General features: G+C 70.7%; 54 protein-coding genes, 1 tRNA gene and 1 riboswitch (2 of these 56 cut by a window edge). Of the genes, 30 read left to right on the top strand and 25 right to left on the bottom strand.

All coding sequences use genetic code 11. The annotated features are described in order from the left end of the window. Positions 1–22 carry the end of an NADH-quinone oxidoreductase subunit NuoN gene (gene nuoN, locus ACZ5K7_RS32035; RefSeq protein WP_351693978.1) on the top strand. It extends 1,628 nt beyond the left edge of the window, so the window shows 22 of its 1,650 coding nt (coding positions 1,629–1,650); the start codon falls outside the window, past its left edge; its stop codon occupies positions 20–22. A 197-nt stretch (positions 23–219) separates the two neighbouring features. Here nuoN and ACZ5K7_RS32030 read toward each other — a convergent pair whose 3' ends face one another. Then, entirely contained in the window at positions 220–744 is a 525-nt protein-coding gene (locus ACZ5K7_RS32030; protein ID WP_351693975.1) for a hypothetical protein, read from the bottom strand. Between the two features lie 326 nt (positions 745–1,070). Here ACZ5K7_RS32030 and recQ point away from each other — a divergent pair, with 326 nt between their 5' ends. Continuing rightward, positions 1,071–3,083 (top strand): DNA helicase RecQ, encoded by a 2,013-nt coding sequence (recQ, locus tag ACZ5K7_RS32025; protein ID WP_468918862.1) that lies wholly within the window; start codon positions 1,071–1,073, stop codon positions 3,081–3,083. 30 nt (positions 3,084–3,113) lie between these two features. Here recQ and ACZ5K7_RS32020 read toward each other — a convergent pair whose 3' ends face one another. The 9 genes from ACZ5K7_RS32020 to fahA form a co-directional block, all read right to left on the bottom strand. Continuing rightward, positions 3,114–5,885, bottom strand: coding sequence for a fumarate reductase/succinate dehydrogenase flavoprotein subunit (locus tag ACZ5K7_RS32020; protein WP_468918687.1), 2,772 nt, complete (start codon positions 5,883–5,885; stop codon positions 3,114–3,116). Positions 5,886–5,896: 11 nt separating this feature from the next. Next, positions 5,897–6,667 carry an ABC transporter ATP-binding protein gene (locus tag ACZ5K7_RS32015; protein ID WP_468918684.1) on the bottom strand — a complete coding sequence of 257 codons (771 nt, stop codon included), beginning with the start codon at positions 6,665–6,667 and terminating at the stop codon, positions 5,897–5,899. After that, positions 6,651–7,562 carry an ABC transporter permease gene (locus ACZ5K7_RS32010; protein ID WP_468918681.1) on the bottom strand — a complete coding sequence of 304 codons (912 nt, stop codon included), beginning with the start codon at positions 7,560–7,562 and terminating at the stop codon, positions 6,651–6,653. The genes ACZ5K7_RS32015 and ACZ5K7_RS32010 overlap by 17 nt, the downstream gene beginning before the upstream one ends. After that, positions 7,559–8,905 carry an ABC transporter substrate-binding protein gene (locus ACZ5K7_RS32005; RefSeq protein WP_468918678.1) on the bottom strand — a complete coding sequence of 449 codons (1,347 nt, stop codon included), beginning with the start codon at positions 8,903–8,905 and terminating at the stop codon, positions 7,559–7,561. The genes ACZ5K7_RS32010 and ACZ5K7_RS32005 overlap by 4 nt, the downstream gene beginning before the upstream one ends. Positions 8,906–8,921: 16 nt before the next feature. After that, positions 8,922–9,149 carry a 4Fe-4S dicluster domain-containing protein gene (locus tag ACZ5K7_RS32000; RefSeq protein ID WP_351693958.1) on the bottom strand — a complete coding sequence of 76 codons (228 nt, stop codon included), beginning with the start codon at positions 9,147–9,149 and terminating at the stop codon, positions 8,922–8,924. A 34-nt stretch (positions 9,150–9,183) separates the two neighbouring features. Continuing rightward, positions 9,184–9,975 (bottom strand): GntR family transcriptional regulator, encoded by a 792-nt coding sequence (locus ACZ5K7_RS31995; protein ID WP_351693955.1) that lies wholly within the window; start codon positions 9,973–9,975, stop codon positions 9,184–9,186. Between the two features lie 212 nt (positions 9,976–10,187). Next, positions 10,188–10,784 carry a tetratricopeptide repeat protein gene (locus ACZ5K7_RS31990; protein WP_468918673.1) on the bottom strand — a complete coding sequence of 199 codons (597 nt, stop codon included), beginning with the start codon at positions 10,782–10,784 and terminating at the stop codon, positions 10,188–10,190. A gap of 224 nt (positions 10,785–11,008) precedes the next feature. Further along, positions 11,009–11,947, bottom strand: coding sequence for a M56 family metallopeptidase (locus ACZ5K7_RS31985; protein ID WP_468918670.1), 939 nt, complete (start codon positions 11,945–11,947; stop codon positions 11,009–11,011). Positions 11,948–12,227: 280 nt separating this feature from the next. Then, positions 12,228–13,445, bottom strand: coding sequence for a fumarylacetoacetase (fahA, locus tag ACZ5K7_RS31980; protein WP_468918860.1), 1,218 nt, complete (start codon positions 13,443–13,445; stop codon positions 12,228–12,230). A gap of 275 nt (positions 13,446–13,720) precedes the next feature. Here fahA and ACZ5K7_RS31975 point away from each other — a divergent pair, with 275 nt between their 5' ends. Together ACZ5K7_RS31975 and ACZ5K7_RS31970 are read left to right on the top strand one after the other, a co-directional pair. Beyond that, positions 13,721–14,965 carry a carboxylate--amine ligase gene (locus ACZ5K7_RS31975; RefSeq protein ID WP_468918667.1) on the top strand — a complete coding sequence of 415 codons (1,245 nt, stop codon included), beginning with the start codon at positions 13,721–13,723 and terminating at the stop codon, positions 14,963–14,965. Positions 14,966–14,991: 26 nt separating this feature from the next. Beyond that, entirely contained in the window at positions 14,992–16,188 is a 1,197-nt protein-coding gene (locus ACZ5K7_RS31970; protein ID WP_468918665.1) for an FAD-dependent oxidoreductase, read from the top strand. Positions 16,189–16,324: 136 nt separating this feature from the next. On the opposite strand, the gene ACZ5K7_RS31965 is transcribed toward ACZ5K7_RS31970, so the two are convergent. After that, entirely contained in the window at positions 16,325–16,915 is a 591-nt protein-coding gene (locus tag ACZ5K7_RS31965) for a hypothetical protein (protein WP_468918662.1), read from the bottom strand. Positions 16,916–17,061: 146 nt separating this feature from the next. Here ACZ5K7_RS31965 and ACZ5K7_RS31960 point away from each other — a divergent pair, with 146 nt between their 5' ends. After that, a complete protein-coding gene (locus ACZ5K7_RS31960) occupies positions 17,062–17,868 on the top strand; it encodes an HAD family hydrolase (RefSeq protein WP_468918659.1) in 807 nt (268 codons plus the stop codon). A gap of 9 nt (positions 17,869–17,877) precedes the next feature. Here the strand turns inward: ACZ5K7_RS31960 and ACZ5K7_RS31955 are convergent, their stop codons facing one another. Then, positions 17,878–18,366: a transglycosylase SLT domain-containing protein gene (locus tag ACZ5K7_RS31955; RefSeq protein ID WP_351693935.1), complete on the bottom strand. Its 489-nt coding sequence runs from the start codon at positions 18,364–18,366 to the stop codon at positions 17,878–17,880. 3 nt (positions 18,367–18,369) lie between these two features. Continuing rightward, positions 18,370–18,567: riboswitch (cyclic di-AMP (ydaO/yuaA leader) on the bottom strand. A 671-nt stretch (positions 18,568–19,238) separates the two neighbouring features. Beyond that, positions 19,239–19,697 (bottom strand): CocE/NonD family hydrolase, encoded by a 459-nt coding sequence (locus ACZ5K7_RS31950; RefSeq protein WP_468918656.1) that lies wholly within the window; start codon positions 19,695–19,697, stop codon positions 19,239–19,241. A 444-nt stretch (positions 19,698–20,141) separates the two neighbouring features. On the opposite strand from ACZ5K7_RS31950, the gene ACZ5K7_RS31945 reads away from it, so the two are divergent. The 5 genes from ACZ5K7_RS31945 to ACZ5K7_RS31925 all read left to right on the top strand — a co-directional run bounded on the left by ACZ5K7_RS31945 (position 20,142) and on the right by ACZ5K7_RS31925 (position 25,740). Next, positions 20,142–21,149: a polyprenyl synthetase family protein gene (locus ACZ5K7_RS31945; RefSeq protein WP_468918653.1), complete on the top strand. Its 1,008-nt coding sequence runs from the start codon at positions 20,142–20,144 to the stop codon at positions 21,147–21,149. Positions 21,150–21,321: 172 nt separating this feature from the next. After that, on the top strand, positions 21,322–22,278 hold the full coding sequence (locus ACZ5K7_RS31940; RefSeq protein WP_468918651.1) for a CHRD domain-containing protein: 957 nt from the start codon (positions 21,322–21,324) through the stop codon (positions 22,276–22,278). Between the two features lie 264 nt (positions 22,279–22,542). Then, positions 22,543–23,778, top strand: coding sequence for a LolA family protein (locus ACZ5K7_RS31935; RefSeq protein WP_468918648.1), 1,236 nt, complete (start codon positions 22,543–22,545; stop codon positions 23,776–23,778). A 56-nt stretch (positions 23,779–23,834) separates the two neighbouring features. Beyond that, a complete protein-coding gene (locus tag ACZ5K7_RS31930; RefSeq protein ID WP_468918645.1) occupies positions 23,835–24,857 on the top strand; it encodes an ABC transporter ATP-binding protein in 1,023 nt (340 codons plus the stop codon). After that, complete coding sequence (locus ACZ5K7_RS31925; RefSeq protein WP_351693918.1) at positions 24,844–25,740, top strand: ABC transporter permease; 897 nt, start codon at positions 24,844–24,846, stop codon at positions 25,738–25,740. Before ACZ5K7_RS31930 ends, ACZ5K7_RS31925 begins: the two co-directional genes overlap by 14 nt. Here ACZ5K7_RS31925 and ACZ5K7_RS31920 read toward each other — a convergent pair. Beyond that, on the bottom strand, positions 25,730–26,335 hold the full coding sequence (locus ACZ5K7_RS31920; protein WP_351693915.1) for a flavodoxin family protein: 606 nt from the start codon (positions 26,333–26,335) through the stop codon (positions 25,730–25,732). The genes ACZ5K7_RS31925 and ACZ5K7_RS31920 overlap by 11 nt on opposite strands. 231 nt (positions 26,336–26,566) lie before the next feature. On the opposite strand from ACZ5K7_RS31920, the gene ACZ5K7_RS31915 reads away from it, so the two are divergent. Then, on the top strand, positions 26,567–27,913 hold the full coding sequence (locus ACZ5K7_RS31915; RefSeq protein ID WP_468918641.1) for a tetratricopeptide repeat protein: 1,347 nt from the start codon (positions 26,567–26,569) through the stop codon (positions 27,911–27,913). Positions 27,914–27,964: 51 nt separating this feature from the next. On the opposite strand, the gene ACZ5K7_RS31910 is transcribed toward ACZ5K7_RS31915, so the two are convergent. The 3 genes from ACZ5K7_RS31910 to ACZ5K7_RS31900 form a co-directional block, all read right to left on the bottom strand. Further along, on the bottom strand, positions 27,965–28,429 hold the full coding sequence (locus ACZ5K7_RS31910; RefSeq protein WP_351693909.1) for a VOC family protein: 465 nt from the start codon (positions 28,427–28,429) through the stop codon (positions 27,965–27,967). 31 nt (positions 28,430–28,460) lie between these two features. Then, positions 28,461–29,426: an EamA family transporter RarD gene (rarD, locus tag ACZ5K7_RS31905; protein WP_468918638.1), complete on the bottom strand. Its 966-nt coding sequence runs from the start codon at positions 29,424–29,426 to the stop codon at positions 28,461–28,463. Positions 29,427–29,578: 152 nt separating this feature from the next. Then, entirely contained in the window at positions 29,579–30,430 is an 852-nt protein-coding gene (locus ACZ5K7_RS31900; RefSeq protein WP_468918635.1) for an SDR family oxidoreductase, read from the bottom strand. 173 nt (positions 30,431–30,603) lie between these two features. Between ACZ5K7_RS31900 and ACZ5K7_RS31895 the strand changes: the two genes are divergently transcribed. Next, the gene (locus tag ACZ5K7_RS31895; protein ID WP_468918858.1) at positions 30,604–30,942 is read left to right on the top strand and encodes a winged helix-turn-helix transcriptional regulator; all 339 of its coding nucleotides are present in this window, start codon (positions 30,604–30,606) and stop codon (positions 30,940–30,942) included. 60 nt (positions 30,943–31,002) lie between these two features. Here ACZ5K7_RS31895 and ACZ5K7_RS31890 read toward each other — a convergent pair whose 3' ends face one another. The 5 genes from ACZ5K7_RS31890 to ACZ5K7_RS31870 all read right to left on the bottom strand — a co-directional run bounded on the left by ACZ5K7_RS31890 (position 31,003) and on the right by ACZ5K7_RS31870 (position 37,922). Then, complete coding sequence (locus ACZ5K7_RS31890) at positions 31,003–32,064, bottom strand: 2-oxoacid:ferredoxin oxidoreductase subunit beta (protein WP_351693900.1); 1,062 nt, start codon at positions 32,062–32,064, stop codon at positions 31,003–31,005. Beyond that, entirely contained in the window at positions 32,057–33,985 is a 1,929-nt protein-coding gene (locus tag ACZ5K7_RS31885) for a 2-oxoacid:acceptor oxidoreductase subunit alpha (protein WP_351693897.1), read from the bottom strand. The genes ACZ5K7_RS31890 and ACZ5K7_RS31885 overlap by 8 nt, the downstream gene beginning before the upstream one ends. Positions 33,986–34,185: 200 nt before the next feature. Then, positions 34,186–34,893, bottom strand: coding sequence for a response regulator transcription factor (locus ACZ5K7_RS31880; RefSeq protein WP_351748098.1), 708 nt, complete (start codon positions 34,891–34,893; stop codon positions 34,186–34,188). Between the two features lie 300 nt (positions 34,894–35,193). After that, a complete protein-coding gene (locus tag ACZ5K7_RS31875) occupies positions 35,194–36,585 on the bottom strand; it encodes a sensor histidine kinase (RefSeq protein ID WP_468918630.1) in 1,392 nt (463 codons plus the stop codon). Between the two features lie 146 nt (positions 36,586–36,731). After that, positions 36,732–37,922: a sensor histidine kinase gene (locus ACZ5K7_RS31870; protein WP_468918628.1), complete on the bottom strand. Its 1,191-nt coding sequence runs from the start codon at positions 37,920–37,922 to the stop codon at positions 36,732–36,734. Positions 37,923–38,161: 239 nt separating this feature from the next. On the opposite strand from ACZ5K7_RS31870, the gene ACZ5K7_RS31865 reads away from it, so the two are divergent. From ACZ5K7_RS31865 to ACZ5K7_RS31805, 13 genes are all read left to right on the top strand, one after another. Then, positions 38,162–38,572, top strand: a complete 411-nt coding sequence (locus ACZ5K7_RS31865) for an NADH-quinone oxidoreductase subunit A (protein WP_351693885.1) — start codon at positions 38,162–38,164, stop codon at positions 38,570–38,572. Continuing rightward, on the top strand, positions 38,563–39,162 hold the full coding sequence (locus ACZ5K7_RS31860) for an NADH-quinone oxidoreductase subunit B (RefSeq protein ID WP_468918624.1): 600 nt from the start codon (positions 38,563–38,565) through the stop codon (positions 39,160–39,162). The genes ACZ5K7_RS31865 and ACZ5K7_RS31860 overlap by 10 nt, the downstream gene beginning before the upstream one ends. Next, positions 39,159–40,778, top strand: coding sequence for an NADH-quinone oxidoreductase subunit C (locus ACZ5K7_RS31855; RefSeq protein WP_468918622.1), 1,620 nt, complete (start codon positions 39,159–39,161; stop codon positions 40,776–40,778). Before ACZ5K7_RS31860 ends, ACZ5K7_RS31855 begins: the two co-directional genes overlap by 4 nt. Continuing rightward, entirely contained in the window at positions 40,775–41,743 is a 969-nt protein-coding gene (locus ACZ5K7_RS31850) for a complex I subunit 1/NuoH family protein (RefSeq protein ID WP_468918619.1), read from the top strand. Before ACZ5K7_RS31855 ends, ACZ5K7_RS31850 begins: the two co-directional genes overlap by 4 nt. Before the next feature lie 2 nt (positions 41,744–41,745). Next, positions 41,746–42,297, top strand: a complete 552-nt coding sequence (locus tag ACZ5K7_RS31845) for a NuoI/complex I 23 kDa subunit family protein (protein ID WP_351693873.1) — start codon at positions 41,746–41,748, stop codon at positions 42,295–42,297. Continuing rightward, positions 42,294–42,947, top strand: a complete 654-nt coding sequence (locus ACZ5K7_RS31840; RefSeq protein WP_468918615.1) for an NADH-quinone oxidoreductase subunit J family protein — start codon at positions 42,294–42,296, stop codon at positions 42,945–42,947. The genes ACZ5K7_RS31845 and ACZ5K7_RS31840 overlap by 4 nt, the downstream gene beginning before the upstream one ends. Beyond that, entirely contained in the window at positions 42,947–43,324 is a 378-nt protein-coding gene (gene nuoK / locus ACZ5K7_RS31835) for an NADH-quinone oxidoreductase subunit NuoK (protein WP_351693867.1), read from the top strand. Before ACZ5K7_RS31840 ends, nuoK begins: the two co-directional genes overlap by 1 nt. Further along, positions 43,321–45,315, top strand: coding sequence for an NADH-quinone oxidoreductase subunit 5 family protein (locus tag ACZ5K7_RS31830; RefSeq protein ID WP_468918612.1), 1,995 nt, complete (start codon positions 43,321–43,323; stop codon positions 45,313–45,315). Before nuoK ends, ACZ5K7_RS31830 begins: the two co-directional genes overlap by 4 nt. A 6-nt stretch (positions 45,316–45,321) precedes the next feature. Further along, entirely contained in the window at positions 45,322–46,896 is a 1,575-nt protein-coding gene (locus tag ACZ5K7_RS31825; RefSeq protein ID WP_468918609.1) for an NADH-quinone oxidoreductase subunit M, read from the top strand. Beyond that, positions 46,893–48,416 (top strand): NADH-quinone oxidoreductase subunit N, encoded by a 1,524-nt coding sequence (locus ACZ5K7_RS31820; RefSeq protein WP_468918606.1) that lies wholly within the window; start codon positions 46,893–46,895, stop codon positions 48,414–48,416. The genes ACZ5K7_RS31825 and ACZ5K7_RS31820 overlap by 4 nt, the downstream gene beginning before the upstream one ends. Positions 48,417–48,644: 228 nt before the next feature. Next, positions 48,645–49,508 (top strand): zinc metalloprotease HtpX, encoded by an 864-nt coding sequence (gene htpX, locus ACZ5K7_RS31815; protein WP_468918604.1) that lies wholly within the window; start codon positions 48,645–48,647, stop codon positions 49,506–49,508. Then, the gene (locus tag ACZ5K7_RS31810; RefSeq protein ID WP_351693852.1) at positions 49,505–49,897 is read left to right on the top strand and encodes a YccF domain-containing protein; all 393 of its coding nucleotides are present in this window, start codon (positions 49,505–49,507) and stop codon (positions 49,895–49,897) included. The genes htpX and ACZ5K7_RS31810 overlap by 4 nt, the downstream gene beginning before the upstream one ends. A gap of 111 nt (positions 49,898–50,008) precedes the next feature. Then, complete coding sequence (locus ACZ5K7_RS31805) at positions 50,009–50,575, top strand: SMI1/KNR4 family protein (RefSeq protein WP_468918601.1); 567 nt, start codon at positions 50,009–50,011, stop codon at positions 50,573–50,575. 79 nt (positions 50,576–50,654) lie between these two features. Here ACZ5K7_RS31805 and ACZ5K7_RS31800 read toward each other — a convergent pair whose 3' ends face one another. Continuing rightward, positions 50,655–51,899 (bottom strand): APC family permease, encoded by a 1,245-nt coding sequence (locus tag ACZ5K7_RS31800; RefSeq protein WP_468918599.1) that lies wholly within the window; start codon positions 51,897–51,899, stop codon positions 50,655–50,657. A gap of 188 nt (positions 51,900–52,087) precedes the next feature. Here ACZ5K7_RS31800 and ACZ5K7_RS31795 point away from each other — a divergent pair, with 188 nt between their 5' ends. Then, positions 52,088–52,354 (top strand): GlsB/YeaQ/YmgE family stress response membrane protein, encoded by a 267-nt coding sequence (locus ACZ5K7_RS31795; protein WP_351693843.1) that lies wholly within the window; start codon positions 52,088–52,090, stop codon positions 52,352–52,354. 80 nt (positions 52,355–52,434) lie between these two features. Here the strand turns inward: ACZ5K7_RS31795 and ACZ5K7_RS31790 are convergent, their stop codons facing one another. Then, on the bottom strand, positions 52,435–52,923 hold the full coding sequence (locus ACZ5K7_RS31790; protein ID WP_351693840.1) for a YajQ family cyclic di-GMP-binding protein: 489 nt from the start codon (positions 52,921–52,923) through the stop codon (positions 52,435–52,437). Positions 52,924–53,147: 224 nt separating this feature from the next. Here ACZ5K7_RS31790 and ACZ5K7_RS31785 point away from each other — a divergent pair. The 4 genes from ACZ5K7_RS31785 (at position 53,148) to ACZ5K7_RS31770 (ending at position 55,289) form a co-directional block, all read left to right on the top strand. Continuing rightward, positions 53,148–53,229 (top strand) — tRNA-Tyr (locus ACZ5K7_RS31785). Between the two features lie 326 nt (positions 53,230–53,555). Then, positions 53,556–53,804 (top strand): hypothetical protein, encoded by a 249-nt coding sequence (locus ACZ5K7_RS31780; RefSeq protein ID WP_468918596.1) that lies wholly within the window; start codon positions 53,556–53,558, stop codon positions 53,802–53,804. 520 nt (positions 53,805–54,324) lie between these two features. Continuing rightward, the gene (locus tag ACZ5K7_RS31775) at positions 54,325–54,627 is read left to right on the top strand and encodes a hypothetical protein (RefSeq protein ID WP_468918593.1); all 303 of its coding nucleotides are present in this window, start codon (positions 54,325–54,327) and stop codon (positions 54,625–54,627) included. Between the two features lie 449 nt (positions 54,628–55,076). Then, entirely contained in the window at positions 55,077–55,289 is a 213-nt protein-coding gene (locus tag ACZ5K7_RS31770; RefSeq protein ID WP_351693834.1) for a hypothetical protein, read from the top strand. 55 nt (positions 55,290–55,344) lie between these two features. Here ACZ5K7_RS31770 and ACZ5K7_RS31765 read toward each other — a convergent pair whose 3' ends face one another. Continuing rightward, positions 55,345–55,935 carry the 3' portion of an SDR family oxidoreductase gene (locus ACZ5K7_RS31765; RefSeq protein ID WP_351693831.1) on the bottom strand. 66 nt of this gene lie beyond the right edge of the window, so the window shows 591 of its 657 coding nt (coding positions 67–657); its start codon lies off the right edge, out of view — the gene reads right to left on this strand; its stop codon occupies positions 55,345–55,347.

The following is a 55,935-nucleotide window of genomic DNA, read 5'->3' as shown; positions in this document are numbered from 1 at the left end:
GGCGGGAGTCTTCGTACGCTGACCCGTCCGGTACGGCCGTGGGCCCCGGTTCCTTCCGAGGAACCGGGGCCCACGCGCGCGTGCGCGCCCCAGGGGTCAGCTGGCCGCTGTGGGTGGTGTCGGCGCTGGCCCACGCGCGCGTGCGCGGCGGCCACAGGGCCACAGGGCCACAGGGCCACAGTGATACGGGCTACCGGCGCGTCACCGCGCCGGCCGCGGCTACGGGCAGGTCACCGTCGGGTTCCACGGCGCGAACACACCGCTCGGGTCGTCCTTCCAGATCCAGGCGCGCAGCGTGTACACGGAGCCGACGCCGGGCAGCGTCACCGGTCCCTGGAACGTCTGCCCGAACAGCGTCGGCGCGGTCGTAGCGGTGTTGTCGGCGCGCACGATCCATTCCACCCCCACCAGGGAACGGTCGCCGTCGCTGTCGGTCTCGTAGAGGAGACCCGCTGGCTCGGCCGGGTCGAGGCTGCCGACATGGGCGAGGTTCACGTAGTGGTGGCCCGCGCCTCCCTGGCCGGTCGCGGTGTCCTTGGTACATCCGCCGATGGGCTTGTACCCGTCCGTGACCGCGAACGGCTCGTACTGGTAGTCCGCCGTCGCCGTGTACGTCGGGGTCAGATCCGTCCACAGGAACGGGTCGGCCTCGGGGACGGGAGCCGCGCCGGCGGGAACCGCGGCCAGAGCGAACGGCACGGCCAGCGCCAGAACGGCGCCGGCGGTGCGGGACCTGAGAGACATCCTGATGCTCCTTGGGGCGGAAGAGGCACGCGAGTGCGGCGCCTCCGTACAACGCGGGCCTCCCCGGTCCCGCCCGTGCAGCATGGCCCGCGCCGCTTCCGGGCCGCCACGCGAGGACGGCCAAAGGGCTGAGGACGGACACCGCCGACGGGTGCTCGCCCACGATCCCTCTCCGTGTCCTTCCTCGCGTCCTTCCTCGCGTACGTCCCCGTCTCCGTGTCCGCGTCCTTTCCCGGGTGGCGGGCCTGTGGATAACTCCGGCGCTGTCGGTCCGTGCCCCTATCGTGGAGGCAGTGGTCGAGGGACGACGTACGGGGGACACGACGATGGGTGGGACGGGCGGAACCGACGAGATGCCAGGGACGACCGAGCCGCCGGGGACGCGGCAGACGCCCGGACCGGCGGACAGCGAGGCACTGGCCACGCTGCACAGGGTTTTCGGGTACGACGCCTTCCGAGGCGAGCAGGAATCGATCATCGAACATGTGGTGGCCGGCGGAGACGCCGTCGTCCTCATGCCCACCGGCGGCGGAAAGTCGCTGTGCTACCAGATCCCCGCCCTGGTCAGACCCGGTACGGGCATCGTGGTCTCACCGCTCATCGCGCTCATGCAGGACCAGGTGGACGCCCTGCGCGCCCTCGGCGTGAACGCCGGGTTCGTCAACTCCACCCAGGACTTCGACGAGCGACGCGTGGTCGAGGCCCAGTTCCTCGCCGGAGAGCTCGACCTGCTCTACCTGGCGCCGGAGCGGCTGCGCCTGGACTCCACACTGGACCTGCTCGCCCGCGGCAAGATCGCCGTCTTCGCGATCGACGAGGCACACTGCGTCTCCCAGTGGGGCCACGACTTCCGCCCCGACTATCTGACGCTCTCCCTCCTCGGCGAGCGCTGGCCCGACGTCCCGCGCATCGCACTCACGGCCACCGCCACCCACGCGACCCACGAGGAGATCACCCAGCGGCTGCACATGCCGGCCGCCCGGCACTTCGTGGCCAGCTTCGACCGGCCCAACATCCAGTACCGGATCATCCCCAAGGCCGACCCCAAGAAGCAGCTGCTCACCTTCCTCCGCCAGGAACACGAAGGCGACGCGGGCATCGTCTACTGCCTCTCCCGCAAGTCCGTCGAATCCACGGCCGAATTCCTGACCCGCAACGGCGTCGAGGCCGTGCCCTACCATGCCGGCCTGGACGCGCGCACCCGCGCGGCCCACCAGTCCCGCTTCCTGCGCGAGGACGGCCTGGTCGTGGTCGCCACCATCGCCTTCGGCATGGGCATCGACAAACCCGACGTCCGTTTCGTCGCCCACCTCGACCTGCCCAAGTCCGTCGAGGGCTACTACCAGGAGACCGGCCGCGCCGGCCGCGACGGCCTGCCCTCCACCGCCTGGATGGCCTACGGCCTCAACGACGTCATACAGCAGCGCAAACTCATCCAGTCCGGCGAGGGCGACGAGGCCTTCCGCCGCCGCGCCCAGGCACACCTCGACTCGATGCTCGCCCTGTGCGAGACCGCCCAGTGCCGCCGCGGGCAACTGCTCAAGTACTTCGGCCAGGACCCCGCCCCGGAAGGCTGCGGCAACTGCGACAGCTGCCTCACCCCGCCGGAGACCTGGGACGGCACCGTCGCCGCCCAGAAGGTCCTCTCCACGGTGGTACGACTGCAACGCGAACGCGGACAGAAGTTCGGCGCCGTCCAGATCGTCGACATCCTGCTCGGCAAGCGCACAGCCAAGGTCATACAGTTCGACCACGACCAGCTGTCCGTCTTCGGCATCGGCACCGACCTCGACGAAGGCGAATGGCGGGGCGTCGTCCGGCAGCTGCTCGCCCAGGGGCTGCTGGCCGTCGAGGGCGAGTACGGCACGCTGGCGCTCACCGAGGCCAGTGGGACGGTACTGCGGCGGGAACGGGAGGTTCCGCTCCGCAAGGAGCCGAAGAAGCCCGTGGTCTCCCGGTCCTCCGGGACGTCCGGGTCCTCGGGCAAGGGCAAGGCGAAGGCGGCTGTGGCGGAGCTGCCCGAGGACCTGCTCCCCGCATTCGAGGCACTCCGCGCCTGGCGCGCCGAACAGGCCCGTGAACAGGGCGTGCCAGCCTATGTGATCTTCCACGATGCCACGCTGAGGGAGATCGTCGGCCGATGGCCCGAGTCGATCGCCGAGCTGGCCACCGTCGGCGGCGTCGGCGAGAAGAAGCTCATCACCTACGGGGAGGGCGTGCTCGGAGTGCTGGCCTCCCTGAAGACACCGACCTCCCCGGCCCCCGCAACGGCGGGGACCGCGGACGAGGACCACTGGCCGGAGATGGACGCGGAGCCGGAGCCGGAGGACTGGATATAGCCCGGTCCGATCCCGGCGCGGGGACCCCGCTCAGAACCCCCGCGCCGCATACGCCCTGACATCCGCGTCCGAGTCCGCCGTCGCCGTGGCCAGCGCCGCGCGGGCTTCCTCGGCACCCGAGTGCCGGGTCAGGGCGAGGACAGCCGCCTTGCGGACATCGGCGTTCGGATCGGCGAGCGACTTGGCGAGGGCCGGCACCGCCACGCCGGCACCGGCCGCGCCCAGCGCCCGCGCCGCACCGACGCGCACCTGCCAGGCCGGGTCGGCCAGCGCGGCCACGGCACTCCCGGCCAACGGCGGCGGGCAGCCGACACCGGCAAGCGCCTCGTAGGCGGCGCCGCGGACCAGCACGTCGGGGTCACCGGCGAGAGCGGTGAGGGCGTCCAGGACACCGTCCACCCGAGCGGCGGCCCCGGCGGCTCCCACTGTCCCGAGAGCCTTCGCCACCGTCACCCGTACCTCCCGGGACGGGTCGGCGACGGCATCGGCCAGGACCTCGGCGGCGTCCACCGAGACCAGCGCCCGCACCGCCTCGATCCGTACCGCCGGATCTACGTCGGGCAGAGCGGAAGCGAACAGAGCGGCGTCGCCCAGCCGCAGCGCCCGCAGCACGTCCAGCGCCGCGGCCCGGACAACCGGGTCGGCCACCGCCAGCGCACCGGCCAGGGCATCCCGCAACGCCGGCTCGGGCACCAGCGTCTCGACCAACTCGCGCAACGAGGCCGCCGCGACCGAACGCACCCCGGCATCGGGATCGGCCAGCGCACCGGCCAGCGCCCGACCGGTGCCCATCGGAGCCGTCTCCGTCAGCACCGACACGGCGGTACGGCGGACCGAGGCATCGAGATCGGTCAAATAGGGCTCAAGAACGGCAAGTTCGGGCTCCTCCTCGGCGAGGGCGAGGAGCTCCAGAAGACGGGGCGAGGCCGGCTCGGCCCGGTCGGGTTCCACGGACCGGACGGCGCCGGCTGCCACCGGCCCCGTGGCCACCGGCGGCACATCACGGGCACCGGCCGTGGCCACGTCCAGCGGCCGCACCTCGCCGATGTGCCGGGACGGACCGCCGACCGGGGTGAACTCCTCGACCGGCACTAGATACGGAGCCACGGGACGAGCCGTGAACTCCATCGCACCAGAGGGGGACTTGTGCAGATCGAGATGGTGGAACCAGGAGGCGTCGTCACGCTCGGGGTGATCGACCCGGTCGTGGTAGAGACCCCAGCGGGACTCGGTACGGGCCAGGGAGGCACGGGCGGCCATCTCCGCGCAGTCGCGGATGAAAGTCACCTCGGCGCAGCGCATCAGCTCGTGCGGGGTGCGGGCACCCATGGCGGCGATGTCGTCCCGCATCCGCTCGAAGGACTCCAGGGCGAGGGAGAGCCGGGCCCCGGACTTCGGCGGCGCCACGTAGTCGTTGACGAAGCGGCGCAACTTGTACTCGACCTGGGGCTGCGGCGGCCCGTCCGGATTGCGCAGCGGACGGTAGATCAACTCGTGCGCCTCACGCAGCTGATCGGACGGCAGCTCCCCCTCGTACGCCGTGTACTGGGAGGCGTCCGCGCCGGCGAGATCCCCGAAGACGAACGCGCCGATCATGTAGTTGTGCGGGACGCAGGCCAGGTCACCGGCGGCGTACAACCGTGGGACGGTCGTCCGGGCGCGGTCGTCGACCCGGACCCCGGAGGCGGAGTGCCCGCCGCACAGGCCGATCTCGGAGATGTGCATCTCGACGTCATGGGTCCGGTAGTCGTGCCCCCGCCCGGAGTGGAAAGTGCCACGGGTGGGCCGCTCCGTGGAATGCAGGATGGACTCCAGAGCGGAGACCGACTCCTCAGGCAGATGACTCAGCTTCAGGTAGACCGGGCCGCGGTCGGAGGCGACCTCGGCGGCGAACTCGGCCATCATCTGCCCCGACCAGTAGTCGGAGTCGACGAACCGCTCACCGTGCCGGTTGACCTGGTAACCGCCGAACGGGTTGGCGACGTACGCGCAGGCAGGCCCGTTGTAGTCCTTGATCAGGGGATTGATCTGGAAACACTCGATCCCGGTCAGCTCGGCACCGGCGTGGTAGGCCATGGCGTAACCGTCACCGGCGTTGGTCGGATTCTCGTACGTCCCGTACAGGTAGCCGGAGGCTGGCAGCCCCAGCCGCCCGGCCGCACCGGTCGCAAGAATCACCGCACCCGCGCGGACGGTCACGAACGCGCCGGTGCGCGTGTTGAATCCCACCGCGCCCACCGCGCGCCCCTGCGCCGTCAGCACCCGCACCGGCATCATCCGGTTCTCGATACGGATCCGCTCCCGCATCTCACGACGCCGCAACTGCCGGTACAGGACCTTCTTGACATCCTTGCCTTCCGGCATCGGCAGTACGTACGAACCGGAGCGATGCACCTGGCGGACCGCGTACGCGCCATGCTCGTCCTTCTCGAACTTGACCCCGTACGACTCCAGGCGCTGGACCATGGCAAAACCACGCGTCGCCGTCTGCCGGACCGTGGACTGGTCGACGATCCCGTCGTTGGCACGGGTGATCTCGGCGACGTAGTCGTCGGGCTCGGCACGCCCCGGGACGACCGCGTTGTTGACTCCGTCCATCCCCATGGCGAGCGCCCCGGAGTGCCGGACGTGGGCCTTCTCCAGGAGCAGCACGTTCGCACCACGCTCCGCGGCGGTCAGGGCGGCCATGGTGCCGGCGGTACCACCGCCGACCACGAGAACGTCACAGGTCAGTTCCTCGGCGTCGGTGACGGCGGGAATCTCCAGGGGGGCGGGCGCGGGAGCGTTCACGGCAGTGGTCACCGGGATGCCTTTCAGATGCCGAGCGAGGAGAGGACGGCGCGGCGCAGGGCCACGCGGGCCGGGTCGTCCAGGGCGCCCCGGTCACGGGGACGCGGAACGTCACATACGGAGGCCACACGGCCGGCGGCGAGCAGGACGACCCGGTCGCCGAGGAAGAGCGCCTCGTCCACGTCATGGGTGACGAAGACGACGGTCGCACCCGTCCCGCCCCACACCTCCACCAGCAGGTCCTGCATGCCGGAACGGGTCTGGGCGTCGAGCGCCCCGAACGGCTCGTCCATGAGCACGGCCCGGGGCGAACCCGCCAGGGCCCGCGCCAGCTGCGCCCGCTGGCGCTGCCCACCGGACACCCGGTGCGGCAACTGCCCCGCCTGCGCGGCCAGCCCGACCCGGCCCAGCCAGGCATCGGCCTGCGAACGACGCCCGGCACGCCCGACTCCCTTGATGGCGAGCGGCAGTTCGACATTGCCCCGCAACGTGCGCCAGGGCAGCAGCGCGTCCTCCTGGAAGACCAGCGCCCGATCGGCCGACGGCCCCGTCAACGGTTCGCCGTCCTGCTCGACCGTCCCGGCCAGCGGGGACAGCAGCCCGGCGAACGTCCGCAGCAGCGTCGACTTGCCGCATCCCGACGGGCCCACGACGGTGAGGATCTCGCCGGGACGCACATCCAGTTCGACACCGTGCAACACCGCCACGTCCGGACGGCCGAGCACGGCCCCACCCAGGGTGAGCCGGGCCCCTCGCGCGAGCGCCGGAGCGGCCACCTCAGACGAAGTGCTCATCACGCGCCTCCTGGTCGGTGTCACTGCGGCCCTGCTGCTGGGCATCGGTCTGCTTCTTGGACTCGTCGTCGGCCGCCACTGCGACCGGGGTGGCGACGGCGGCCACCGGAGTGCGGGGCCGGCCGCCGGGGACGTACGACGTGCGGGGCAGCCAGCGGGTCAGGCGCCGGCCGAGGAGCTCGACAGCCGTGGAGGTGACCCAGCCGAGCACACCGATGGTGACCATCCCGACGAACACACCCGGGTAGTTGACGATCGTGTAGTCCTGCCAGGTGCGGTAGCCGACACCGTACTGACCGGAGATCATCTCGGCGGAGATCACACAGATCCACGAGACACCGATACCGACCGACAGCCCACCGAAAATGCCGGGCAGCGCACCCGGCAGCACGACCGAACCCAGGATCCGCCACCGGCCACCGCCCATGGTGCGCACCGCCTCCTCCCACACGGGGGTGAGGGCGCGCACCGCGTGCCGGGTGGAGACCAGGACCGGGAAGAAGGCGGCGGTGCAGGTGATGAAGACGATGCCCTGCTCATTGGAGGGAAAGAGCAGAATCGCGACAGGCACGAGAGCGATCGCCGGGATCGGGCGGATCACCTCCAGGACCGGGCCGAGCAGGTCCTCGGCGAGGCGCGAGCGGGCCACGAGCACGCCCGTCGCCACACCCAGGACAGCGGCCAGCAGGAAACCGGCGAGGATCCGGGTGAGGCTGTCGGTCAGGTCCGTCCAGTAGTCGCCGCCGGAGATCCGGTCGGCGAAGGCATGAGCGATGTCGGTGACCGTCGGGAACTGCGAGAAACGCAGCCATAGGTCGACCTTGAGGCTGGTCAGCAACTGCCACAACCCGAGGGCGGCGGCCAGCGACGCCACCCGCAGGACATACCTGCTCACGAGGCCCGCCGCAGCGCGTCGGCGTAGCTGACGACCTCGGCACCGCCGTGTGCGTCGACGTACGCTTGCGCGGTCGCCCGGGTCACGAACGGCAGCACCTGGTCACCGTCGGCCACCCACACCGCCTTGTCAGCGAACCAGAGCGTTCCGGTGGTTGCGTCGGGGACGTACGCGGCGCGAATGCCGTCACTGTGCTCGGCGACGTACCCGAGCAACTCCTTGGGGGAGTTGAAGCTGGTCGTCTTCTCGCTTCCCTTTGGCCACACCTCGCTCGCGGACGCCGCCGGCGTGGCGGCGAGCCGCTTGGCGTAGTCGTAGCTGCCCAGGGCCTTCTTCACGTACTGGTCGTCGACGAACGAGTCCACATCCACGTCACCGGTCAGCTCGGCGGCCTTGAGCACCGACACGTCCTGCTTCAGCGCGGAGACGAGCGCGGGCTTGACGGCGGGGTCGAACGTGGCGATGCCGTGCGCGCCGTTGTAGAGGTAGACGACCTCGGCGGGCAGATCGGTCGCATCGGCGATTTTCTCGGCTGCGGCCACCGGATGGGCGTTGAGGTAGTCGGTGGCCTCCGCCTGAGCCTTGAGGAAGGCCTCCAGGACGGCGGGTCGCTGCTTCGCGAAGTCCTCGCGGGCGGTGACGCCGTGGAAGGTGGGGAGGTTCAGCTGGGCGCCGTCGTACAGTGCCTTCGCCTTGTCCTGGTAGGCGAGCAATCCCGGCCAGGCCACGAACTGCGACAGCGCGTCCACGCTGCCCGCCGTCAGGGCCGAAGCGCCCACCGCGGGCTGCTGGTTGAGTTTGGAGATCCCCTTGTCCGGGTCGATGCCGGCGCGTTGGAGGGCGCGGACCAGGGTGCCGTCGGCGGCGGAGCCGATGCTCGTCGAGACCTTCTTGCCCTTCAGGTCCGTCAGCGAGGTGAGCTTGGAGTCGGGTCCGGTGACCACGGTGTTGAGGCCGCCGCGCAGGTTGTAGCCGGTGACGGAGACCAGACGCGTGGGCTGGCCGAGCTGTTTGCCGCGGGCCGCGTTGAGCAGCAGTGGGAAGTCGCCCATCGAGCCGATGTCGATCTTCCCAGCGGTCATCTGCGCCGTGATCGGTGCGCCTGTGGCGTAGTCCTGCCAGTCGACCTTGTAGGTGTGGCCGTCGTGGAGGGTGTTGAGCTGCTGCTCGAAGTAGCTGAGAGAACGCAGCAGGGTGCCCGCTGTGACGGTGTTGATGGTCTTGGACTGGTAGCCGACGGTGACGGTGACCGTCTTGCTGTCACCCGCCACGGCGCTGCCGCCGCAGGCGGACAAGGGCAGCAGAAGGAGGGCTGCGGATGCGGCGATCGCTGTGCGTTTCATGGGAGTTGTGGGCCTCTCACCGGAGCAGATAGGGCATGTTGACCGTCACGGCTCCGGTGGGGCAGCGGGCCGCGCACGGGCCGCAGTACCAGCACTCGTCGACGTGCATGTAGGCCTTGCCGTTGCTCTCGTCGATGGCGAGGGAGTCCAGCGGGCACATGTCCACGCAGAGCGTGCAGCCGTCGATGCACTTCGACTGGTCGATGGTCACGGGCACGTCGGCCCGCTGGGGCGCCAAAGGCATGGCTGTCTCCAGGAAACGGGTCAAGCGGAAGGGGTCAGAGGGAGCGGCGCAGGAGGCCGCTCATGGTGATGCGGTCGCCGCGGAAGCGGATGAACTCCAGGTCGACGGGCCGGCCGTCGGCGAGGTGCGTGAGCCGTTCCAGCATCAGGACGGCCGCTCCGCGGGGGGCCTGGAGTACGGCGGCGGAGTGTGCGTCCGCGTTCACCGCCTCCAGGGTGATCTCGGCGTGGCCCAGGGGCCGGCCGGTGATCGACTCCAGGAGCCTGAAGACGTCGTTGTTCTCCAGGTCGGCGCCGAGGAGCGCGGTACCGATGTCGAGGGGGATGTAGGTGAGGTCGAGGGAGAGCGGGAGGCCGTTGAGTCGACGCAGGCGTTCGATGTAGAGGACGTCCGCGCCGGGCGGGACGCGGAGGCGTTCGGCGACGGGGGCGGGTGCCGGGGCGGGGCCCATGGTGCGGACCTCGTTGGTGACCCGGCCGTGTTCGCGGAGGGTTTCCGCGAGGCCCATCAGACGGTCGAGCCCGTGCGGGTATTTCCGGGCGACGACCACGGTGCCCACGCCGGGGAGGCGGTCCACCAGGCCTTCCGCCCGCAGCAGGTCCAGGGCTTGGCGGACGGTGTTGCGGGTGGCGCTGTAGTCGGTGGCGAGAGTGGTCTCGTGCGGGAGGCTGCCGTCCGGGAAGGCGCCGGCGAGGATCTGGTGGCGCAGAAGGTCGGCGAGCTGCCGGGCCTGGTCCGCACGCAGCCGGCGACGCGTCCGGTGGGCGGCCACCGTGGTGGCGGCGCCCTGACCGGCGTGGTCTCGGATGCGGTCGGTGGCTGGCATGGCTCGAACCATACCTACGAGGTAGGGAATGGGGTGTTGCCGGATTGTTGCGCCACCTGAGAGCTCATCGAGCCCGCCGCTGACCTGGCAATTTGGGGTGGCGCGAGGAAGATCTGCCACCAGGGTGCGGGTCCGTTCACTCGCGCACCCTGGGGCCGTCGCGAAGGCAGATCTTGAACACGGGCGACGAGGACCGCCCCTCCGTCAGACGGTCAAGCCTGGACCATCGTGCGGGCCTGCTCGATCCACCCCGTCACGGCTTTGGCGCCGCAGCTCTCGGCGACCGCTTGCGCCTCGTCGAGGTGGTGGAGCGCGACCGCTCCGTTCCCCGTCTCGGCCGCGAGGTAGGCCAGTGCCACCAGGCCGGCCGCTTCCCCGGGCCTGAATCCGATCGCCCGGCGCAGCGACACCGATTCGGTCAACCGTTCACGGGCCTGGTCGAGGTCGCCCGCGTCCCTGTCGGCGAAGCCGAGGTGGCGTATCGCGTAGGACATCGTCATCCGGTCGTCGACGGATTTCGCCAGTGCGTACGACTGCTCGAAGTACGGTCTGCCGGTCGCGCCGTCGCCCTTCACCACCTGGTGCCAGCAGCCGATCCAGAACAACGCGTCCGCCTCACCCGACGCGTCCCTCAGCCGCCGGTACAGCTCGGCCGCCCGCTCGAACAGCACCAACTCCTGGGTGTTCTCCTCGCGGTCGTTCAGGAAACGCACATGCAGGACCTTGCCCCGCGCCATGGAGAGCGGCGCCTCGACAGCGTCCAGTACGTCGTCGGACCGGTCCAACGCGGACGTGTCGCCGACGAACATCGCCGCTTCGAAAAGCTCTCCGGCGTGCGTTACCCAATCCTGCCCTGGTATGTCCTGCATATCCTGCCCCTCCCCGTCGGCCGATGGCAGTGCCGAGGCTATCTGCGCGCCCTTGGCGGCAGGCGGGGGATTGCGCGGGTGGCTGAAGCTCGCCCACGGCCTGCACGTACGTCGTCCCTTGCGCTGCGAGGCCTTCGCCGGACTTCCGGGGAACGACAGGTTCCCTACCCGAGCGCCGTCAGCCCCGGTGCGAACGTGATCAGCAGCGGCAGCAGGGGTACCAGCCCGGCCACCGTCGTCGTCAGGGCCCGCTGGCGGCGCAGCAGCCGGGGTGGTGGTTCCAGGAGCCGGTCGACCCGCTCGCCGAGCAGCCGGCGGCTGGACGCACAGGACAGGACCCCGCGGTGCTGGTTCAGTTCGATCAGGGCCAGGGCCGTCGTGAGGTGGCCGCAGCGGCGGGATGCCGCGTCGTCTGCGGCGAGTTCGACGAGCCGGTGGGTCTGGTCGCAGAAGTGGGAGAACAGCGGCACGCGCGGGAAGCCCGTGGCCAGCGCGCTGGACAGGTGGAGCAGCCAGTTGTGGTGGGCGCGGGCGTGGCCCCGCTCGTGGGTGAGTACCGCGTCGAGCTGGTGGTCGGTGAGGCGGTGCAGTGCCCCGGTCGTCACGACCAGCTGCGGTGGATGCCCGGGCATCCACCAGGCGTCCGGGTATTCGTCCTCCAGCACCAGCATCGGCCCGCGTGCTGCCGGCAGCCCCGCCGGCAGTTCCGGTGCCCGTTCGCGCAGGTGTGCGCGAGTCTGGTCGCGGTGCCGCCGGGCCTCGACCAGTTCGCGGGCGAGCATCGCCGTCGTCCACGCGGCCCCGCACGCGAGGAGCACCGTGAGGACGACCGCCCACAGGGGCGCGACGGACAGGTCGTACGCCGCGGTGACCGCCGGTGGCGCCGGCGCGAACACCCGGTCGCGCACGGTGTGGAAGACGGCCGCCGCGCCCAGGACGAGCGCGGCCAGGCAGCACATCAGCACGGTGGCGACCAGGCACTGCCACACCCACAGCGCGACCACCGGCTCCCGCTCGGGCCACAGGGACTGCACCAGCGCACGCGGCGCGGGTACCGCGGCCGTCAGGGCGACGACGCTCAGCAGGAGCAGGCAGACGGTCATGCCGAGGCTCCGTTTCCCGATCGGAGAGGTGTGCGGGCGCGGGTCGTGCGGGGTGATGCGCCGTTGCGCGACAGGGTGCGTACGCCGGCGCATCACGTGAAGCGTGCGCCGTCGCCTCGCATGGTGCGCGTGCGGGCGCATCGCATGGTGCGTGTCCCGTCAGTATGACGGGACGGAGCGCCCAGAGTCAGGTGCCGACGAGGATCCGGGTGACCTCCTTGCCGAACTCCGGCGGACAGCGCGCTCTGCCCCTCCGCGCGCGGCCCGGCCCGGCCGCCCCTCACCCCGCCACGATCCGCCCGCTGACCTCGCCGAGTCCCACCCGGCTCCCGCCCGGCCCCGGCGCCCACGCGGACAGCGTCACCACATCACCGTCCTCCAGGTACGCCCGCTTGCCGTCCGTGAGTTCTAGCGGGTCCCGCCCGTTCCAGGTGAGCTCCAGCAGCGATCCGCGCTCCGCGGGTTCCGTACCGCTCACCGTGCCGGAGCCGTACAGGTCGCCGGTACGCAGTGAGGCGCCGTTGACGGTCAGGTGGGCGAGCTGCTGGGCGGCGGTCCAGTACATGGTGGAGAACGGCGGCTCGGACACCACCTGACCGTTGATCGCGATCGACATCCGCAGGTCGTAACCCGCGGGCTCCTCGGCTGAGTCGTCGAGGTACGGCAGCAGCGGATGCGTCCGCCGCGGCGGGGTGACCCGTGCGTCCTCCAGCGCGTCCAGCGGGGTGATCCACGCAGAGACCGAGGTGGCGAACGACTTGCCGAGGAACGGGCCGAGCGGGACGTACTCCCAGGCCTGGATGTCGCGCGCCGACCAGTCGTTCAGGAGCGTGAGCCCGAACACGTGCTCCCGGAAGTCGCCCAGCGCCACCGGCCGCCCCTGCTCCGACGGCGTGCCGACGACGAAGCCGACCTCGGCTTCGATGTCCAGCCGGACCGACGGGCCGAACACCGGCGCCTCCGAGGGGTCCGAAGACGTCTTCCGCTGGCCAGAGGGCCTTACGACGTCCGTCCCCGATACCACGACCGTGCCCGCGCGGCCGTGGTAACCGATCGGCAGGTGCTTCCAGTTGGGGGTGAGCGGTTCGGCGGCGTCGGGGCGGAAGATGCGGCCGGCGTTCCGGGCGTGGTTCTCCGAGGCGTAGAAGTCGACGTAGTCGGCGACCTCGAAGGGCAGGTGCAGGGTCACCGCGTCCAGTGGGTGGAAGAGGGGTTCGAGTACCTCGCGGTGTGCGGGCACGGTCGCCCAGGCGGTCAGGGCGCGTCGTACGTCCGACCAGGTGGTGCGGCCCGCGGCCAGCAGCGGGTTGAGGGTCGGGCGGGCCAGCAGCGAGGCGTACGGGGAGCCGAGCGCGAGAGCGGCGGCACCGGCGTCGAGGACGTGGTCGCCGAGGCGGACGCCGACCCTCCGTTCCGTGCTCTCGGGAGTCGAGAACACGCCATACGGGAGATTGTGCGGGCCGAAGGGGTCACCCTCGGGGACCTCGAAGGGGGGCAAGGGGGGCATGGGGTGGCTGCCTCGCTCTCATCCGTGCCGCGCCGGGCCGACTATGTGGTGACGTCGCTCTGATGTTGCGCGGCATTCCATGTGGTCGCGCCACACGTTACGGGTGAGTTGGCTGTCGTGGCAGTGTCTAAAGAGTTCGCAATGTCCGAATAGGCCTTGTCGGAGGGGTCAATTCCGGCTTAGCGTCCTTTGGGGGACACGGACGGGGTGGGTCCGGTCCGTAGGGGGGACACGTGGGGGGACCCGTGGCCAGGAATGCCGTCAGCATGCCGTTCGACGCGGATCGCGACGTGCCGGGCCTGATCGTCAAGTTCGGCGACTATCCGCTGCACCACGGCGGGGTCGGCGCGATTCGCAGTCTGGGCCGCCTGGGCGTTCCCATGTACGCGATCACGGAGGATGCCTACACGCCGGCGGCCTCCTCCCGTTATCTCAAACGGGCGTTCGTATGGCCGACAACAGGCGCCGAGGAACCGGATCATCTGGTCGAGGGACTGCTGCGCATCGGTCGGCGCATCGGCCGTCCGACCGTGCTGGTCCCCACCGACGAGGAGGCCGCCGTCCTGATCGCCGAGCACCAGGACGCGCTCGGCGACCGTTTCCTCTTCCCGCGCGTGGAGGCCGCACTGCCGCGTCGGCTCGCCAGCAAGCAGGGGCTGCACGAACTCTGTGTGGAACACGGCATCCCCAGTCCGGCGGCCGCCTTCCCGCAGTCGTACGACGAGATCGTCGACTTCGCCGAGAAGGCCCGCTTCCCGATCGTCGCGAAGAACCGCGAGGCGTTCGTGCGGCGCAGTCAACCCGCCGTCAATGGCACGACGAAGATCGCCACTCGCGAGGGACTGCTCACTCTCGCGCGTGACTGGGGCACCCATCCGGGTGTCATCCTCCAGGAGTACCTCCCGAGGGAGGACGCCGAGGACTGGATCGTGCACGCCTACTTCGACGCCGACTCGAACCCGCGCGCCCTGTTCACCGGCGTCAAGGTGCGCTCGTGGCCGCCGCACGCGGGCATGACCGCGAACGCGTACGTCGTCGACAACCCGGAACTCGCCGACCTCGCCGCGCGCTTCATCAAAGAGATCGGCTTCAGCGGCATCATCGACCTCGACCTGCGTTTCGACCGCCGTGACGGGCAGTACAAGCTGCTCGACTTCAACCCGCGCATGGGCGCCCAGTTCCGGCTCTTCGAGAGCGAGTCGGGGGTGGACGTGGTCCGTGCCATGCACCTGGATCTGACCGGGCGCCGCGTTCCGGAGGGGGAACAGCGCGCCGGCCACCGGTACGTCGTGGAGAACATCGACCTGCCCGCCCTCCTCGCCTACCGCCGCAGCGGCTATACGACGCCGCACGCACCCGAGCGGCCGAGCGGGACCGAGCTGGCCTGGCTCGCGGGTGACGACCCGCTGCCGTTCGTCACGATGCTCGCCCGCTTCGTGCGTCCGGGCGCGAAGCACCTCTATCAGCTGTGGCGCACCAACCGCCGCGGTTCCAGCACCTCCACGAAGTAGGCACCACGTTCCTGGGGAGGGACTTCGTGATCCAACCGGTAGCAGTCATAGGTGCCGGGCCTTTCGGCCTGTCCACCGCCGCCCATCTGCGGGCGCGCGGCATCCCCGTCCGGGTCTTCGGCGACCCCATGGTCAGCTGGCGCGACCACATGCCCGAGGGCATGCTCCTGAAGTCGACGCCCGCCGCCTCCAACCTCGACTGCCCGCAGCGCGGGCACACCCTCGCCGACTACTGCGACGCGGCGGGCCTGCGCAGGCTGGTGACCGACGAGGACATCATCCCGGTGGAGACCTTCATCGGCTACGGCGAGTGGTTCCAGCAGCAGCTGGTGCCCGAGCTGGAGCGGGTCCGGGTGGTGTCTGTGGACCGCGACAAGGCGGCCGGGTTCGAACTCAAGCTGGACTCGGGGGAGTTGTTCACGGCACGCGCGGTCGTCGTCGCCACCGGCCTGTCGGGGCTCGCCCACCTTCCCGCGGAGCTCGCGGGAGCGGCGGCGGACGGCCCCGCGGGGCCCGTCTCGCACAGCTCCCAGCACCATGACCTGACCCGGTTCTCCGGGAAGGAACTGATCGTCGTCGGGGCCGGGCAGTCCGCGCTGGAGACAGCGGCTCTCGCGGCCGAGGCGGGCGCCCAGGTGCGGGTGGTCTCACGTGGACGCGGCAAGGTCGCCTTCGGTGCCCCGCCCTGGGACCAGCCCCGGCTGCGCCCGGAGTCCCCGTTCGGCCGGGCCTGGTCGCTGTGGGCGCTCAGCTACTACCCGCACCCCTACCGCTACCTCCCCGCGCAAACCCGCCACTACCTGGTCCGCCGGGTGCTCGGCCCGCTCGGCGCCTGGTGGCTGCGCGACCGCTTCGAGGGCAAGGTCCAGGTCCACGAGGTCGCCGGCGTGAGCGGCGCCGACACCTCCGACGGCGCCCCCGTCCTCACCGTCCGCACCCACGACGGACGCACCGACCGGCTCGCCGCCGACCACGTCGTCGCCGCCACCGGCTACCGCGTGGACACCGCGGCGATGGACTTCCTCGGCCCCGAGCTGCGCACCCGCATCGCGGTCAGCCGCGGCGCCCCGAAACTCGGCGCCGGATACGTCTCCTCCGTGCCCGGCCTGTACTTCACCGGCCTGCCCTCGGCGGCGTCGTACGGACCGGTGATGCGGTTCGTGTGCGGTACGGAGTTCGCCTCGCCGCGTCTGGCCAAACACCTGGCCGCCGCCCACGCCTGACACCCACCCGGGGGCCGGGCCACCACCCACCCCGAGACAAGGCCGCCACCCACCCCGGGGCTGGGCCACCACCCGACCCACCTCCGGAGCCGGACCGCCATCCACTCCCGGGGCCGGACCGCCACCCGCCCCGGGGCTACGCTTCCTCGGCCGCCCGCTGCCAGGCCAGGAACTCCTCGATCAGCTCGGACGGGTTGGCCGCCTGTGTGGCCTCGACCTCCCAGCCCGGGCAGTACATGTCGAAGACCACCACCGGCAGCGGATGCCCGAGTACCTTCTCGATGCGGCCCCCGGCATGCAGATCCTGGGCCAGCCGTATGCACGCGTCGGCGAAGTGCAGCCCCAACAGGTCACGCTTCGCGTCCAGTTCGGCGTCGTCGCCGTCCCCGTCGAACCAGAGTCCGAGCCGTCGGACCTCTTCGGCGTACAGCGCGCCGCCGACCGGGTCCTCGGGACAGTTGCCGAGCATCTCGAAGCCGTCGAGGAGCCAGCACGCGTAGTTCCAGCGCGCCTCGCCCGGGTCCGCCTCGTTCCGTTCGGCCTCGTACTGGCTCTCGGTGTTGTAGCCGATCGCCACGTACGGTCTGCGATCGTCGTGCTCGACACGCCAGATGCGGAACGACAGCGCGTAGATCTCCGGCCGCAGCTCCCGCGGGAACCGCTCCAGCACCCCGGTCGCCGCCTCCAGCAGATGCTCCCGGAAGTCTCCCGGTCCGTCCGTCGCCACGCCCGCCCCCCGTCCCATCGGTGCAGTCAACCCACCGCCAACGTAACGCGCCCCACTGACAACGCCCCATCACGGCGACGGCGGGCGCCACTTGAGGCCGAAACGCACAGTGAGTCTCAGGGGCGTGCTGTCCGTATTCTCTGATCATGGTCGCACCCACCCCGTACGCACTGATCGCCACCGACCTGGACGGCACGCTGCTGCGCGCCGACGACACCCTGTCGGAGCGGACGCTCGCCGCGCTCGCGCGGGCCGGCCGGGCCGGCGCCCGGCATCTCGTGGTGACCGGCCGCCCCGCGCCGAGAGTGCGCCCCCTCCTGGACGACCTCGGCTGCACGGGACTCGCGGTCTGCGGCCAGGGCGCGCAGGTGTACGACGCCGGCGCGGACCGGCTGCTGTGGTCGGTCACCCTGGACCGGGAACTGGCGGAGACCGCCCTCGGCAAGATCGAGGCCGAGGTCGGGCAGGTGTACGCGGCGGTCGACCAGGACGGCGTGGACGGGCTCACGCTCATCGAGCCGGGCTACCTGATGCCCCACCCCACGCTGCCCGCGCTGCGCGTCGGCCGGCGCGACGACCTGTGGTGCGCGCCCATCAGCAAGGTGCTGCTGCGCCACCACACCCTGTCCGACGACGAACTGGCGGCGACCGCGCGCGCGGTGGTGGGATCGCTGGCGACGGTCACCATGTCGGGGCCGGGAACCGTCGAGCTCCAGCCGTGCGGGGTGACCAAGGCGACCGGCCTGGCGCTGGCCGCCGACCACCTGGGACTGAGCTCCGGACAGGTCGTCGCCTTCGGGGACATGCCCAACGACATCCCCATGTTCGACTGGGCGTCCTATGGGGTGGCCATGGCCAACGCCCATCCCGAACTCAAGACGGTGGCCGACGAGATCACCCTGTCGAACGAGGACGACGGCATCGCCGTCGTCCTCGAGAGACTCTTCAGCTGACGGCGCCGGTCAGTACGCGCCGTGCACGTTGTCCATCGAGCCGTACCGCGCGGCGGCGTAGTTGCAGGCGGCGGTGATGTTCGCGACCGGGTCGTAGATGTCGAACGACGTCCCGTCCACGTGGTAGGTCTTGAACGTCGGGTCGATCACCTGGAGCAGGCCCTTGGAGGGGATGCCGGCGGCCGCGTTGGAGTCCCAGAGGTTGATGGCCTGCGGATTGCCGGAGGACTCACGCATCACGTTGCGGTAGATGCCGTTGTAGCTGCCCGGGATGTGCTTCTCGGCCATGATCGCGAGCGACTCGCGGATCCAGCCGTCGAGGTTGTTCGGGTACCCGGCGAGCGTCGTCGAGGCCGTCGAGGTGGTGGAGGTGGCGGCGGAAGCGGCCGTCGCCCCGATGAGCGGGAGGGCGAGCACGGCGGCGCCGGTGCCGGCGATGGCGAGCGTGCGGATGACGCGGTTACGGCGGGGACAGCGGTGCCGAGCGGCAGCAGACATGGCGTGGTTCCTCTCCGTCGCCTGCGAGGTGAGCTGTCGGGTTCGGGCCCGGGGAGTGCCCGGCCGCTCCGCCCTGAGGCGAGACGACTTAACCCCTAGCCGTTCCGGTACGACGTCCGTCGGTGACGTCGGTCGCCCGGTCCGGCGACTTACCTGGTTTCCCCGCTCCTGCCGTGCGAATGGACTCGTCGATGGGTCACGACGGGCGGCGGCAGGATTCGGCGTCCGCCCGGCGAGCGGGAACGTATGCGAGAGCACATGTCCGGAACAAGTACCTGATTCACACAACACACCGATTGACCTTGATCTGAGTCGTATGGGCCGCTTGATCCTTTGCGGCTGCCAAGTCTCAACTCGCCCACAGGAAAAGGAGAGAAAGGTTCGCCTTACCACCCCTGTGGCACTCAGGGCCACGTGACCTACTTCACGAAACGGCAATTACGGCGAATCGGACAAGACGGATTCATGGAATCCGTTTTTCCGGGCATCGGCGGAAAAGTTCCTCGCCGCCATTCCTATGGATTGCCCTGATGGGGATGGATGAAGTGGCCCGCGTCACAGGTAACTCGCGAGATTGTCCGAATTGCCTAATTCGATGGAATTCCGGCTCGGCGGGGGTGAACCGATGGGGTCCGACCAGGTGTGGTCGGCAGCGGGTTCTGTGCATCCGGTTCATCCGGTTGGGTGCCCCCCTGGTGTGCCTTCGGGAACTCCGTACGGTCCTGCTACGCGCGCGTGCCGCGCTGATCGCGCGCGCCGGGGAGGTGGGCGCCCGGCAGCTTCGGCCGCTCGGGCACCTCGGAGGCCGTCGGGCGGCCCAAGGTCCAGGAGGCCGCCAGGAGTTCGCATGTGACGGGCGTACGTGATTCCGGTCACGCCTTAGGGGGAGGTGGCGGGCTCATCGACCCGGCGGCGGGCAGGAAGGCCGTCCACGCGCGCGTGTCCACCGTGAGGGCGGAACCTCCGCCGTACCGCGCGTCGTTGTCATGGTGGCCGTCCGTGGAGCGGGCCACGGCGACCGCCTTGAGCGGCTCGGGCGCGAGGGCCGCCGTCCGGAGGAAGATGCAGCCGTCCCAGGAGGCGCCGGCCGTGCCGACGCTCGCGTTTGCACCGGGGCCGCACTGTCGGCCGTTCGACGGTCGCGGGTCCGCCCTGCAGGCCGGTCGGTACGTGCCCGTGGCGCATGGAGCCGCGGGTGGGGGGGGCGAGGGCGAGCTGCGCGCATGGGCGGGCTCGTCCGCCGGTGCACGCCACGCGCGTGTGCGCGTGGAGACGCGTGGAGGCGACGTTCCGAAGGCGAAGGGCGTGCGGAGGTCCTCGTGCGTGATCACGTAGGGGATGAGGGTGAGGATGGCGGTATGGGCGTGGATCGGCGCGGTGTGCCTCCGTCGGCTTTGACGGGCGGCGGAGGGGGTACCTCCGGGCAGGTGATGTCGGACGGAGAGGGTGCGACCGTCCGTGGCCGGTGGTCTGCCGGACGGTACGGCGTCGGACGGGGTGACGGCGCTGGTCCGGGACGCGGTTCACGCCTCGGTCGGGGACACGGCTTACACCCCGGTTCGGGACAACTGTCGGTACTTCCTGTTAAGTCATTGGATGTCAGGTCGTATCGGCTGATCAAAAACATACCGGTCGTGATCCGATAGCGCCCGGGGTGTAACGGTGGGCGCCCTCGGTGATCGAAACCTGACCGGATACGCTGACTTGAGTGATGGCAGCGACCTATCGACAAACCGTGTAATCGCCAGTGGACACCAGCAGACAGGAGACCCCTCGTGACCGTCGGGCCGTTCGGGCTGAGCGTGCGGGACCAGGCTCTGGAAGCCGATGTCCAGGCCGGATTGACGGCTGTCGAGGAGGGCTTGCTAGAAGCCACCAAAAGTGAGGTCCCGTTCATCACCGAAGCCGCGCAGCACCTCGTGCGGGCCGGCGGGAAGCGGTTCCGGCCGCTGCTGGTGATGCTGGCCGCGCAGTTCGGTGACCCGTACGCGCCGGGTGTCGTGCCATCGGCCGTGGTCGTCGAGCTGACCCACCTCGCCACGCTGTACCACGACGACGTCATGGACGAGGCGGCCGTGCGGCGCGGGGTCGACAGCGCCAACACCCGCTGGGGCAACTCGGTCGCCGTCCTCACCGGCGACTTCCTCTTCGCCCGCGCCTCGCAGATCCTCGCCGACCTCGGACCCGAGGCGGTGCGCGTCCAGGCCCTCGCGTTCGAACGGTTGGTGACGGGCCAGATCCTGGAGACGGCGGGTCCCTCGGACGGGCGTGACCCGGTCGACCACTACCTCGACGTGCTCGGCGGCAAGACCGGCTCGCTGGTCGCGGTCTCCTGCCGCTTCGGTGCGATGATGTCCGGCGCCGACGAGACGGTCGTGGACGTCCTCACCCAGTACGGCGAACGCCTCGGTGTCGCCTTCCAGCTCGCCGACGACGTCCTGGACATCGCCTCCGACTCCCACGAGTCCGGCAAGACCCCGGGGACCGACCTCCGCGAGGGCATCCCCACGCTTCCGGTGCTCCGGCTGCGGGAGCGGGCGGCGCGGCTGGGGATGGCCGAGGACATCGCGCTGTGCGAGCTGCTGGACTCCGACCTCACGGACGACGCGCGGCACGCGGAGGCCCTGACAGCCCTGCGGGCGCATCCGGCGCTGGAGCAGGCGCGCCGGGACACGGTCCGGTACGCGGAGGAGGCCCGGGCCGCACTGGCGCCGCTGACCGAATGCGACGCGAAGGTGACGCTCCTGGAGCTGTGCGACGCGGTGGTGCACCGGGCGGGATAGCCCCCGGCCGGTTCTGCCGACCCGGTTCCCCCGAGAGGCCGAGCCCGCGGGGCCAATCGTCGTGATGCACGTCACACTGCTGGACTGAGTCCAATCTAGGATCTGTTCCGTACCCCTCCCCAGAAGCCGACGCAGGGGGCGTCGGCTGACACAGGGGGGAGAAAACGGAATCATGGTCATCAACGCAACGCGTCGCAAGAGCCTTGTCGCCGCAGCCATCACCGTGACCGCTCTCGGCGGTGCCGCCGTCCCGGCATCCGCCGTCACCAGCCACAGCCCGGCCCGGCTCGGCTCCGTCGGCCACAGCTCCACCGGCTCCAGCCGCTCCGTCGTCCTCGTCGCCAGTCTGCGCGGCGCCAACGAGGTACCCGTCGCCGGTGGGCCCGCCGTCGGGGACAAGGACGGCGTGGCGCTGGAGTTCATCCAGGTCAAGGGGGACAAGGTGACCGTCGCCGTGACCTGGCGCGGCACCGGCAGGCCGACCGACCTGCACATCCACCAGGGCGCCAAGGGCGCCAACGGCGGGGTGAAGATCGACTTCGGGAAGCTGCTGAAGAAGGCCAAGGGCCACAGCGTCACCGGCAGTGTCAAGGTCACCGACAAGGCCCTGCTCAAGCAGCTCACCACCGACCCCGGCGCCTTCTACGCCAACCTGCACACCGCCCAGTTCCCGGGCGGGGCGATTCGCGGCCAGCTGCACGCCGTCACCACCGTCACCGACCTCAAGGGCGGCGGCCTCCAGGCCTCCGTCATCACCGGCAAGCAGATCTACGAGTGCAAGGCGGCCGACGGCGGCGGCTATGCCTTCGCCCAGCGTGACGTCAGCGCCAAGCTCGGCGGCGGCATCCGGCACTCCTTCGTCGCACCCGGCTCCGGCACCCCGCAGTGGGTCGCCCCCGACGGCAGCGCGGTCACCGGGACCGTCCTGACCAAGACGCCGAACGGCGACGGCAACATCCCCGAGCTGGATCTCACGACCACCCGGTCGGGCAAGAAGCACGGCCTGCTCGCGCACACCGGCGAGATCCTGCGCCTGAACACCGTCGGCGGCGTGGCCCCGGCCGGCTCCTGCACCCCGGGTGCCGTCGTCGGCGTCCCCTACCGGGCCGACTACGTGTTCATTCAGTGACACTGAGTGAACATGGCACGTGACAGCAGGACAGGAGGCGCCTTCGCCGCACGACCCCTACGGGTCGGGGGAGGCGCCTCCACCCTTGTGTCATACCGCAGGCGTACACGGAGTTGGCTCCCGGGTCTGACGCTTGAGAGGCCCCGATTTGGTGAGATGGAAACCACGGAAATCACCACCGCTCACCGATTCGGGTGAGAATGGCGGCTCAGGGTGGGAACACGTGCGAGCACAGCCGCCGCCGACGACGGAGGTAAGGCACACATGGCACCGTACGAAACCGAGGACAGCACGGGGGCCGCGCAGGCCGACGACGAGCTGCGCGCCGAGCGGCGGCGCAAGGCCGCGCGATACGTCGTCCCGGTCGCGGTCATGGGGGTGGCCGCGGCCACGATCGGGCTGGTTCCGGCGCTCGCCGACTCCGGCGACCCCGACCTGCCGAAGATCACCGCTCAGCAACTCATCGACAAGATCGCCAAGTCAGACGTGCAGCAGCTGTCCGGCACGGTGAAGATCAGCACCGACCTGGGCCTGCCCGACCTCGGCGGTCTGGAGAGCGGCCTGATGTCCGGCGCGGCCCAGGGCGGCGACGGCTCGTCCGCCGACCCGTCGACCAAGCTCACCGAGCTGGCCTCCGGCACGCACACGCTGCGCGTGGCCGCCGACGGCCCCGAGAAGCAGAAGGTGTCGCTGCTGGAGAGCGGCGCCGAGTACAGCCTCATCCACAACGGCACGGACGTGTGGGGCTACGACAGCAAGTCCAACGAGGTCTACCACTCCACCGCCGCCGACTCCGGCAAGGCCGAGCAGCACGAAGCCCCGGCCACGCCCAAGGACTTCGCCGACGAGGTCCTCAAGTCGGTCGACGACACCACGTCGGTGAAGGTCGACGGCACCGCCCAGGTGGCCGGCCGTGACGCCTACCGGCTCGTCATCAAGCCCAAGCAGTCCGGTACGACGGTAGGCGCGATCAGCATCGCGGTGGACGCCAAGACCGGTACTCCGCTGAAGTTCACGCTCACCCCGTCGAGCGGCGGCGCGGCCGTGATCGACGCCGGCTACACCCAGGTCAGCTTCGCCGAGCCGGCCGCCTCGACCTTCGACTTCACCCCGCCCAAGGGCGCCAAGGTCACCGAGGGCGACAGCCTCGACAAGGCGCACCGGGCCGACAAGGGCGACAAGGGCGACAAGATTACGAAGTCGCCTGGTCAGGGCGGATCCGAGGAGCTCGGCAAGAACGGCTTCGACGTCCTCGGAAAGGGCTGGAACTCCATAGCCGTCCTCGACACCGGCAGCAAGGGCGGGCTGCCCGGCGACTCCGCCTCCGGCGGTGACCTCGGCGGCTTCCTCGGCTCGCTCGGCGACCCGGTCTCCGGCAAGTTCGGCAAGGGCACGGTCTTCTCCACCCGGCTGATCAACGCTCTGATGACGGACGACGGCAAGGTCTACGTCGGCGCGGTGGACAAGGCGGCACTGGTGAAGGCGGCGAACGCGGGGTAGCAAGGGCGGGACAGGTACCCCGCTAGCCTGTGCCGCACGACGAATCGAGGGAGCCGATGGACCAACCGTCCGCCACGGAGCCGGAGTCGGAGGACCAGGGCCAGGACGACCAGGGCCAGGACGGCCCGGGCCAGGACGACCCGGCACGCGCGAGCGTCATCGACACCCGCGGCCTCACCAAGCGCTACCGCGGCGGACAGCTCGCCGTGGACGGTCTCGATCTGACCGTCCCGGCGGGCAGCGTCTTCGGCTTCCTCGGTCCGAACGGCTCCGGCAAGACCACCACCATCCGCATGCTGATGGGCCTGATCACGCCCACCTCGGGCACGGCCCGCGTCCTGGGCCGCCCGATGCCACGCGCCTGCCGCACCGTACTGCCCCAGGTCGGAGCCCTCATCGAGGGCCCGGCGCTGTACGGCTTCCTCTCCGGCCGCGACAATCTGCTGCGGTACGACGCCGCCGACCCGACCGCCGACCCGCGTACCCGGCGCACCCGCGTCGAGGCCGCGCTGGACCGGGTGGGCCTGACGGCCGCGGCCACGAAGAAGGCGAAGGCCTACTCCCTGGGCATGAAGCAGCGCCTGGGGCTGGCCGCCGCACTGCTCCAGCCCCGCGAGCTGCTGGTCCTGGACGAGCCGACCAACGGCCTCGACCCGCAGGGCATGCGGGAGATCCGTTCCCTGGTGCGGGAGCTGGCGGGGGACGGCACGACCGTCTTTCTCTCCTCCCACCTCCTCGACGAGATCGAGCAGGTCTGCACCCACGCCGCCGTGATGGCGCAGGGCCGCCTGATCACCCAGGGCGCGGTGGCCGACCTGGCGGCCGGGGCACGCGGCCGGCTCGTGGTGACCACCCCGGACACCGGCGAGGCGGCCCGGGTACTCAAGGAACAGGGCGTCCCGGATGTCGTCACCGCCGAGGACCGGGTGACCGGCGAGCCCCCCGAGCGCGACCTCGCCGAGGTCAACGCGGCGCTCGTCGCGGCGGGCGTGCGGGTACGCGGCTTCACACTCGAACGGGCCTCGCTGGAGGACGCGTTCGTGGCGCTGACCGGGGAGGGCTTCGATGTCGCAGGCTGACGTGGCGGCCGTGGAACGAACGGCCGTACGGTCGAACCCGCTGTGGACCCTCGGCCTGCTCCGCAGTGAGCTGGCCGTCACTCTGCGGCGCTGGCGCACCCTCGCGCTGCTCGGCGTCCTGGCGGCGGTGCCGGTCCTGGTCGGGATCGCCGTCAAGATCGAGACGGGGGGCGACGGCCAGGTCGGCGGAGGAGGCGGCGGCGGGGGCGGCGGCCCCGCGTTCATCGCGCAGATCACGAACAACGGACTGTTCCTGGTGTTCACGGCACTGGCCGCGACCCTCCCGTTCTTCCTTCCGATGGCCGTCGGGGTGGTGGCCGGGGACGCGATCGCCGGCGAGGCCAGCTCGGGCACCCTGCGCTATCTGCTGGTCGCCCCGGCAGGCCGCACCCGGCTGCTGCTCACCAAGTACGCGACGACGATGGCCTTCTGTCTGCTGGCCACCCTGGTGGTGGCCGCCTCCGCCCTCGCCGTCGGCGCGATCCTCTTCCCGCTGGGCGACGTGACCACCATCTCCGGCACCCAGATCTCGTTCACGGAGGGCCTCGGCCGGGCCCTGCTGATCGCCCTGGTGGTGGCGGCCTCCCTGACCGGCATAGCGGCGCTGGGCCTGTTCGTGTCCACGCTGACCAGCAGCGGCATCGCGGCGATGGCGACCACCGTCGGACTGCTGATCACCGTCCAGATCCTCGACCAGATCCCCCAGCTGCACGCGCTCCAGCCGTACTTCTTCTCCCACTACTGGCTGTCCTTCGCCGACCTGGTGCGCGACCCCGTCTACTGGGACGACCTGGTCAGAAACCTGGAGCTGCAGGCCCTGTACGTGGCGGTGTTCGGGTCCGCGGCCTGGGCGCGGTTCACGACGAAGGACATCACGGCGTAACGGCGGGGGCGGCCTCCCGCACCGCGAAGCGGGCCAGGGGCGCCTCCTGGGCGAAGAACTCCTTGGCCCGGGCCAGCGCCTCGGTGTCCTTGAGGACATCCCCTCGCGCGCTGCCGTTGCCGAGCAGCACCCCGCCGAAGCGCATACCCATGTAGGCGGCCGAGTTGTGGAGCAGACCGGCGTAGGGATCGGCGACGGAGGGCTCGAGGTCCGCCAGCACGGCCACCCCCCACAGGGCGCGCCCCGCCAGGGTCGCCTTGAAGTCGATACCGGGGGTGCGCAGCCAGCCCGACCAGTAGTCCAGGTAGCGCTTGGTGAGGCCGGACACCGAGTACCAGTACACCGGCGAGACGATCACGATGTCGGTCGCGGCGAGCGTGGCGTCGAGCAGCAGCCCGGTGTTGGTGTCGGAGGGCGCCCGCACATGGTCGGCGTCGCGTCGCAGATCCACGAAATCCGGCAGCGGATGGTCGGCCAGGCTGATCCACCGCTGTTCTACGTCCTCGGGCAGCTGTTCGGCGGCTCGGCGTGCCAGCAGCTCGGTGTTGCCGTCGAGACGGGAACTGCCCAGCACGAACAGGAAACGGCGAGTCACGAGATCCCCCAGGTGAGCGGCGCGCGATGAATAACTGTGCCTGCATCTTATGCGTGCGCATTCAATTTCGCCAGGGGTCACGCGTCGGACGCCGGGGGGCCGGGACACCGGGTGGCTCCCTTCCTGATGCGAGGCTGTGACGTCGCGGTGACGCGTGGGCCGAGGGGAGCGGCCAGACTTGACCGTACGCACGGGTACGACCGGACGGTGACGCCGGGGGAATGAGGGCCGATGTCCCGACTCAGCCGCGAGACGAAGCGGGAAGCTCAGCAGACCGACCGGTCGGCGGAACCGGTCGAGGTCCGCGTCACGGGCGGAGCCGCGACGGTGGACGGTGTACCGCTGTTCCCCGCGCCCGGGGAGGAGCCCCAGCAGGCGGTACTCAACCACCTCCAGCGCCTTGCTCACTCCACCGGCCGTCCCGTCCTCGCCACGGTTCACGACAGCCGCATCGGCTATGTCGTCCGCCTCCAGGTGAACGTGGACGGCTCCAGCAGCTTCACCGGCGACCCGGTACGGATGACCGTGCCCGGTACACCGAACGCGCCCGTCCCCCAGGAATCGGCGCAGCAGCCCCGCCGGGACCGGTCGACGCACCTCCTGCACGCCGTCGACGAACGACCGGCGGCTGGCACGCAGGGCACGGGCACGCCGGTCGCGGAGGCAGTGGTTACGGAAGCGGCGGCTACGGAAGCGGCGGCTACGGCAGCGGCGGTTACCAAAGCGGCCCCCGCGTTCCCTCTACGAGCGGTCCCCGAACCGCCGGTCGCGGCACCGCCGGCGCCGGGCACGGTCCAGCCGCCGACCGGGGTGTTCGGCCCGGCGCCCGTCATGGACGGAACCCCCGCCCCTGCCGCCGTACCCGCCTCCGCCCCCGCCGTTGCGCCCGCATCCGCCGTCGTACCCGCTCAGCCCGTCATCGGATCCCAGCCGGCGGCGCCCTGGACCGACCCTCGTGTCGAGCCCCGTGTCGAGCCCCTCGTAGAACCCCTCGTGGAACCCGAATCCGCCGGTGTCTTCGACCCCGACCCCAGGCACACCCCGGCCCGCGGCTTCGACGCCGTCGCCGAGGAGGTGCTCGGGGACGAGCCCGTGACCGTGACCGCGGAGGGGGCCGCGCTGCTCACCGAGCCGGTGTCGCGGATCAACGAGGCCGTCCGGGCGGGCCGTATCGAAGTGGCGGCCGAGCTCGCGGAGCGCACCGTCGCCGAGGCCTCCGCGACCCTCGGTGACGGTCACACCGAGGTGCTGCACCTGCGTGAGCTGACCGCCTACATCGCCTACCTGGCGGGTGACCCGCTGCGCGCCTTCCACCTCTCCCTCGACCTGGCCCGGCAGCACCGGCAGGCCCGGGACGGCGAGGGGGCGTACGGGAACGTGCGGAGCGCGGCCACCGCCTGGCGCGCGGTGCGCGACCCGGAGCACGGGCTGCGCCTCGGCCGCGACCTGATCGACCTGTGGGCACAGCTCACCACCGAGGACGGCCCGGCCGCCGACGACCCGGAGGAACTGGAGTCCGCCCGCGCCCGGATGGGCCGCCTCACCGACCGCGCCCGCCGCGCGGCCGAGAGGGCCTGAGCGTCAGCCGGCCGGCCGATCAGCCAGTCGATCAGCCGGCCGGCCGGTCGGTCACTGCACGCAGAACTCGTTTCCCTCCGGGTCGGCCATCACCGTCCACTCCCCGGCCGGCTCGGACACATGCCGTACCACCGTCGCGCCCAGCCCTTCGAGCCGCGCCACCTCGTCCGCCCGTTTGCCCGCCTCGGCGTGCAGGTCCATGTGGAGCCGGTTCTTGCCGGACTTTCCTTCCGGCACCCGCTGGAACAGCAGCCGCCGCCCCAGCCCGGTCCCGCGTTCCTGGTCGAACGGGTCGTCCGGATGCCGTACGGCGATCAGGTCGCGGAAGGCGGCGCGGCCGTGGTGCTCCACGGTCGCCGCGCCGGGCAGCGCGCCCAGTTCCAGCAGGCGTGCGACCAGCGCGCTGTTGTCCTCGACCGCATAGTGCAGTGCGGCGGCCCAGAAGTCGGCCTGTGCGTGCGGGTCGCGGGCGTCGACGACGAGTTTCCAGTGCAGGGGTGCGGGCGTCTGCGTCATGCCGCCCACTTATAGCCGACGGCCGTCGGCCTCACACCTGACTTTTGGGGGTCTCCGCGGCCACCGTCACCGACCGGGCCACGGCCGCCGCCGCGAGCGCCCGCGCGGACCGGCGGGCCGTGCGCAGCGCGTCCCAGGTGAGCAGGGCGAGGGCGACCCAGACCAGGGCGAAGCCGGCCCAGCGCTCGGCGGGCATCGCCTCGTGGAAGTAGAGGATGCCGAGCAGGAACTGGAAGACCGGCGCCAGGTACTGCAGCAGACCGAGCGTGGAGAGCGGGACGCGGATCGCGGCGGCGCCGAAGCAGACCAGCGGGAGCGCGGTGACGATGCCGGTGGAGGCCAGCAGCGCGGCGTGCCCGGCACCGTCGTTGACGAAGCTGGACTTGCCGTGGCCGGCCAGCCACAGCAGATAGCCGAGCGCGGGCAGGAACTGGATCGCCGTCTCCGCCGCGAGTGACTCCACGCCGCCGAGGTTGACCTTCTTCTTGACGAGTCCGTAGGTCGCGAAGGAGAAGGCGAGGACGAGTGAGATCCACGGCGGCTGCCCGTACCCCACGGTCAGCACGACCACGGCGGCGAAGCCGACGCCCACCGCCGTCCACTGCGCGGGCCGCAGCCGTTCCTTCAGCAGCAGCACGCCCATGGCGATGGTCACCAGGGGGTTGATGAAGTAGCCGAGTGAGGCCTCGACGACGTGCCCGGAGTTCACGGCCCAGATGTAGACGCCCCAGTTGACGGTGATCACGGCGGCGGCGACCGTCACCAGTGCCAGTCGGCGCGGCTGCCGCAGCAGCTCACCGGCCCAGGCCCAGCGCCGTACGAAGGCCAGCGCGGCGGCGACGAAGACCAGGGACCACACCATCCGGTGGGCCAGGATCTCCAGGGCCCCGGCGGGCTTCAGCAGCGGCCAGAAGAGGGGGACCAGGCCCCACATCCCGTAGGCCGCGAAGCCGTTCACCAGCCCTGTCCGCCGCTCACCCCTCGATATCTCGGCCACCGGCCCTCCTCACGCCCAGCTCCAGCACACCGGGACGAAGGTAGCGCCGAGCACCCCCGTCTGTCATGGCCGTATCGGCATACGGTCATGACAGGCGGGGGTGGATGCTCCCGGGCGTCTCGCGGCCCTCTTGGGCGTGCCCGGCTCGGGGCCTACTTCAGCGCATCCGCGACGGCCTCGGAGATCGGGGAGGTCGGGCGGCCGGCCAGGCGGGAGAGGTCGCCGGAGTCGACGACCAGCTCGCCCTTGGCGATCGACGCGTCGACACCGACCAGGATGGTGGCGAACGCCTCCGGCAGACCGGCGCCGGTGAGGATGGACTGGAGCACCTCGCCGGGCACGGAGTTGTAGGCGATCTCCTTGCCGGTCTGCCGCGCGATCTCGGCCGCGTACTCGTCGAAGCTCCAGGCGACGTCGCCGCCCAGCTCGTACGTCTGGTTCTCGTGGCCCTCGCCGGTCAGTACGGCGACGGCGGCGGCCGCGTAGTCCGCGCGGGAGGCCGAGGAGACCCGGCCCTCGCCGGCGGCCGCGACGACGGCGTTGTGCTCCAGCACCGGGGCGAGGTTCTCGGTGTAGTTCTCGTGGTACCAGCCGTTGCGCAGCAGGGTGTAGGGCAGGCCGGAGGCGAGCAGCAGCTCCTCGGTGGCGCGGTGGTCGTCCACCAGGGACGCCGTCATGCCGCCCGGGGCGCTGGTGTACGCGAGCAGGGCCACGCCGGCCGCCTTTGCCGCGTCGATGACGACCTTGTGTTGCTGCGGGCGGCCCTTGTCGAACTCGTTGCCCGAGATCAGCAGCACCTTGTCGCCGGGGGCGAAGAGGCTGTCGAAGGTCTCGGGGGAGTTGTAGTCGGCGACGGCGATGTTGACGCCCCGGGCGGCGAAGTTGGCGGCCTTGGCCTTGTCGCGGACTACGGCGGTGATCTGTTCGGCCGGGACCTTCTCCAGCAACTGCGTCACGACGTGACGGCCGAGGTGTCCGGTGGCTCCGGTGACAACGATGCTCATGGTCTGCGATCTCCTTGTGGGGTTCCGATGTCACTAACCCTAGGAGGTGCGCTAACTGAAAGAAAGTACCCACTTTGAAGTAAGGTACTGGCATGGCAGTAAGTACCCCTGAAGTCGAGAACCGTCCCGACGCGCCCGCCGGGAGTGCCGACAAGTACGTCGTCGGTGAGGCGATGTGCCCGTACCGCCTGGTCCTGGAGCACGTCACCAGCCGCTGGGGTGTCCTGGTCCTGATCGAGCTCCTCGAGCGCCCCCACCGCTTCAGCGAACTGCGCCGCGCCATCGGCCGGGTCAGCGAGAAGATGCTCACCCAGACCCTCCAGACCCTGGAACGGGACGGCCTGGTCCACCGGGACGCCAAACCCGTCATCCCGCCCCGGGTCGACTACTCCCTCACCGACCTCGGACGCGAGGCGGCCCGGCAGGTACGGGACCTGGCGCTGTGGACGGAGCGGCGGATGGCGGACGTGACCCGGGCCCGGGAGGCGTACGACGAGGCGAAGCGCGCCTGAACGCGAAGCGGGGCCGGACACCGTGTCCGGCCCCGCTTCGCGGTCACTGCTCGATGACGGTCAGCCGACGACCGTCCAGGTGTCCCCGCCGGCCAGCAGCGCCCCCAGGTCGCCCTTGCCGTGCTGCTCCACCGCCGTGTCCAGCTGGTCGGACATCTGGACGTCGTAGACGGGCCGTTCCACCGAGCGGAGCACGCCGATGGGCGTGTGGTGCAGGGTGTCCGGGTCGGCCAGCCGGGAGAGCGCGAAGGCCGTGGTGGGGGAGGCGGAGTGGGCGTCGTGGACGAGGATCTCGGACTCGTTGTCCGGGGTCACGTCGACCACCGTCAGGTCACCGGTCAGCCGGTCGCGTACGACTCCGCGTGTGCCGTCGGTGCCGAAGCGGATGGGTTGTCCGTGCTCCAGGCGGATCACCGCCTCGTCGGCGGACTGCTTGTCCTTGAGGGTGTCGAAGGCGCCGTCGTTGAAGATGTTGCAGTTCTGGTAGATCTCGATCAGGGCCGTGCCCGGGTGGGCGGCGGCCTGGCGCAGCACGTCGGTGAGGTGCTTGCGGTCGGAGTCGATGGTGCGGGCCACGAAGGACGCCTCGGCGCCGATCGCCAGGGACACCGGGTTGAACGGGGCGTCCAGGGAACCCATCGGTGTCGACTTGGTGATTTTCCCGACTTCGGAGGTCGGTGAGTACTGGCCCTTCGTCAACCCGTAGATCCGGTTGTTGAAGAGGAGGATCTTCAGGTTGACGTTGCGGCGCAGGGCGTGGATGAGGTGGTTGCCGCCGATGGAGAGGGCGTCGCCGTCCCCGGTGACGACCCAGACGCTCAGGTCCCGGCGGGAGGTGGCGAGTCCGGTGGCGATGGCGGGGGCGCGGCCGTGGATGGAGTGCATCCCGTAGGTGTTCATGTAGTACGGGAAGCGGGAGGAACAGCCGATGCCGGAGACGAAGACGATGTTCTCCTTCGCCAGCCCGAGTTCCGGCATGAACCCCTGCACGGCGGCCAGGATCGCGTAGTCACCGCAGCCCGGGCACCAGCGCACCTCCTGGTCGGACTTGAAGTCCTTCATGGACTGCTTGGCCGCGGCCTTGGGGACGAGCTGGAGCAGTCCGTCGGCGGTGTCAGTCATGGATGGCCTCCTTGAGCGCCTCGGCGAGCTGCTCGGCCTTGAACGGCATGCCGTTGACCTGGTTGTACGAATGCGCGTCCACGAGGTACTTCGCCCGGATGAGGGTGGCGAGCTGGCCGAGGTTCATCTCGGGGATCACCACCTTGTCGTACCGCCCCAGGACCGCACCCAGGTTGCGGGGGAAGGGGTTGAGGTGGCGCAGGTGCGCCTGCGCGATCGCCTCGCCGGCCCGGCGCAGCCGCCGTACCGCGGCCGTGATCGGCCCGTAGGTCGAACCCCAGCCCAGGACCAGGGTGCGCGCGCCGTCCGGGTCGTCGACCTCGATGTCCGGGACGTCGATGCCGTCGATCTTGGCCTGCCGGGTACGGACCATGAAGTCGTGGTTGGCGGGGTCGTAGGAGATGTTGCCCGTGCCGTCCTGCTTCTCGATGCCGCCGATCCGGTGCTCGAGACCGGGCGTGCCCGGGATCGCCCACGGGCGGGCGAGTGTCTGCGGGTCGCGTTTGTACGGCCAGAAGACCTCGGTGCCGTCGTCGAGGACGTGGTTGGGACCCTGGGCGAACTGGACGCGCAGGTCGGGGAGTTCCGTCAGCTCCGGGATGCGCCACGGCTCGCTGCCGTTGGCCAGGTAGCCGTCGGAGAGAAGCATCACCGGGGTTCTGTACGTCAGCGCGATCCGGGCGGCCTCCAGCGCCGCGTCGAAGCAGTCGGCCGGGGTCCGCGGAGCGACCACCGGGACGGGGGCCTCGCCGTTGCGGCCGTACATCGCCTGGAGCAGGTCGGCCTGCTCGGTCTTGGTGGGCAAGCCGGTGGACGGCCCGCCGCGCTGGATGTCGACGACCAGCAGCGGCAGCTCCAGCGACACCGCGAGCCCCACCGTCTCCGCCTTCAGCGCCACGCCCGGGCCGGAGGTGGTGGTGACGGCGAGCGAGCCGCCGAAGGCCGCGCCCAGTGCCGCGCCGATCCCGGCGATCTCGTCCTCGGCCTGGAAGGTCCGCACACCGAAGTTCTTGTGCTTGGACAGTTCGTGGAGGATGTCGGAGGCCGGGGTGATCGGGTACGAGCCGAGGAAGAGCGGCAGGTCGGCCTGGCGGGACGCGGCGACCAGGCCGTAGGCCAGGGCCAGGTTCCCGGAGATGTTGCGGTACGTGCCCACCGGGAACGCGGTGGTCGCCGGGGCGATCTCATAGGAGACCGCGAAGTCCTCGGTCGTCTCCCCGAAGTTCCAGCCCGCGCGGAAGGCCGCCAGGTTGGCGTTCATGACCTCGGGTTTGCGGGCGAACTTCTGCTTGAGGAACCGTTCCGTGCCCTCGGTGGGCCGGTGGTACATCCATGACAAGAGGCCGAGCGCGAACATGTTCTTGCTGCGCTCGGCCTCTTTACGGGTGAGGTCGAATTCTTTGAGGGCTTCCACCGTCAGGGTGGTCAGCGGCACCGGATGGAGGCTGTAGCCGTCCAGTGAGCCGTCCTCCAGGGGGGAGGCGTCGTAACCGACCTTCTGCATCGCCCGTTTGGTGAACTCGTCCGTGTTGACGATGATCTCCGCGCCGCGCGGCAGGTCCCCGATGTTGGCTTTCAGCGCGGCCGGGTTCATCGCGACCAGTACGTTCGGCGCGTCCCCGGGGGTGAGGATGTCGTGGTCGGCGAAGTGCAACTGGAATGAGGAGACCCCGGGCAGGGTGCCTGCCGGGGCACGGATCTCGGCGGGGAAGTTGGGGAGGGTCGAGAGATCGTTGCCGAAGGACGCGGTCTCCGACGTGAACCGGTCACCGGTGAGCTGCATACCGTCACCCGAGTCCCCCGCGAACCGGATGATCACCCGATCGAGGCGCCGGACGGCCTTCACACCGCCCGGCCTGCGCTGTTCTCCCACGACGGTTCCGTCGGCCTGTTCCGTTGTCCTGCTGACCTGGCTGGTCACTGAACTGGACCTCCTTCGAGGCGGCTGCCCGGGCGGGGTCGTCCCACGGACCATCCCGCAATCAACCCTACGTCGGTTAGGGTCGCCTTCCCGTGCCCGCTCACATGATGGACGGCGTTTTGAGACGACCTGTCGCCCTGACTTGTCATGATTTTCTCTCCCCCTGGCTGCCTTCCGGCTCCGACACGGTGTCGGCCCCGTCAGGAGTTCAGATAGGTCAGAACGGCCAGAACGCGCCGGTGGTCCCCGTCGCTCTGGGAGAGTCCCAGCTTGAGGAAGATGTTGCTGACGTGCTTCTCGACGGCTCCGTCGCTCACGACCAGCTGCCGGGCGATCGCCGAGTTCGTCCGCCCCTCGGCCATCAGCCCCAGCACCTCCCGCTCGCGCGGGGTCAGCCCGGCCAGCACGTCCTGCTTACGGCTGCGCCCGAGCAGCTGCGCGACCACCTCGGGGTCGAGCGCGGTACCGCCCTCGGCGACCCGTACGACCGCGTCCACGAACTCCCGGACCTCGGCGACCCGGTCTTTGAGCAGATAGCCGACGCCCCGGCTGGAACCGGCCAGCAGTTCGGTGGCGTAGCGCTCCTCCACGTACTGCGAGAGCACCAGCACCCCGAGCTGCGGATGCGCCTTCCGCAGCCGTACGGCGGCGCGCACACCCTCGTCGGTGTGCGTCGGCGGCATCCGTACGTCCGCCACCACCACGTCCGGCAGCGCGCCCTGGGCGTCGAGATCGGCGATGGTCTTGACCAGCGCCTCCGCGTCGCCGACGCCCGCGACGACATCATGTCCGCGGTCGGTCAACAGCCGGGTCAGCCCCTCTCTGAGCAGCACGGAATCCTCGGCGATGACCACCCGCACTCTGTCCTCCACGATCTCCCGGCCCCCCACACCCCGTCCGGCGTACATGCCTGCCCTGTCCGAAAGACCAGCATTCCAGCATTCGCATCGGAGCGCGGCGCGGTCATGAGAGGACACCGGCCAATTCAGCTCGCCCGACATCCGGGCAACCCTCCTGCCAGCCCGCCCGGCGTTCGAGGACGACGGCCGGTCCGCCGTCCCCGCTGTCCCGCCTGCCCGGCGCCTGAGGACGAGGCCGTTCAGGTCGATGCGGCGCTGGGGCGGCAGTCCCCTGGTGCCGGGGGTCGAAGGGGGCCGAGCCCCTGGTGAGGGGACGGGTGAGGGCGGCGGGGGCGGAGATCCGCGGCCTCAGCCCCGCCAGGGCAGCTCCGCCGTCACCCGTGTGGGCCCACCCACCGGCGAGTCCACCACCACGATCCCGTCGACCGCGTCCAGCCGCTCGGCCAGTCCGGCCAGCCCCGACCCCTTCGCCGTGTCCGCACCCCCCACCCCGTCGTCCACGACCTGCAACATCAACCGGTCCTCGCTCCGCCACACATCCACCGACGCCGCACTCGCCCGCGCGTGCTTGCTGATGTTCTGCAGCAGCTCGGACACCGTGAAGTACGCGATCCCCTCGATCGCGGCCGCCGGCCGCTCCGCCAGGTCGACCTCCACCCGCACCGGCACCGTGCACCGCGAGGCCACCGCCGACAGCGCCGCGTCCAGCCCCCGGTCGGTGAGCACCGCGGGATGGATCCCCCGGGCCAGGTCCCGCAACTCCTGCAGCGCGGTCTTCACCTCACCGTGCGCCTCGTCCACCATCCGTGCCGCGACCTGCGGATCCTCCCGCAGCTTCTCCTTCGCCAGCCCCAGGTCCATGGCCAGCGCCACCAGCCGGGCCTGCGCCCCGTCGTGCAGATCCCGCTCGATGCGCCGCAGGTCCGCCGCGGCCGTGTCGACGACCACCCCCCGGTCGGACTCCAGCTCCACCACTCGAGACGCCAGCTTCGAGGGCCCGAGCAGCCCGTGCACCATCAGCCGGTCCACCAGCGTCAGCGCCCGTACGATCCACGGCGTGGCCAGCGTGAACAACAGCCCCACCAGCGCGGTCACGGTGATCTCGAACGGGTTGTCGAGGTAGACGCTGTGATGCGCGTCGCCGTACAGCTGAAGACCGCCCTGCCCGGCGTACATCGGGAAGACCCAGAACCACAGCGGATACGTCAGCAGGGCCCAGCCGTACGCCCAGAAGTTGAGCGCGACGACGAAGGAGAACATCGACCAGGGGAACTGGAGGACCGCGTACAGCAGATGGCGCCAGGACGTGCCGCTCTTCAGCACCGCGCCGATCCATGCCATCACCCCGGGCTTGCGCATCCGCAACGGTTCCGGGTCGGCCACCTCCAGGCGCAGCAGCCCGCGCGCCCGCGCCCGTTCCAGTGCCCCGAAGCCCCGGCAGCCGGCGAGGGCCGCGGCCAGCAGGGGGACTCCGATGAAGGTCACCAGCAGACCGGCGCCGAGGGACACCATCGTCACGGTCCACACGAACAGCGCGACGCCGATGGGAAGGCCCAGCAGCACATAGGCGAACTCACGCCAGGCGCGCGCCTCGAACGGCGCCCGCAGCACGGCCGGCACCCGGTGCCGACGCTCACCGTACGGGTCGTAGCCGTACCCGTGGCCCTGCCCGTGGCCGTAGCCGTATCCGTGCCCGTCGTCCTGCCCGTATCCGTGCCCGTGCCCGTACTCCGTGGCCATCGGTGCCGTCCCGTCCGTCCCTGTGCTGTCTGTTTCCGGCTGCGCCGGCTCGTCCCGTCAGGCGTGTCCCTGCCGTACCTCCACCCTGCTGTGCCGCCGCTCCACGGACCATGGAGGCCGTCGGCATCTTGGACGGGGGGTTTTCCCTACCCCCGGTCGCGCCAGGGCAGCTCGGCGGTGACCGTCGTGGGACCGCCGGCCGGTGAGTCGACGACGAACAGGCCGTCCACCGCGCCCAGCCGGTCGGCGAGCCCGCGCATCCCGGTGCCGCCGTCCAGGCTCGCGCCGCCGTGCCCGTCGTCCGTCACCTGGATCAGCAGCCGGTCGTCGGTGCGCCACACGTCGACCGACGCGCTACGCGCCCCGCTGTGCTTGCTGATGTTCTGCAGCAGCTCGGAGACGGTGAAATAGGCGATGCCCTCGATCGCGGGCGCCGGTCTGGACGGCAGGTCGGCGGTCACCTGGACCGGTACCGTGCACCGCGAGGCGACCGAGGACAGCGCCGCGTCCAGCCCGCGGTCGGTCAGCACCGCCGGGTGGATGCCCCGGGCGAGGTCCCTGAGCTCCTGCAGGGCCAGCTTCACCTCGCCGTGCGCCTCCTCGACCATCGCGGCGGCCCCGTCGGGGTCCTCCAGCAGCTTCTCCTTCGCCAGACCGAGCCCCATGGCGAGGTTGACGAGGCGCGCCTGTGCGCCGTCGTGCAGATCCCGTTCGATACGCCGCAGGTCGGCGGCGGCCGTGTCCACTACGACCCCCCGGTCCGACTCCAGTTCGGCGATCCGGCGCTCCAGCTCGTCGGAGGGCGACAGCAGACCCCGGACCATCGCCCGGTCCGCGTTCGCCAGGCCGCGCGCGATGAACGGCAGCACCGGCCACAGCACGAACAACGACGTCAACACGATGCAGAAGGTGAGGATGCCCCAGGGCAGCCGGATGAAGTCGTACAGCAGCGTCCGCCAGCCCACCGGATCCTTCAGCGCCATCCACAGCCGCCCAGTGCCCCCACCCCGCTTGCCCAACGGCAGCGGAGTCGGCTCCTCCACCCGCACCCCGAGCAGCGCACGCGCGCGTGCCCGCTCCAGCTTGCCCAGCTGCCGGGCGCCCAGCAGCGTGCCGGCGAGCAGCGGGATGCCGACCACCGTGATCGTCAGCACCGCGCTCACCCACACCGTCGTGAACACATAGATGAAGCCGAACACCGATACCGGCAGGTTCAGCAGGAGGTGCGCGATCTCCTTCCAGGTGTGACCGTCGTAGGCGAAGCGGACGGGCGGCAGCCGGTCGCGGTCTTCTCCGCCGTCGGCCAGGCTGCGGGAACGGGGTGCTGGTGCGGTCATATGCGCCAGCGTGCCGTGTGCCGTGACGCGATGCCATGGAGTTCACCGCCCGGGTCACCCTGGGGAAAACCCCACCGTCGCCCCCGGTGTCACCTCTCACCGCGTGACGGGCTGCTTACCGTGTCTTTATCAGGGCCTAGACTCCCGTGCGTACAGATCGTCGAATCAAGAGTTGACTGGGGTCACGACGCGGGACCGGGACAGGACCCTTGTCTGTCGAGGGAGTGAGGGGACGGACGATGTGGGAGACGGTGAGCGGTGAGCCGACCGTGGTCGTCGCCGCGGACTACTTCGCGTCCTACTCGGTCGTAGGACTGCTGGCCCTCGTCGGCGTGCTCTTCGTCGCCGCCGCCTTCGGAGCCGGCCGACTGCTGCGCCCCGTGGTGCCCACGCCCGAGAAGCTCCTGACCTACGAGTGCGGTGTCGACCCCGTCGGCGAGGGCTGGGCACACACCCAGGTCCGCTACTACGTCTACGCCTTCCTCTACGTCATCTTCGCGGTCGACTCGATCTTCCTGTTCCCCTGGGCGACGGTCTTCGCCGCCCCCGGCTACGGCGCCACCACGCTCGTGGAGATGTTCGTCTTCCTCGGCTTCCTCGCCATCGGCCTGCTGTACGCATACAAGAAGGGCGTCCTGACATGGACGTGACCCCGTCGGAGCCCGTGCTGCTACCGGAACCGAAACGGTTGGGCACGCTCGCCCGTCTCGCCCCCGAGCCGATGAAGGTCGTCCTCAACTGGGGCCGCCGGTACTCGCTCTGGGTCTTCAACTTCGGCCTCGCCTGCTGCGCGATCGAGTTCATCGCCGCGTCGATGGCCCGCCACGACTTCATCCGCCTCGGGGTGATCCCCTTCGCGCCGGGTCCCCGCCAGGCCGACCTGATGGTGGTCTCGGGCACGGTCACCGACAAGATGGCCCCGGCCATCAAGCGCCTGTACGAGCAGATGCCCGAGCCCAAGTACGTCATCTCCTTCGGCGCGTGCAGCAACTGCGGCGGCCCGTACTGGGACTCCTACTCCGTCACCAAGGGCGTCGACCAGATCATCCCGGTCGACGTCTACGTCCCCGGCTGCCCGCCGCGCCCCGAGGCCCTCCTCCAGGGCATCCTCAAACTCCAGGAGAGGATCGCGGCGGAGTCCCTGGGCGAGCGCTACGGCACCCCCCGCCCGTCCGCCGCCGCCCTCCAGAGCGACCTGGTGCGGCCACCGGCCCCCGCCGCCGAAGGGGACGCGCGATGACGGCCCCCACCGGTTGGCTCCCCGCCCCCGTGGACGAAATCTTCGGCCCGGACGCCACGGCCGAGGAGTCCTACGAGGTCCTCACGGTCGACGTCCCTCCCGCCTCCTGGCTCGCCGCCCTGGACACCGCCCGTACGACCCTGAACTGCACCTTCTTCGACTGGCTGAGCGCGGTCGACGAACCCGGCACCGGCTTCCGCGTCTCCGCCCACGTCGTCGCCCTCGCCCCGGTCCGCCGCCTGCTCCTGCGGACGACCGTGCCCCACTCCGCCCCCGAACTCCCGTCCGCCGTCGGCGTCTACGCGGGCGCCCGCTGGCACGAACGCGAGACCCACGAGATGTTCGGCGTCCGTTTCTCCGGCCACCCCGGCCTGGACCATCTCCTCCTCCCGGAAACCTTCGAGGGCCACCCCCTCCGCAAGGACTTCGTCCTGGCCGCCCGCGTCGCCAAGGCCTGGCCCGGCGCCAAGGAACCCGGCGAGTCCGACCACGGCGGCCCCAGGCGCCGCCAGATGCTCCCCCCGGGCGTTCCCGACCCCAACGAATGGGGCCCCCTGAAGGGCCGGCTCCCCGCGGCCCCCGCCCGCCCGGCCCGAGCGGCAGCGGGACGCCCCACCGGCGAACGCCCGGCCGGCTCACCCGGCGAACGCCCGACCCGTACGCCCGGCGAACGCCCGGTACGGCGCTCCCGCACGGCAGCGGAGGGCTCGGCGAGCCAGACGGCCGCGGCGGGAGCCCCGGCCGGGCCGACGCCCGCGGCGGAGACGGCGCCGGCTGTGGAGGCGGCATCCGCCGAGGCCCAGCCGACGTCCACCCCACGCCGGGCACGGAGCGCGACCGAGGGGTCTGCTTCCCAGCGGGCGGTTTCCGGGGAACAGCCGTCTGTGGGTCCGCGCCGGGGCCGGAGCGTGAGTGAGGGTTCCGCCTCACAGCGGGCGGCATCCGCAGCGGACGAGACCGCTCCGGCGGAGGAGCCGACGGCCGCCGCTCCCCGGGGGCCGCGCCGGGCGCGTACCGCCTCGGGTGGCTCCGCGTCGCAGCGCGCGCAGCAGACGGCACCATCGGCAGAACCGGCCACCCCGGCCCGCCCCGCGACCCCACGCAGCGCCGACGCCCCGTGGCACCACGCCCGACCGGCCTTCGACGAACCGGGAGCCGAGGAACGGCACGGTACGCCGACGGGGCCGGCCGAGCCGGCCGAGCCGACGGAGCCGACTGGGCCGACCGAGGTACGCGGGGTTGGGCGGCCCGAGACCGAGAAGCCGGAAGCGGGGGAGCCGACGGGGTCGGACCCGGCTGGACGTGAGCCGGCGGCGCCGGAGTCAGCTGGGCCTGAGCTGGCCGGGCCTGAGTCGGCCGTGTCCGAGCCGACCGCACCGGCCGAGGCCGAGACGGAGGCTGCCGAGCCGGAGGCCTCCGAGGACGCCGAGGCCTCCCTGGACGCCGGACCTGAAACCTCACCCCCCGACTCCGCCGACGCCTCATCCCCCGATGCTCCCGCCCCTGAGGCCCCGGCGTCCGACGACCCCGCCCCCGACGCCCCGGTCCCGCCTCCGGGCAGCGCCACCCCCGAACAACCCGCCCCTCGCGAAGAGCGCCCAGGAGGCCCGCAGTGAACGACGCTATGGACGTCGTCCTGCGACTCCTCGTCGTGTTCGTCGTCTTCCTCACCTTCCCCTTGATCGTCGGTCAGACCGAGCACAAGGTGATGGCCCATATGCAGGGCCGCCTCGGCCCGATGTACGCCGGTGGTTTCCACGGCTGGGCCCAGCTGATCGCCGACGGCGTGAAGTTCGCGCAGAAGGAAGACGTGGTCCCGGCGGGCGCGGACCGCCGTATCTTCCAGCTGGCGCCCGCGGTGGCCCTCCTCCCGTATCTGCTCGTGCTGCTCGCCATCCCGATCGGCCCCGGCGAGGGTGCCGTCGGCCAGGTCCTGGACGCGGGTGTCTTCTTCGTGCTGGCCGTGATGGGCGTCGGTGTCCTCGGCTCGCTCATGGCCGGCTGGGCCAGTGCCAACAAGTTCTCCCTCCTCGGCGGTCTGCGTACCGCCGCCCAGCTCCTCGCCTACGAACTCCCGATGCTGCTCGCCGCCGCCTCCGTGGCGATGGCAGCCGGCACGGTCTCCCTGCCGGGCATCGTCGGCGCCTTCCACTGGTGGTGGCTGCCCTGGCAGCTCACCGGCGGCCTGGTCTTCTTCATCGCCGGCCTCGCGGAACTCCAGCGGCCCCCCTTCGACATGCCCGTCGCCGACACGGAGATCATCTTCGGCGCCTACACCGAGTACACCGGCCTGCGCTTCGCCCTGTTCCTGCTCGCCGAGTACGCCGGGATCGTCGTCCTGTGCGGTCTGACCACCGTCCTCTTCCTGGGCGGCTGGCACGGGCCGTGGGGAGCCGACGGCCTCGGATGGCTGTGGACCCTTGTGAAGACGGCGCTCCTCGCCTTCGTCGTCATCTGGCTCCGCGTGACCTACCCCCGGCTGCGCGAGGACCAGCTGCAGAAGTTCTCCTGGACCCTCCTCGTCCCCCTTTCCCTCGCCCAGATCGCCCTCACCGGCATCGTCAAGGTGGTGATCTCCTAACCGTGGCCCCCATTCCCGGCAGTGGCCTCGCCAAGGGCCTGGCCGTCACCCTGCGCACGATGACCCGGAAATCGGTCACCGAGCAGTACCCGGACGCCCTGCCCGAACTCCCGCCGCGCACCCGCGGTGTGATCGGTCTGTTCGAGGAGAACTGCACGGTCTGCATGCTCTGCGCCCGTGAGTGCCCCGACTGGTGCATCTACATCGACTCCCACAAGGAGACCGTCCCGGCGGCGGCCCCGGGCGGCCGTGAACGCAGCCGCAACGTCCTGGACCGCTTCGCCATCGACTTCTCCCTGTGCATGTACTGCGGTATCTGCATCGAGGTCTGTCCTTTCGACGCCCTGTTCTGGTCGCCGGAGTTCGAGTACGCCGAGACCGACATCCACGAACTCACCCACGAGCGCGACAAGCTCCGCGAGTGGATGTGGACGGTCCCGGCCCCGCCCGCCCTCGACCCCGGCGCGGAGGAACCGAAGGAGATCGCCGCCGCCCGGAAGACCGCCGAGAAGCTCGCGGCCGCCCAGGCCGAGCCGCAGGAGGAGGAGTCGTGAGCCCCCTCGCCCAGGCACCGCACGGCTTCCTGTCCCCGACCGGCGTGGAGATCGCCTTTCTCCTCGTCGGCCTGGTCACCTTCGGCGCCGCCCTCGTCACGGTCACCACCCGCCAACTCGTGCACGCCGCCCTGTGGCTGGTGGTCACCCTCGGCGGCCTCGCCGTCGAATACCTGCTGCTCACCGCCGAGTTCATCGCCTGGGTGCAGGTCCTCATCTATGTGGGCTCCGTAGTCGTCCTCCTTCTCTTCGGGCTGATGCTCACCAAGGCCCCGATCGGCCGCTCCCCGGACGCCGACTCCGGGAACCGCTGGGCCGCGTCGGCCGTCGCCGTGGCCGCCGCGGCGGCCCTGGTCTGGGTGGTCGTGGACGCCTTCCGTGCCACCTGGATCGACCTGGACGGCCCTGCCGCCGGTTCGACGAAGGTCACCGGAGAGAGCCTCTTCCAGAACTGGGTCCTGCCCTTCGAGGCCCTCTCCGTCCTCCTCCTCGCGGCCCTGGTCGGCGCCATCGTCCTGTCCCGGAAGGCGAAGGCGGACTCGGCCCCGCCCCCTGTGAACGGCCGGGCCGTCACGCAGAGTTCCCCTTCGGTCACGGATTCCGGGATTCACCCGATCGAGCAAAAGACCGAGCAGGAAGGCGCCCGCTGATGCACCTCGCCTATCCCGCCGTCCTCTCCGCCCTCCTCTTCTGCACCGGCCTGTACGGCGTCCTCGCCCGCCGCAACGCGATCCTGGTCCTGATGTCGGTCGAGCTGATGCTCAACGCCGTCAACCTCAACCTCGTCGCCTTCGACGTGTGGCTGAGCAGGGCAGCCCGGGACACCCTGCACTCCGGTCAGGCGCTGACCCTGTTCACCATCGCCATCGCCGCCGCCGAGATCGGCATCGGCCTGGCGATCGTCCTCGCCGTGTACCGCAACCGAGGCACCTCCGCCATCGACCGGCTCCGCGACACCGCCGAGGGCCACGAGCACGGCACGCCCACGGACGGGACGGCCGACGAGAAGGCTGAGGCCACCGCGTGACCACGACCAACCTCGCCGTCCTCGTCCCCCTCCTGCCCTTCCTGGCCGCCGCGGCCGGCCTGCTCGTGGGGCGCACGGCCCCCGGCTTCGTCCGCCCGCTCGCGGTCCTGCCGACCCTCGCCGCGTTCGCGTTGGCCATCACGGTCGCCGTGGAGCAGGGCGGCGGCCGGGCCGTCGACGCCCACACCCAGCTCACCCCGACCGGCTCCGTCCCGATCGAACTCGCCCTGCACATCGACGGCTTCGCCGCCCTTGTCGCCGTCCTGGTCGCCTTCGTCGCCACCTGTGTGCAGATCTACTCGACCGGCTACCTGCGCGACGACCCGCGCTACCCCTCGTACGCCGCCCTCGTCTCCCTTTTCACCTCCGCGATGCTGCTGGTCGTCTACTCCGGTGACCTGATCGTGCTGCTGGTCGGCTGGGAAGTCATGGGCATCTGCTCCTACTTCCTGGTCGGCCACTACTGGGAGACCCCCGAGGCCCGCGCCGCCTCCATCAAGGCCTTCCTGGTCACCAAGCTCGGCGACGTGCCGTTCCTGATCGGCCTGTTCGCGCTCGCCACCGACGCCGGCTCCTTCCGCATCACCACGATCCTCGGCACCGTCGCGAACGGCGGACTGCAGCACCCGACCCTGGTCGGGCTGCTGCTCCTGTGCGGTGTGGCGGGCAAGTCGGCGCAGTTCCCGCTGCACACCTGGCTCCCCGACGCCATGGCGGGCCCGACTCCCGTCTCCGCGCTGATCCACGCCGCCACGATGGTCGCCGCCGGCGTCTACTTCGTCGCCCGTCTCCTTCCGGTCTTCGAGGCCAGTGCGGCCGTGATGGTCGTCCTGGCCGCCATGGGCGCCGTCACGATGGTCGGTTCGGCCCTCGCCGCACTCGCCCAGGACGACATCAAGCGCGTCCTCGCCTACTCGACGATCGGTCAGCTCGGCTACATGACCGGCGCCCTCGCCGTCGGCGACCGCGGTGCCGCCGTCTTCCACCTCCTGTCCCACGGCGCCTTCAAGGCGCTGCTGTTCCTCGCGGCCGGCGTGATCATCCACGCGGCCGGCACCAACTCGCTGGCCGTCATGTCCCGCACCTCAGGACTGCGCGAACGCGTCCCGGACGCCTACTGGACGATGACCGTGGCGCTACTCGCACTGGCCGCGATCCCGCCCTTCAGCGGCTTCTTCTCCAAGGAGTCCGTCCTGGGCGCCGCCGAGCGAACGGCCACCGGCCACACCACGCACGCCCCCGGCAGCGCCGGCTGGATCGTCCTCGTCGCCGGCCTGGTCACCGCCGTACTCACCGCCGCGTACGCGACCCGGCTGTGGCTGCTCGCCTTCCGGGGCCGGGGCACCGAGGCCCCGGACCACGGCCGGCAGCCGCTGTCCATGACGGTCGTGCTGTGGGTCCTGACCGTCCCGTCCCTGGCCTTCGGCGGGCTCGCCTACCGGTCGCTGCCCGGCTGGTTCGACGGCCGCGACCTCACCCCGACCCTCACCACCTCGATCCTCGGCACCGGCCTCGCGCTCGTCGGCGGACTCGTCACCTACGGCGCCTGGCAGCGGACCAGGGCGCTGGCCGCCCGCGCCCCGATCGGCGCCGTCGCCGCGCACCCCGAGGGCGACGCCGGACTGGTCGAGGCCGAGGCCATCGCCGCCCACGAGCCCGCGTTCGGCGACATCGCCTACGCACCCGATCCGGCGGACCCCGCCCGGCTGCTGCTCGGCCCGCTGCGCCGGCACGCCGCCGAAGGCTTCCACCTGGACGCCGTGTACGACGTGCTGTTCGTCCGCCCGGTCCTGGCCGCGGCGAGCCTCGTCCAGTTCCTCGACCGCGAGGTCGTCGACACCTACATCCGGGGCGCGGCCGCCGCACCCCGCCTGCTCGGCGCCGCCGTACGGCGCGCCCAGACCGGCAACGTCCAGACCTATGTGAGCGCGCTGCTCGCCGGCACCGTCGTCCTGGCGGTCGCCGTCCTCCTCGTCGCCACGGGAGCGTGAGCAGGCGTGATCGATATCAACGAGTCCGTGATGCAGTTCCTTCTGGCATTGATCGTCGTCGGTCCGCTCCTCGGCGCCGTCGCCGCCCTGCTCCCCGCCCCGCCCGGGCTGAAGGGGAAGTCACCCGAGCAGGCCGTACTCCGCCACGGAGTGACGGTGACCGGTGCGATCCTCATCGCCGCGATCGTCCTCGCGCTCGGCTTCGACCACGACCATCCGTCGAGGATGCAGGCCACGACCGACATCAGCTGGATCCCCGCACTCGACGTGCGCATCCACCTCGGCATCGATGGCATCTCCCTCCCCCTCGTGGTCCTGACCGCGCTGCTGACCTTCCTCTGCGCGCTCTACTCGTACTTCAACATGCCGGCGGGCCCGTCCCCGAAGGCATTCGTCGCGCTGCTGCTCGTCCTGGAGTCCGGCACCCTGGCGAGCTTCGCCGTCCTCGACCTGCTGCTGTTCTTCCTCGCGTTCGAGATGGTCCTCATCCCGATGTACTTCCTCATCGCCCGCTGGGGCGGCGCGGGGCGGACCCGGGCCGCCTGGAAGTTCATCCTCTTCACCCTGCTCGGATCCGTCGTCATGCTGCTCGGCCTGCTCCTGATCGGAATCAAGGCAGGCACGTTCGACATGGTGGCACTCGCCACTGACAACGGCCGGTCACTGACCACATCCGTGCAGGTCATCGCCGTTCTGGCGATCGGGATCGGGCTTGCGGTCAAGACCCCGATGTGGCCCCTGCACAGCTGGCTGCCGGACGCCCACACCGCCGCGCCGACCGTCGGCTCGGTCCTGCTGGCCGGCGTCCTGCTGAAGATGGGCACGTACGGGTTCGTCCGGATCCTGCTGCCGGTCGCGCCGGACGGATTCCGCACCTTCGCGCCGTACCTCGCCGCCTTCGCCGTGATCGGCATCATCTACGGCTCCCTGGCCTGTCTGAACCTGGCCAAACGGGGCGCGAAGGGCGACCTCAAGCGCCTGATCGCCTACTCCTCCGTCGGCCACATGGGCTTCGTCCTGCTCGGCATCGCCACCATGACCCCGACCGGCGTCAACGGCGCCCTGTTCGCCAACATCGCCCACGGCCTCATCACCGGCCTGCTGTTCTTCCTGATCGGCGGCCTCAAGGACCGCACCGGCACCACCGACCTCGACACTCTGGCCGAGGAGACGGGTGCCGCTCTGTACGGCAAGGCGCCGCGCCTCGGCGGGCTCCTCGCCTTCGCCTCCGTCGCCTCGCTCGGACTGCCCGGACTCGCCGGGTTCTGGGGCGAGATGCTCGCCCTGTTCGGCGCGTTCGAACCCGCCGTCGGCCTCAGCCGCCCCGCCTTCCTCACCTTCATGGCGATCGCCGCCTTCGGCACCCTGCTGACCGCCGCGTACCTGCTGACCGTGGTCCGCCGCGTCTGCATGGGCGCCGTACCGCAGGCCATGCCCGAACTCGCCGACGTACGCACCTACGAGTTCGCGGCCTGGACCCCACTCGTCGCCCTCACCGTCGTCGCCGGACTGTGGCCCAAGGCCCTGCTCGGGCTCACCGACCCGGCAGTGCAGCAGCTCCTCGCAGGAGGCCCCCGATGAGCGCCCTGGCCCAGCCACAGGCCGCGAACCTCGTCCAGTCCGTCGACTGGCTCGCCATCGCCCCGCCCACCCTCACCGCGGTCGTCGGCCTCGCCGTCCTCGTCGCCGACCTGTTCGTGCCGGAGGCCAGGAAGCCCCTCCTCGGCTGGGTGTCGGTCGCCGGACTCGCCGCGGCCGCCGGCCTGCTGCTGCCGCTCCTGGACCACGACCGCAGCACCTTCTGCCTGACGGGCGCCACGCGCGCGTGCAGCTACACGGCCGACCGGTTCACCCTGGTCGTGCAGTTCCTGGTGCTCGGCGGCGCCCTGCTCACGGCCCTGCTGTCCGTCACCACCCTGAAGGACGGCAACCGCCGCTATCCCCAGGGCGAGTTCTGGTTCCTGCTGCTCTCCTCGGCCGCCGGCGCCGCCCTGCTGCCCGCCTCCCGCGACCTCGCCACCCTGATCGTCGCCCTGGAGGTCGCCTCCCTGCCGGCCTTCGCCCTCGTCGGCATCCGGCACGGCGACGCGAAGTCCTCCGAAGCCGCCCTGAAGTTCTTCCTGTCCTCGGTGACCGCGACCGCCGTCAGCCTCCTGGGCATCAGCTTCGTGTACGCCACCACCGGCAGCCTCTACCTCACCCAGGTCGCCGACCGCATCCAGCACGTCGACGGCCAGCTGCACACCCTCGCCCAGACGGGTGTCGTCCTCACCCTTGTGGGCTTCGCGTTCAAGACAGCCGCCGTTCCCTTCCACTTCTGGGTCCCCGACACCTACGTCGGTGCCCCGCTCCCCATCGCCGCCTACCTGTCCGTCGTCGGCAAGGCCGTCGGCTTCTCCGGCCTGATCCTGGTCACCGTCGTCGCCTTCCCGTCGTACGCCGACGTCTGGGGCCCCGCACTCGCCGCCCTGGCCGCCCTCACCATGACCGTCGGCAACGTCGCGGCCCTGCGCCAGCAGGCCACGCGCGCGTACAGCGCGGTACGACTGCTCGCCTGGTCGTCGGTGGGCCAGGCCGGCTACCTGCTCGTGCCGATCGCCGCCGCCGGATACGCCAAGGACCCCCAGAAGGCCGTCGGCTCCACCGTCGCCTACGCCCTCATGTACGCGACCGTGAACCTCGGCGCCTTCGCGGTGGCCGCCCTGGTCGGCCGTACCAAGGAACTCAACCGGCTCTCCGACTACCGCGGCCTCTACGGCAAGAACCCGCTGACCGCACTGCTCCTGGCGTTCTTCCTGCTGTGCCTGGCCGGACTCCCGCCCGGCATCATCGGACTGTTCGCCAAGGTCACCGTCTTCTCCGCGGCCGTCGACGCCGGCCTCGGCTGGCTGGCCGTCGTCATGGCCGTCAACGTCGTGATCGCCCTCTACTACTACCTCCAGTGGACGGCCCTGCTGTTCCGCGCCCCCGAAGGCGACACCGCCAGGCACCGCCTTCCGGCCCCCCTCACGGCCGCACTCGCCCTCACCGGCGCCCTCGGCGTCGCGCTTTCCGGCGCGCCCCAACTGGTGCTCCGCTTCGCCGCCACCGGCCTGTTCTGACGCCCTCCACGCGCGCGTGCGGACCACCGGCACGGGCGGGGCGCGGATCCTCACCCGGACGGCTCACGCGCCGCACAGCGGACACAAGGGAACTAGCGGCCGTCGCCTGGCGTTGACCAGTGCGGAAGGGTCCACTGGACGTGACACCACGACACCGGTGGCATCGCAGATCGGAAGGCAGCACCGCAGGCAAAGGGTTCCCCTGCCGCACGACTTGGAGGGCGTACCGTGCACCGCCGGCACAACGGACTCAGAACGGCAGTCCTCCTCGGAGGACTGTCGGCACTCATCATCGTCATCGGCAGCTTCTTCGGCCGGACGGGTCTGATCGTCGCGGTCCTCGGCGCCCTCGGCACGAACGCGTACGCGTACTGGAACAGCGACAAACTGGCGCTACGCGCGATGCGCGCGCGCCCGGTGAGCGAATTCGAGGCACCGGCCCTGTACCGGATGGTCCGCGACCTCTCCACCCAGGCCCGCCAGCCCATGCCCCGCCTCTACATCTCCCCGACCGAGGCCCCGAACGCCTTCGCGACGGGCCGCAACCCGCGCAACGCCGCCGTGTGCTGCACCGAAGGCATCCTGCGCATCCTGGACGAGCGCGAACTGCGGGGTGTGATCGGCCACGAGCTCAGCCACGTCTACAACCGCGACATCCTCATCTCGTCGGTCGCCGGCGCCCTCGCCTCGGTGATCATGTTCCTGGTCAACTTCGCCTGGCTGATCCCGGTCGGCCGTTCGGACGACGACGACGGCCCCGGCTTCCTCGGCCTGCTGCTGATCATGATCCTGGGCCCGCTGGCCGCCACAGTCATCCAGCTCGCCATCAGCCGCTCCCGGGAGTACGAGGCGGACGCCTCCGGCGCCCAGCTCACCGGCGACCCGCTCGCCCTCGCCAGCGCCCTGCGCAAGCTGGAGGCCGGCACCAAGCAGCTCCCGCTGCCCCCCGAGCCCCGGATCGAGACCGCGAGCCACATGATGATCGCGAACCCCTTCCGCCCGGGCCAGGGACTGTCCAAGATGTTCTCGACGCATCCGCCCATGGCGGAGCGGATCGCCCGACTGGAGAAGATGGCAGGTCGCCCGCAGTGAAGACCATCCTGAACGTCATTTGGCTCGTCCTGAGCGGTTTCTGGCTGTTCCTCGGCTACCTGCTGGCGGGCGTGATCCTCTGCATCACGATCATCGGCATTCCATTTGGCGTAGCGGCCTTTCGTATCGGCGTCTACGCCCTGTGGCCCTTCGGGTACACGACCGTCGAGCGGCGGGACGCCGGCGCCCCCTCCTGCGTCGGCAACGTCCTGTGGCTGGTCCTCGCAGGCTGGTGGCTGGCCCTCGCCCACATCGTCACCGGTGTCGTGATGTGCCTGACGATCATCGGGATCCCGTTCGGCATCGCCAACTTCAAGCTGATCCCGGTCTCCCTGCTTCCGCTGGGACGCGAGATCGTGCCCACGGACCAGCCGTTCGCGACCCGCTGACCCCACCTCATCCGACGCTCGCCGCACACGAGTTGTCCACAGGCCCGCACCCGGACCCAGGGTTGTCCACAGGCCGCCGCGATTGTCAGTGGCGGCCTGCATCATGAAGCCATGACCGAGATCGAGCAGTTGCTGACACGGGTGGCCGTCCAGGCCCGCGACTCCCGTCCGTGGGGCTGGCCTTCGCTTCCCGCGCCCGTCGACGCAGCCACGATCGACCGCGCCGGTCAGACCCTGGGCTTCCCGCTGCCGCCCCTCCTCGCCGCGCTCTACGAACGGGTGGGCGACGGCGGTTTCGGCCCCTCTTACGGCCTGCTGCCCCTGCTCGACTCCGCGCCTTCGGGGGAACCGGCCGCCGTCGCCCAGTACCTCACCAACCGCGAGTACGGCCGCAGGAACCCGGACTGGCCCTGGCCCGAGGGCATCCTGCCGATATCCCACTGGGGCTGTGGCATGTACGCGTGTGTGGACTGCCGGGACCCGCGGGCCACGGTCCTGCTCTACGAGCCCAACGCAGACGACGCCGAGGGCGCCTGGCTCGTGGACGCGCCCAGCCTTGCCGACTGGCTGCGCATCTGGCTGGAGGGCACGGGCTGGTACGAGGAGACCGACGAGGGAACGGACCTGGCGCTCTGGGCCGACATCCGGACCCGCACGGCCCCGGAGCAGGCCGTCTGAGAGGCGGGGTCTCCCGAGCGCGGCCGCCGCAGTTCCACGCCGCACCTCGCGACCGCTGTCGCTGTGGCGACCACCGTGTCTACCGGGCCGCCACCCACCGCCGTACGGCGTATGCCGCCGCACCCACCGCCAGTACGGCCGCCCCCGCAACCACGGAGGCCACCGGCAGCGCGAAAGCTAGGATCACACACCCCAGCAGCCCCACCACCGGGACCAGCCGGGCCCGCGGCGCGGGGTCCAGCGTCCACGCCGAGGCGTTGGCCACCGCGTAGTACGCCAGCACGCCGAAGGAGGAGAAACCGATGGCACCCCGGACGTCCACCGTCGCCGCCGCCACGGCGACCACCGCGCCGACGGCCAGCTCCGCACGGTGCGGAACCTGGAAACGCGGATGCACGGCGGCCAGCGCCCGGGGCAGATGGCCGTCACGGGCCATGGCGAGCGTGGTCCGTGAGACGCCCAGGACCAGCGCCAGCAGCGAGCCGAGCGCGGCCACCGCCGCCCCCACCCGCACCACGGGCACCAGCCCCGGCACCCCGGCCGCCCGCACCGCGTCGGTCAGCGGTGCCCCCGCCCGTCCCAGCGTCTCGGCGCCGAGCACGGAGAGCGCGGCCACCGCCACGCACGCGTACACCACCAGCGCGATACCCAGGGCCAGTGGAATCGCGCGCGGGATGGTGCGCGCCGGGTCCCGCACCTCTTCGCCGAGGGTCGCGATCCGCGCGTACCCGGCGAACGCGAAGAACAGCAGGCCGGCCGCCTGAAGCACGCCGCCCACACCCGAAGACACCCCGATGTCCAGCCGCCCGGCGTCCGCCCGCCCGGACGTCAGGCACACGACCACCACGGAAGCGAGGACCGCCAGCACCACGGCCACGATCACCCGCGTCAGCCAGGCCGACTTCTGGATGCCGCCGTAGTTCACGGCGGTCAGCGCCACCACGGCCGCGACCGCAACCACGTGCGCCTGCTCCGGCCAGGCATAGGCGCCCACGGTGAGTGCCATCGCGGCGCAGGACGCCGTCTTTCCGACGACGAACGCCCAGCCCGCGAGGTATCCCCAGAAGGCGCCGAGCCGCTCCCGCCCGTACACGTAGGTGCCGCCCGACTGCGGGTAGCGGGCGGCGAGGCGGGCCGAGGACATGGCGTTGCAGTAGGCGACCAGGGCGGCGACGGCCAGCCCGGGCAGCAGCCCCGACCCGGCCGCGTGGGCCGCCGGGCCCAGGGCCGAGAACACGCCGGCCCCGATCATCGAGCCGAGACCGACGACCACCGCGTCGCGTACGCCCAGCGTGCGCCGCAGGCCAGGAGAGGAGGAGACCATGCGCCGCACCCTACGGATCGCCGCAACCGTGAGGAGTCGCCGGGGCGTCCTCGTCATCGACAGCGCACGAACAGACGCGCGACGGCTGTCTGGGGCGTTCCCGGACGGCCTGTCCGGCACAGCCGGCCGAGAACGAAAACACAGGGCCGGAACAGTGCGAACACAGCGCGGAAGGGCAGGTTCAGGGCATGGGCATCATCGGTTGGATCATCCTGGGACTGTTGGCCGGCGCCATCGCCAAAATCCTGCTGCCGGGACGCGACCCGGGCGGCTTCATCGGCACGACCCTCATCGGCATCGTGGGCGCGTTCCTCGGCGGCTGGATATCGGCCCGCTGGCTGGACCACCCCATAACCAAGAACTTCTACGACGGCGCGACCTGGGTGGCGGCGATCGGAGGCTCGCTGGTCCTGCTGATCGTCTACCGCCTTCTGTTCGGTAATTCGCGCGACTGAGCGCCCCTACCGCAGGCCGGCAGACGAGAAGGGCGGGTACCAGGGGTGCCCACCCTTCCTCGTACCTCGGCCGGCGGTGACTACCGGTAGTTCACGAACTGGAGCGCGAAGTCGAAGTCCTGGCCCTTCAGGAGCGCGATCACGGCCTGGAGGTCGTCGCGGCTCTTGGAGCTGACGCGCAGTTCGTCGCCCTGGACCTGGGCCTTCACACCCTTGGGGCCCTCATCGCGGATGATCTTCGCGACCTTCTTCGCGTTCTCCTGGGAGATGCCCTCCTCGATCGACGCGAAGATCTTGTACTCCTTGCCGGAGAGCTGCGGCTCACCCGCGTCCAGCGCCTTCAGCGAGATGCCGCGCTTGATCAGCTTCGACTGGAAGACGTCGAGGATCGCCTTGACCCGCTCCTCGGAGTTCGCCTGCATCAGGATGTTCTCGCCGGACCAGGCGATCGAGGCGCCCACGCCCTTGAAGTCAAAGCGCTGCGAGATCTCCTTGGCGGCCTGGTTGAGGGCGTTGTCGACCTCCTGCCGCTCGACCTTCGAGACGATGTCGAAACTGGAGTCGGCCATGTCCTGTGGCTCCTTGTATCTGGGGGCGTAACGGGATGCGTTTCCGGCGCGCGACGGCGGCCGCGCCTGGTGTGGGGACCGGGCCGCATCCGCACCAGCCTAGCCACCCCAGGTCTCGCGAGCGCAGATCAATCGGGTGGCGGAGCACCCCTCGGGATCGGGTATTGTTTACGTCGTTGCCAGGGAGCACCGCCGAAAAACGGTTCGACTTGGTGGCAAACCCCGGCGGTGTGCCCGAGCGGCCAAAGGGAGCAGACTGTAAATCTGCCGGCTTCGCCTTCCCAGGTTCGAATCCTGGCGCCGCCACGCAAGTGGGATTGGCCCCTGACCAGTGAGTTTGGTCGGGGGCCGTTCTCGTTGTCGGCTCACGTCAGTACCCGCCGTTCCCCGGTGTTCCCCGCCCGTTCTGGCGCGGTCGTGGCACGTGTCGTGACCTTGATCACTGACTACCAGGCCCCAAGGACCGTGTGGTGTCGCGGTGCGCCCCTCGATGCGAACTATGGGCGCGACGGTCGATGTGGTCTGCTCGGCTGGTCAGACGATCATGCGGGGCTGCTCGCGGTTGGTCCCGGTCGCGATGGTTGCTGTACCTCGCTGCTGTACGAGAGGAAGGCGTGAGGTACAACTACGCAATGACGACTCGACCGACGCAGGCAATGTGGTGGGCTGAAATGGCGATCTTCCTTGCCGTAGCCGCCGCGACTTTCGCCGGGATCAGCGCTCTTCTGGTGGCATCGGCGCCCCAGGGCCGCCACGTCACAGTGGAGGGCGGGGCCTCCGTCGTGCTGGTTGCGCTGTCCGCCGGCGTCGGCATCTTCGTGAGTGGCCGGTTCAGGGCATGGGGGCTGCGTCGGCAAGCCGTGTCCTGCACGCAGTCTTGAAAACCGTCGTGGCAGCGATGTCACCGTGGGTTCAAATCTCACACCCACCGCAGAAGAACGGCCCCTGACCAGGTAAATCCGTTGGGGGCCGTTCTCATGCCCGCTGTCCGTCAACCAGCGTGGTTCCCCGTCAGATACCGGTGGATCGGGCACGGAAGGGGCACGGGCGCCTTCTGATTCGTTACTCGCCGGTCGGCACGGTTGGTGCTGCTTGGATATCTGCCGCCACCGTCATCGTGAGTACGCTGCCGCGCAGCACTATGGCCCGGTAGTGCTGACTCGCCTCATCGCCGCCAACGTCCGAGGGCTGTCGCCCCAGCAGGAATGCGGATGTTCGCCTGCACATCTCCATATATGTTCTATATGCATCGCGCACGTCACGGCTAGCGATAGTCATCACCGGTCCGATCCATCGGACGATTCGTATTTGAGATGACTGGACGTCCGCCATCGTCTCCAGGGGCTGTGCGTCCGTGCCCCCGTTCTCGGCGTAGCTCACAAGCTGGGCCACCTTCATCTCGTGCTCCTCAGCGTCTTTGAGCATCTCCGCGTACGCGGCTCTGCGTTCTTGGCGAAGCCAGTGCTCGTGGCTGCGGCCAAGCGGCTCGGCCACGCCAATGCGAGCGTCACGACTCGCCACTACGCCCGGTCGCGTGACGGTCAGGACGTAGAGATCGCAAAGGGGCTGAACGCCGATCACGAGAAGGCGCAGCGGGCCCGTGCCAGGAAGGCGAAGAACGTGAAGCCGATCAAGGATGACGTGGCACGGAAGTTGCACGACGAGAAGCAGGACCCTGCCCGATCTGACGATCAAGGCGTCTGACCTGCATGGATAGCGTGGCGTTCATGATCGATCGCCGGAGTCTGTAAATCTGCCGGCTTCGCCTTCCCAGGTTCGAATCCTGGCGCCGCCACTTTGGGGAAGACCCCCTCCGGACTGTGGAAACACAGTCCGGAGGGGGTCTCTACGTTGCGTCATGAGTGACGTCGGGCGGAGGCGTGACGTGCCCCGCAGCGGGGGCGAAGTGGCCGCCGGCCAAAGCCTGCGAGAACGCGGAGGCGCGCCGGACCGAGGGCCCCTGAGCACACCCGCGCCCCGGAGCCGTCGCCGCCCGGCGTGGGCATGAAGCCGGCTCTCGTGATCGGCCGGCAGGCCCGTGCGGGCGCGGTGCCGGCGCCCGCACCACCGACACCGGGGGAAGCCCGGATCAACCGCCCCTGGACCCCCACGGCCCCCGGTACATGTGCCCCGCCCCGGGGCACACTGGGCACATGTCCTCCCGACGTAGAACCTGTCCGGTGTGCCGCCGTGAGATCGCCGTCGTCGCGGGACGCTTCGCGCGGCACGACCCGCCCGGGGTGCGGGAGACCGGCGATCTGGTCTCCTGCTCCGGCTCGCGGCGGCAGGCCCAACTGGGGGCGGCCCAGCCGTCGTTGGACGGCTACGCCGTGCCGGACTTTCCCGGACAGCTGTCGCTGTTCTGAGGAACCCGCCCGGCCGTCGTCACCGTCACAGGTCCCAACGGCCAGGGCGGTGGGTTCAGTTCCCGGCCACCGACTTCACGGCCACCGAGACCGGCGTCGAACCGCCGATCAGCTCCAGGGTCAGACCCGCCGTCGCCGACGTGTCCACCAACTCCGCGAGGACGGCGGCCACGTCGTCGCGCGGGACCGAACCCGGGCCCGTGTGTGCCTCCAGACGCACCAGGCCCTTGCCCGGGTCGTCCGTCAGTGAACCGGGCCGCAGGATCGTCCAGTCCAGGGCACTCTGCCGACTGACGTACGCGTCGGCCTCGCCCTTGGCCCGCAGGTACACGTCGAAGACCCCGTCGCCCTGGTGCGCCGGGTCCGCGCCCATCGACGAGACGATCACGAAACGGCGCACGCCCGCGCGAACGGCCGCCTCCACGAACAACACCGCCGCGCCCTTGTCCACCGTTTCCTTGCGGGCCGTGCCGCTGCCCGGGCCCGCACCCGCCGCGAACACCGCCGCGTCCGCTCCCCGCAGAGGCGCCGCGACCTCCTCGACCGACGCCGACTCCAGGTCGAGCAGCACCGGTTCGGCACCGGCCGCCCGGAGATCGTCGCTCTGCTCGGCCTTCCGGATGATTCCCGCGACCTCGTCCCCGCG

This window comes from Streptomyces sp. NPDC031497 (assembly GCF_055580905.1).
Note: the sequence above shows the minus strand (reverse complement) of the source record. Positions and strands in the feature narration are given on the sequence as shown.

Bases quoted from the DNA above. Each gene is read 5' to 3' on its own strand.
- ACZ5K7_RS31800 (WP_468918599.1), bottom strand. From the start codon at position 51,899: ATGGTCTCCTCCTCTCCTGGCCTGCGGCGCACGCTGGGCGTACGCGAC.
- ACZ5K7_RS31790 (WP_351693840.1), bottom strand. From the start codon at position 52,923: ATGGCCGACTCCAGTTTCGACATCGTCTCGAAGGTCGAGCGGCAGGAG.
- ACZ5K7_RS31770 (WP_351693834.1), top strand. From the start codon at position 55,077: ATGTCCTCCCGACGTAGAACCTGTCCGGTGTGCCGCCGTGAGATCGCC.
- ACZ5K7_RS31780 (WP_468918596.1), top strand. From the start codon at position 53,556: ATGACGACTCGACCGACGCAGGCAATGTGGTGGGCTGAAATGGCGATC.
- ACZ5K7_RS31805 (WP_468918601.1), top strand. From the start codon at position 50,009: ATGACCGAGATCGAGCAGTTGCTGACACGGGTGGCCGTCCAGGCCCGC.
- ACZ5K7_RS31875 (WP_468918630.1), bottom strand. From the start codon at position 36,585: ATGGCCACGGAGTACGGGCACGGGCACGGATACGGGCAGGACGACGGG.
- ACZ5K7_RS31915 (WP_468918641.1), top strand. From the start codon at position 26,567: ATGTCCCGACTCAGCCGCGAGACGAAGCGGGAAGCTCAGCAGACCGAC.
- ACZ5K7_RS31890 (WP_351693900.1), bottom strand. From the start codon at position 32,064: ATGACTGACACCGCCGACGGACTGCTCCAGCTCGTCCCCAAGGCCGCG.
- ACZ5K7_RS31925 (WP_351693918.1), top strand. From the start codon at position 24,844: ATGTCGCAGGCTGACGTGGCGGCCGTGGAACGAACGGCCGTACGGTCG.
- ACZ5K7_RS31975 (WP_468918667.1), top strand. From the start codon at position 13,721: ATGCCGTTCGACGCGGATCGCGACGTGCCGGGCCTGATCGTCAAGTTC.
- ACZ5K7_RS31990 (WP_468918673.1), bottom strand. From the start codon at position 10,784: ATGTTCGTCGGCGACACGTCCGCGTTGGACCGGTCCGACGACGTACTG.
- ACZ5K7_RS31935 (WP_468918648.1), top strand. From the start codon at position 22,543: ATGGCACCGTACGAAACCGAGGACAGCACGGGGGCCGCGCAGGCCGAC.
- ACZ5K7_RS31820 (WP_468918606.1), top strand. From the start codon at position 46,893: ATGAGCGCCCTGGCCCAGCCACAGGCCGCGAACCTCGTCCAGTCCGTC.
- ACZ5K7_RS32000 (WP_351693958.1), bottom strand. From the start codon at position 9,149: ATGCCTTTGGCGCCCCAGCGGGCCGACGTGCCCGTGACCATCGACCAG.
- recQ (WP_468918862.1), top strand. From the start codon at position 1,071: ATGGGTGGGACGGGCGGAACCGACGAGATGCCAGGGACGACCGAGCCG.
- ACZ5K7_RS31960 (WP_468918659.1), top strand. From the start codon at position 17,062: ATGGTCGCACCCACCCCGTACGCACTGATCGCCACCGACCTGGACGGC.
- ACZ5K7_RS31880 (WP_351748098.1), bottom strand. From the start codon at position 34,893: ATGTACGCCGGACGGGGTGTGGGGGGCCGGGAGATCGTGGAGGACAGA.
- ACZ5K7_RS31955 (WP_351693935.1), bottom strand. From the start codon at position 18,366: ATGTCTGCTGCCGCTCGGCACCGCTGTCCCCGCCGTAACCGCGTCATC.
- ACZ5K7_RS31870 (WP_468918628.1), bottom strand. From the start codon at position 37,922: ATGACCGCACCAGCACCCCGTTCCCGCAGCCTGGCCGACGGCGGAGAA.
- ACZ5K7_RS31860 (WP_468918624.1), top strand. From the start codon at position 38,563: ATGGACGTGACCCCGTCGGAGCCCGTGCTGCTACCGGAACCGAAACGG.
- ACZ5K7_RS31940 (WP_468918651.1), top strand. From the start codon at position 21,322: ATGGTCATCAACGCAACGCGTCGCAAGAGCCTTGTCGCCGCAGCCATC.
- ACZ5K7_RS31865 (WP_351693885.1), top strand. From the start codon at position 38,162: ATGTGGGAGACGGTGAGCGGTGAGCCGACCGTGGTCGTCGCCGCGGAC.
- ACZ5K7_RS31910 (WP_351693909.1), bottom strand. From the start codon at position 28,429: ATGACGCAGACGCCCGCACCCCTGCACTGGAAACTCGTCGTCGACGCC.
- ACZ5K7_RS31795 (WP_351693843.1), top strand. From the start codon at position 52,088: ATGGGCATCATCGGTTGGATCATCCTGGGACTGTTGGCCGGCGCCATC.
- ACZ5K7_RS31985 (WP_468918670.1), bottom strand. From the start codon at position 11,947: ATGACCGTCTGCCTGCTCCTGCTGAGCGTCGTCGCCCTGACGGCCGCG.
- ACZ5K7_RS32030 (WP_351693975.1), bottom strand. From the start codon at position 744: ATGTCTCTCAGGTCCCGCACCGCCGGCGCCGTTCTGGCGCTGGCCGTG.
- ACZ5K7_RS31855 (WP_468918622.1), top strand. From the start codon at position 39,159: ATGACGGCCCCCACCGGTTGGCTCCCCGCCCCCGTGGACGAAATCTTC.
- ACZ5K7_RS31895 (WP_468918858.1), top strand. From the start codon at position 30,604: ATGTGCCCGTACCGCCTGGTCCTGGAGCACGTCACCAGCCGCTGGGGT.
- nuoK (WP_351693867.1), top strand. From the start codon at position 42,947: ATGCACCTCGCCTATCCCGCCGTCCTCTCCGCCCTCCTCTTCTGCACC.
- ACZ5K7_RS31995 (WP_351693955.1), bottom strand. From the start codon at position 9,975: ATGCCAGCCACCGACCGCATCCGAGACCACGCCGGTCAGGGCGCCGCC.
- ACZ5K7_RS31930 (WP_468918645.1), top strand. From the start codon at position 23,835: ATGGACCAACCGTCCGCCACGGAGCCGGAGTCGGAGGACCAGGGCCAG.
- ACZ5K7_RS32005 (WP_468918678.1), bottom strand. From the start codon at position 8,905: ATGAAACGCACAGCGATCGCCGCATCCGCAGCCCTCCTTCTGCTGCCC.
- ACZ5K7_RS31900 (WP_468918635.1), bottom strand. From the start codon at position 30,430: ATGAGCATCGTTGTCACCGGAGCCACCGGACACCTCGGCCGTCACGTC.
- ACZ5K7_RS32015 (WP_468918684.1), bottom strand. From the start codon at position 6,667: ATGAGCACTTCGTCTGAGGTGGCCGCTCCGGCGCTCGCGCGAGGGGCC.